Raw genomic sequence first — 57671 nt, 5'->3', positions numbered from 1 at the left:
TTTACAAAGAAGCAACCATAAAGAAAGAAAGCAATTGCTGCTGCAAATAGAGACCAAATAGCTGCGATACCACTAGAAAATGCTTTTTGCGGTGTTCCAATAACTGCCATAATTCCGTTATAGTTAGAAAAAATCATTACACCAACAACAAAATATGGAATTCCTTTGCTTCCTTGCATGAAATCAGAATTTGAGTGACCACTCCATTTGTAACTTAGATAAGCAGTGATGATAATATATGCAGCTACCACAATTAAAATAATGAGAGAAGAATTTTGATTTATTAAATCCATAGTTTTCACCCCATTTGCAAAAAAACACCGTTGATAGTATCCAATCTATAGATATATCAACGACGTTGATTTGACATATTATGATAATTTAAAATTTCGACATATCTACTTTAGTTAATCCGCTTTCCTTCACTCCTTGAGAGATAATTTCTTTGCTCTTTTCTGTAATAGGTAGGACGGGTTTGCGCATATGATCGTTTGTAAATACTCCACGTTCAACCAATACCTGTTTCAAACGTGCATGCGCTTCGCCTGATGGTTGGCCTCCACGGTATATTGCACGCTCAACAGGGAAAATCTTATCATCAACCTCATGAAGTTCTTTGCATGTTCCCTCGTTATAAGTTTTGAAAGCTTTAGTTATTAATTCTGGGATACATCCAGCAAATCCAAGAATTGCACCATCCATTTCTGGGAATAGCGAGTCACTAATTGTTTCATCATGACAAGTTAAAAGTGCAGCATCTGGATTTGATTTGCGAATCGTACGAACTTGTTCTTCATAAATTGATTGTACACGAGTTCCCATTTTGACACCTTTAACGTGTGGAATATTTGTTAGCATTTCAACTAATTGTTCTTGTGTATATGTGGCTTTTGTATAGGCAGGGTATAAATGTAGAATTATATCGATGTCAGCACCTTCGGCAACATCTTTGACGAATTCAAAAGGAGAACGTGAACTCATACTGAAACGTAACCACATGTGTGGTGGCATTAGTAAAATACCATCTGCACCGGCTTCTTTTGCATCCCTAGCAGTTTCAATAGCTCCCTTTGTATTTTCACTACTTACACCAGAAACAATCGTCATCTTATCGCCAACTTCTTCGGCAGCAATTTGTGTGACTCTTTTACGTTCCTCACGACTTAATGCTGTAATTTCACCAGTGTGTCCATTAGTAACAATTCCCTTAATACCATCATCATAAAATGATTCTAGCCAGCGAAGATAAGCTCTAAATTCTGGTTCATTGATTGAATCGTCGTCATTCATAGGAACAGAAATTGCTGGGAAAATTGTATGAAAATTCTTAGTTTTAGTCATTTTTAAAATCTCCTTAACATGTCATTCTACTTATATATTCGGCATTTACTTTTAAATGTTTTAACGGTGAATCACGATCTAATTTTTCAACTTTTGAAATAATCAAACTCAATGCATGTAACGAAACTTCATCTATTGGAAAAACCGTTGCACTGACTTTAATTGGCAATAAATCACTAAGGGTACTTCCTGCTAAACTGATTACTTTTATTTTTTCTGGAATGGGAATATTTTGATCGTTAAGATACTTGGTCACTCCCAATGCTTCAGGATCATTAGCGGTCAGAATTGCATCTATATTGGGTGAAGTTTTTAGTAAATTATTTGCTAAATTGTATCCAGCATCTACAAATGATTTAGGATAGTCTTTAGTATTTTGTACGATTATAGGTAAATCATAATTAGTTGCTAATCGTTGGTATGCCTCTGATTTATTTTTATAAGAAATATCACATATAGGTCCATTGACTAGTCCAATTTGTTTGCAGTTCTTTTCAATAAGTATATTAAAAGCAGTTTCAACACTTTTTGAATAATCGATTGAAATACTGTCTAAATTCTGATTAACTTCACGGAATATTTGAACAATTGGTGTTCCACTTGAATTTATATCTTCCAATAATGAGTTGTTATCTCCGGTAGAAGCAATGATAATTCCATCGACTAAACCAGCACGCATTTTTTGAAGTAGACGCTTTTCTTTCTCTCCATTATCATTTGAAAGACAGACAATTACGTCGTAGTTAACTGCGTCTGCCTGAAGCTCTGCTTGTTGGATAAAGTCCATAAAAATATTTAACTTTGCATTTGGAATGATAATACCGACGGCGTGAACTTTACCTGTTGTAAATATTTCTCTGGTAGTATTTGAATGATATTTAAGCTCATTTGCTGCTTCCAAAATTCTTTTCTTAGTATTTGGATGAACATATGGGGAATCATTCAAAGCACGTGATACTGTACTTATATCAACGTGTGCTAATTTAGCAATATCTTTTAAAGTAGGCAAAGTATAAACCTCACAATCAACCTGTTTAGTCGTGTAAAAGAATCAACATGTTTTAGGGATCCGATTTCCTTTTACAACTACCAGTATAGAAACTGCTTAATCTATTAGCAATAAAATCCATGTTTTCTGCAATTTATTGCATTACAAAAATAGATGATATTATTGCTTATTCAGTTAAACGTTTGTTTTTTAAAACCCATAATTTTTTTAATGAAAATCAAAGAGTGATATAGTATTAAGTAAAATCTCACATGGTGGTGAATGTATTGTTTACTAGTAAAATTATTGGCGGCGCTGGCGATATGGTAAATGCCAAGCCTGCTGATTATAAAGAAAATTTGTACTTGGCTGTGAACGGTGCTTGGCAAGAAAAGGCTGAGATTCCGTCAGACAAGCCACGTACTGGTGGTTTTATGGATCTGGATGAAGGTGTTGAAAAGGCCTTGATGAAGGAATTCCATGAATTCGCAAATGATGAAGAAAAAATTAATGATGACTTGATGTTACAAGCTGTTAAGTTATATCGTTTGGCTAATAATGTTGAACATCTTAATAAATTTCATCATCAGCCAATTTTGAAGGATATTCAAAAAATCAATGATATCACTAGCTTGCAAGAGTTCAGTGACAAGTTAGCGGAATTATCCAAAGATGGCTTCCCATTGCCAATTGACATTTCAATCGATGCCGATATGAAGGACACTTCAAAGAATGTCGTTTACATTGGTGGAGCAGGATTAATCTTGCCAGACAAGACTTACTATGCTGAAGGTAATAAGTCTGGCGAACAATTATTGAAGAAGTTTGCTGAAGTTTCGACGCGTCTTTTATCGATGATTGGATACAATCTTGATGATGCCAAGAAGATTGTTGAGAAAGCTTTGAAGTTTGATAAGCTATTAGTTCCTATCGTTAAGGGTTCAGAGGAATGGGCAGATTACACTAAGATGTATAATCCTATGCCATTCGCTGAATATATTACTAAGTCTGATGTTATTGATTTGAAGTCGCAAGTTACGGAACAGATCAATGACACTCCTGACAAGGTTATTATTACTGAACCTCGTTATTTGGATAATCTAAATAAAATCATTAATGAAGATACTTTTGAAGATATTAAGGCCTGGATGATGGTCAATTTCTTAACTGGCAATGCTTCGAGTCTTGATGAAGAATTCCGTCAAGTAATTGGTGAATACAACCTTGCCTTGAGCGGTGCTAAAGAATTACAAAACCGTACTAAGTTTGCTTATCACAGAGCTGCCGGTATCTTTAGTCAAGTTGTTGGTGTTTATTATGGTAAGAAATACTTTGGTGAAGATGCTAAGAATGATGTTCGTGGCATGATCAAGAAGATGATTTCTATCTATGAACAACGTATTAGTGCCAACACTTGGTTAAGTGAAGATACTAAGAAAAAGGCTATTGTTAAGCTTGATAAGATCGAAGTCAAGGTTGGTTATCCTGATAAGATCGATGATATTTATAATAAAATCAATATTAATGAGAATGACTCATTGTATGACAATTTGCGAGAAATCAGAAAGATCTTCATTCAAGATTCTCTGGATCAATATCACAAAGCAGTTGACCGTACTAAATGGCTCATGCCAGGACACATGGTCAATGCTTGTTACGATCCTTCAAGAAATGACATCACTTTTCCAGCTGCTATTTTACAAGCTCCATTCTATAGTTTGGAACAAACAAGCAGTGAAAACTTCGGTGGTATCGGTGCTGTTATCGCACATGAAATTTCTCATGCCTTCGATAACAATGGCGCACAATTCGATGAGTTCGGTAATATGAATAATTGGTGGACTGACGAAGATTATGCTAAGTTCAAGAATTTAACACAAAACATGATTGATGAATTCGATGGCATTCCATATGCGGGTGGCAAGGTCAACGGGAAACTTGTCGTTAGTGAAAACGTTGCTGATGTCGGTGGACTTCGTTGTGCATTGGAAGCTGCCAAAACTGAAGACGATTATGATGTTAAAAAGTTCTTCATCAACTGGGCACGTGTCTGGAGATTAAAGGCAACACAAGAATTCAATGAACTGTTGCTATCAACAGATGTTCACGCACCAGGTCCATTACGTGCGAACGTTCAAGCTCAAAACATGAACGAGTTCTATGATGCCTTCGGTATTACAAAGGACGATGGCATGTGGCTCGATGAAGATAAACGAGTTAATATTTGGTAATTAGATAGAGAGTGGAACAAAACAGGTAACTCATTTTAAAATAAAGGCCTCAATGAAATTATAATTTCATTGAGGCTTTTTTATTATTCTCTGATATAATCCTCTTGACTTGATATTATTATCATGCGATAATTCAATTTCTGTAAAATTCAATTAATGGGGGGATTTTATGTCAGATAATACATTTGCTATACCGAATTGGCGAAAAAATATTTACTTGTTCTTGTTCGGTCAATTCATGTCAGGAATTACTAGTATGGTTGTACAGTACGCCATAATTTGGTATTTGACTAAGAAAACTGGTTCTGCGACGGTTTTGAGTTTTGCGACATTACTGGGTATGTTACCAATGGTTTTGTTAAGCCCATTTATTGGACCATTTGTTGATCGAACTAATAAGAAATTTTTGCTGATAGTTCCAGATATCATCGCCGCAATTCTTGCAATTATTTTATCAATTGTGGGAATTATCAATAAGGATTTTCCTCTGTGGCTGATTTTCGTTTCATTGTTAATGAGATCTATTGCACAGACTTTTCAAATGCCAACGATCCAGTCGATTATGCCGACTATGGTTCCTAAGGAACAGATTACTAAGATGAACGGTCAATTGGGAATGGTTCAGTCAGCCAACATGATTATAGCGCCAGCACTTGGTGCGTTCTTGTTCTCCATTGTACCGATATCCTATTTAATTTTGTTAGATGTTGTGGGTGCCATCATCGGTGTATCCATTATCATGTTTGTTGTCATTCCGGAGAATCCTGTTTATGAAGAAAGAGTACACGTTTTGTCTGATGTAAAATTTGGACTTGATCAATTGCGTGGCAATCGAGGACTTTGGTATATGGCATTAATGGGAACAGTGTTCACACTATTATTTATGCCAGCAGCAAGTATGTATCCGTTGATGACAATGTCATATTTCCACGGAACAGTCGCCCAAGCAGGAATTATTGAAGTTGTTTATTCAGTCGGAATGTTGGCCGGTGGTGCTGTGATAGGATTTTTCGGTAATTGGTCGGATCGGATGAAACCAATTCTTAATTCAATGTGGGTCATGGGGATTGCTTTCGCTATCAGTGGTATTCTTCCTGGTACTAGCAAAGGATTTTTGTGGTTTATTGCTTTGAACACAATTGCTGGATTAGCGACACCATTCTTCAACACCTTACTTATGGCAATGATCCAAGAGAGTTATCCACCAGAAAACCTTGGTCGAGTGTTGGGAATTCTTAATTCATTAATGAGTATCTCAGGTCCTGTCGGTTTGATTTTTGCCGGTCCATTGGCGGACAGAATCGGGGTTAACAGTCTATTTATTATTGCTGGAATTGGTACATTACTCTGTGGATTATTTGTAATGTTAGTCCCAGTAACTAGAAATTATGATAAAGAATTACAAAGTAAGATGTCGTAGAATATAACGATGTCTTTTTTCTTTGCATAAATCTACTTATCTAAAAAATGCTATAATTATTACGAGATTTTAAAAATTAAAGAGGCCGTGACTTTTGTCCAGCCTCTTTTTAATAGGTGAAGGTGATTTGATGGCATATATCGAGGTTAGACATGAATTCAAACGATACCAAATGGGTGAAACGCAGATCATTGCTAATAATGATCTGTCATTCGACATTGATCGTGGCAAGTTAACGGTGATCCTGGGACCTAGTGGTGCCGGTAAATCAACCGTGCTTAATATTCTCGGAGGGATGGATACTCCAAGCGATGGACAGGTGATCATTGATGGTACTGATATTGCTCGTTTTTCAGAACGTCAATTGACTGAATATCGTCGTGATGACGTCGGTTTTGTCTTTCAATTCTATAATTTGATCCCTAATTTGACGACTAAGGAAAATGTCGAATTAGCTTCTGCAATCGTTGGTGACGCTTTGGATGCCACCCAAACCTTGAATCAAGTTGGTTTGAGTGATCGTATCGATAATTTTCCCTCACAACTATCAGGTGGCGAACAACAACGTGTTGCCATTGCGCGTGCTTTAGCGAAGAATCCCAAGCTATTACTGTGTGATGAACCGACAGGTGCACTCGACTATGAGACTGGTAAGCAAGTTTTGACTTTGTTACAAAATGCCAGTCATATGAATAACAAGACTGTAGTTATCATTACTCATAATTCGGCGTTAGCAGCTATGGCTGATCGAATTATTCGCATCAATGACGCACGTGTTCGCTCAATCGAAGATAATCCAAATCCAATGCCTGTACAATACATCGAATGGTAGGTGAAAATATTGAAGCCACTGACTAAAAATATGTTTAGAGATATCGCTAAGTCAAAGGGTCGTTTCATTGCTATTATTTTGATTATTATGTTGGGTGTGTTGATTTTCGTAGGTGTCAAAGCGGCCGGCCCAAGTTTGAACGACTCATTGAATACAACTGTGACTGATAATAAACTATCTGATGTTCAACTGATTTCTACTACTGGATTCACGAAAAAGGATATTGCTTTAGCTGAAAAAGTTAGTGATGCTAAAGCTGAGATGACTAAATACAAACAAGTGGTGGGAAGCAATAGCCATGTAGCAATATCACTGTATGGATATAAAAAATCTAATAAACAAAATAAATTAATAATTAGAAGCGGTCACTTACCTGAATCAAGTAATGAAATCATTTTGGATCAAGCGGCTAAAACAAAATATGGATATAAATTAGGCGATAAGTTTACCTTTGATAAATCAGCCGATTTGAAATCACGAACGTATAAAGTTGTCGGATTTGCTAATTCACCACAATACATCGACAACGAATCCCGTGGTTCAAGTAATGTGGGTGATGGGACCGTCAGAATGTTCGCCTATATTTATGACGATCAGATGAATTTACCATTTGCGACTCAATTGAACGTAAGATTTGATAAGTTACAGTCTAAAAATACCTTTGGTGATAGTTATAAAGATGCCGTTAATAGTAAAGTCAAAAAGTTAAAAATAGCATTTAATGGCAGAGCAAAAGAACGTTCAAATTCATTAGTTGGCAATAATCTCAAAACTCTGAATCAGCAACAAAAGCAATTGAATGATGCTAAAGGTCAATTGATGTTAGCTAGTTCCGCCGGGACGGATGTTAGTGAGCAGTTGATGACAATTAATTCACAACAAGCGCAACTAACATCTGCATACGAAAAAATCCAAAAGCAGACTAAGACTAGTTATACTTGGCAGACCAGAGAAGATTTACCAGGGTTCTCAGCCTATGGTGAAAGTTCGGATCGAATCGCTGCCATCGCCAATGTCTTTCCAGTCTTCTTCTTCTTGATTGCTGCATTGATCACCTTTACTACCATCACGAGAATGATCGAAGAAGCCCGTGGTCAGATTGGTACTTTCAAAGCCCTTGGTTATACTAAGTGGGAAATTGCTAAAAATTACTTTTATTATGCCTTGGTAGCTGGACTGATCGGTACGATCCTCGGAGCAGTCATTGGTAACGAGAGCCTGCCTAGAATTGTGCTTGCGCTATATAAGCAGTATATTCCACTGACGTGGGATATTAAATTTCAATGGATGATAATTCTTTTGGCCTTGTTATTTGCTCTGTTAGCAACGGTTGGAGCTGCAATGATTGTCGTTCGTCGGGAATTGTCGGAAGGTCCAGCAGCTCTGATGCGGCCGAAGTCGCCGAAATCTGCTAAAAAGATTCTGTTGGAACGAATTAAACCATTGTGGAATCATCTTAGTTTTAATCGAAAGGTCAGTTATCGTAATCTATTTAGATTTAAATCACGTATGTTTATGACCATTATTGGTATCGCCGGTGGTACAGCTTTGATTTTGACTGGTTTTGGAATTCAAAATTCTATCGGTGCTTCTGGTAATCGCCAATATGGTGAAATATTTGATTATCAAGCCGTAGTTAGACTGTCAAAGAATAATGAAACCTCCAAAGCTCTAAACGTTCTTAACACCAATAATCAATATCGTGGTAGCACGCAAATCAGTGCTATGACTGGAAAAATTCAAGCAAATGGCGAACAAGTCGATGATGTTAATTTTTATACACCAGAAAGCAGCAGCTTTGATAAATATATTCATTTGGAAGATTCCAAGACTGGTCATAAATTGGAATTAAAAGACGAACAAGTCATCCTTACTAAGAAAATGGCCAATATTCTTGGTGTCAAAGCTGGGGATACGATTGATGTTAAAACTGCTAATGGCAAGGGTGGAAAGATAAAAGTTTCTGCTATTACACAGAATTTTATCAGCCACTTTATGTATTTGAATAAATCAACATATAAAGAATTATTTGGAACACAGCCAAAAGTAAATACATTGTTGTTAAAATTAAAATCACAAACGAGCGGTCAACGTAATAGTTTGGCTAATAAATTATTGAAACATGGTGGAGTCATGGGTACCAGTTATACTTATGATCAAGAGTCAATGATTGCCAAAATGACGTCATCACTGATGCCAATCGTATTTATTTTCATTCTTTTATCAGGTGTCTTGTCATTCGTAGTTTTATATAATTTGACTAATATTAATGTTTCCGAAAGAATACGAGAATTATCGACGATCAAGGTTCTAGGATTTTATAATAATGAGGTAACGATGTATATTGTGCGTGAGAATATTATTTTGACTATCTTAGGAATTATTGTTGGATATGGTGTTGGTAATTTGCTTACCGCATATATTTTGAACCAAGCATCGACGGCGTTAGTGATTTTTCCACTGACGATAAATATGTTTGGTTATCTGGTCGCAACAGTTCTAATGATTGTTTTCACGGCAATAGTCATGTTGATTACACATCAAAAGTTAAAGAGTATTGATATGATTGGTGCACTGAAATCTAATGAGTAATAAAGCAGAAAAGGACTGAAATATTTCGGTTCTTTTTTGGTACGAAGGGAGAATATTATGAATTTAAACGATAAAAATATTTTGATTGTTGGTGGAACATCAGGATTTGGAAAGCAAGTAGCAATTGATGCTGATAACTTAGGAGCCGATGTGACTGTCATTGGTCACGACGTAAAAAGATTGCTTAATTTTACTAAAGAGACGGGTATTGCTGGTAGTGCATTGAATGCACAAGATTTAGATGAATTGACTATTTTCTTTGCGAATAATAAATATGATCATATTATCTCGACTTTGGGTGGAGCTATGGGCGGAGGTTTCTTAGACAGTTCGATGAAACTGATCCGTAAGACGGTCGAAGATAAATTTTTTGTCAATTTGCAACTTGCTCGGATAGCTGCCAATCACATTAATGATGGAGGTTCAATTATTCTGACATCTGGTTCGGGTGGCCATCCTTATGATGCATCCGGTGCTATTATTGGTAATCAAGCCATCAATACATTAGTGGCGGGTCTTGGTGTGGAATTAGCCCCACACATCAGGGCCAATGCAGTGTCACCGACTTGGACGCCTACTGGTTTATGGCGTGATATGTCTGTTACGGATATTAAAAAGCAAGAGGATGATTTTGCTAAAAATATTCCGTTGAAGCGGATATCCAAAATTGAAGAAGTCGCAAGTGCTTATATTTATTTGATGCAAAATGATTTTGTAACAGGACAAGTTCTCAGAGTAGACGGTGGAGTTGATTTATAATTTGTGTTAAACTTAAAGCCAACTTTAATACAAAGAGGTTCTAATTATGGATACTAAAACAACTGAGAAACAATATCGAATCGGTGACTTCGCTGAAGTTACTGGATTAAGTAGTCCAACACTTAGATATTACGAAAAAGAAGGACTGATCAAACCACATCGGACCGAAAACGGACTACGTTATTATACTGAGCAAGATGCCAGTTGGATCAAGTTCTTGCTTCACTTAAAGAGTACAGGGATGACTATTGAACAACTTAAACAGTATGTAAAATGGCGTGCCGAAGGTGATTCGACAATAGATCAAAGAATTGCCCTGCTACAAGAAGTCCATGATGATTTTGAAAAACAGTTTGCGGAGTTACAACACAGCTGGACTATCTTGAATGACAAATTAGATTGGTACAAGGGTAAAGCTAATGGTCATATCGAAGATAGTGAAGATTTTGCATCGTATTTGAGACGACTGAATCATGAAGAATAAAAAGTATCCTCAACTATTTTTTTAGTAGAGGATATTTTTTTGATTTTTTTTAAATTGTTGCTTGACTTAAAGTTAACTTTAAGGAGTTTAATAGTCCTTGTAATCAATTAGCAAGAGATCGAATAAGAAAAGGAAGTATATAAAATGGCAAAATTTGAAGAATTGAAAAACGAAGGCGTATTTCCAGTTGGTGATAAAAACGATGCTTATGCGAAATATTTTGTTGGTCAAAGTTACTTACAAAATTTAGTACCAACGGATGACAATATTGATGTAAATGTTGGTAATGTAACTTTTGAACCGGGATGTCGTAATGATTGGCACATTCATCATAATGGATTTCAAATCATCTTAGTTACAGGTGGTGAAGGCTGGTACCAGGAAGCCGGCAAACCTGCTCAATTATTGAAGAAGGGCGATGTCGTCGCAGTTCATGACGGTGTTAAGCATTGGCATGGTGCAACTAAGGACAGCTGGTTCAGCCACGTTGCTATTACAAAAGGTACTTCAGAATGGTTAGAAAAAGTTAGTGATACAGAATACGATAAGTTAGGTAAATAAAAGGAGATATTTTAATGTCAGTAAAAAATAAAGTAGTCGTAATTACAGGAGCATCATCAGGAATTGGTGAAGCTACAGCTAAGCTTCTTGCAAGTAATGGTGCCAAGGTTGTTCTAGGCGCTCGTCGTGAAGAGAAACTAGCTAAGATCGTGAAGGATATTGAAGCAGACGGTGGAACCGCATCATATAAAGTTACTGATGTCCGTGATCCTCAAGAAGTTAAGGATTTAGTACAAATAGCTAATGACAAATACGGAGCATTGGATGTGATCTTCAACAATGCTGGTATTATGCCAACATCACCAATCAGTGCTTTGCACACAGATGAATGGAACGACATGATCGACATCAACTTAAAGGGTGTCTTAAACGGTGTTGCAGCAGTAATGCCAGAATTCACTAAGCAAAAACATGGTCAAATCGTTACAACTTCTTCAGTTGCCGGGATCAAGAGTTTTCCAGGAGCTGGTGTCTACGGTGCAACCAAGTTTGCCGTTAGAAACTTGATGGAAGTTATCCGTACTGAGAGTGCTCAAGAAGGAACAAACATCAGAACGGCAACACTATATCCAGCTGCTATCAATACTGAATTGTTACATACAATTACTGATCAAGATGCTAAGAAGGGTATGGATGCATTGTACGAGCAAGTAGGTATCACACCAATTTCTATTGCACGTGTTGTTAACTTCGCTATCGACCAACCTGAAGAAGTTAATGTTAATGAATTTACTATTTATCCTACAAAACAAGCTTAAAAAAAACTTCCAAGAAATTGGAAGTTTTTTTATACTCTGCGTCGACCGATAAATAGCTTCGGTGGTAGGGCTTGTAAGAATGTGATGCCAAGTATCAATAGAGCACCAGCAATTTCAGCAGGTCCAATATGTGTACTTAATAATGTAACAGACAATATCGTGGCTGTTAGCGGCTCGAACGCGCTTAACATGCCAGTCGTAGTGGCTGATAAGTAATTTAAACTTTGCAGATAGAACAAATAAGAGAACATTGTTCCACCGATGATAATAAAAATAATCAATAGCCAGGCTTTAACAGTTAGTTGTGGAATCTGTGTCAAGTGTGCCACAGGTGTAAATACGATTCCTCCCAAGAGCATCGACCAGCCTGTAACTATGCGGGCATCAAAGTTCTTCAGTAGCTCACGTGGCAACAAGGTGTAAGATGCCTGACTTAGACCGGATCCGACACCCCACATAACTGCCAGAGGCGATAGTGCTAATGTATTCCAATGACCGTGTGTTACCAATAAGAATGTTCCAAGAAGTGCCAGAACAATGGATATCATATCAATTCTTCGCGGCATTTTAAGATTGCGTAATGATAGATACAAGATAATAAATAATGGACCTAAAAATTGTAGAACGGTTGCAGTTGGCGCATTACCATATTTAATTGCCATAAAATAGGTATACTGTGCTGGCAACATCCCCAGTAAGCCAAAACATAATAATTGAAAAATGTATCGCGGCTTTTTTAGTATGGTAAATAATTCTTTTGGCAGGGCAACTCCACACCAAATAAGCAACAATATTCCAGCTAGAATAAGTCGCAAACCAACTAGCCATTGAGTCGGAATTTTTTCAAAACTAAATAAGTACTGTGCTATACTCCCGGAAAATCCCCATAATACCGGACCAGCAATTGCATAGAATAAACCTTTTTGTTGATCTGTCATAAGTACTTCACTCCTAATCATCAACTCATATGCTATCACATTATTATTATTAAAAATGCATGTACGGTATACTTAAAACATTAAATTATAGGAGGAATGAGAAATGCTTAATGTGCAACATGTCAGTAAGAGTTTTGGTTCGTTAAAAGCATTAGATGATATCAATTTTACGATACCGAACGGTCATATCCTGGGATTAATTGGACAAAACGGTGCTGGTAAATCTACGACATTTCACAGTATTCTTAATTTTTTGCAATACGATGGGGAAATTACTTGGCAAGATAAGCCGATTACGGAGTCAGTGTTCGATCAAATAGGTTATTTACCTGAAGAAAGAAGTTTGATGCCTAAATTAACAGTTGAACAGCAGATTGTTTACTTGGCCAGATTGAAGAACAAACCGGCTAAAGAAATTCGTCCGCAGATCGATTCATGGTTAGAGAAGTTTGCAGTTAAAGGAACAAAAAAAGATAAAATAAAATCTCTATCAAAAGGTAATCAACAAAAAATCCAATTGATCTGTACATTGATTCATGAGCCTAAACTAATAATTTTGGATGAACCCTTCAGTGGGCTTGATCCGGTAAATTCAGATTTATTGAAGCAAGCAATCATCACTTCCAGAGATAATGGAGCTTCAATCATTTTTTCTAGTCATGATATGGAAAATGTCGAAGAAGTTTGCGACAGTTTGGTTATGCTGAAGAATGGTCGAATCGTTCTTGATGGAACTGTCGGAGATGTGCGTGATACTTTCGGCAAAACTAGATTATTTGTCACTACCGATTGGACGACCGATCGATTATCAGAGTTGCCACATGTTGTTTCAGTTACGCAACGTGAGAAGAACCGTTATCTATTAGATTTGGATGATGAAAATGCCGGTAAAAATATATTTAACGCCCTAACAAACGGTCAATACATTGAAGAATTCAGCCAACAGCCACCGACACTGAATGAAATTTTCAGAATGAAAGCCGGTGACCGCAATGAATAAACTTTGGATTGTAACTTTTGAAACTTTTTTAAGACAAGTTAAGTCGTGGGGCTTTGTAGCCCTAATATTGGGACCGTTTGTTATTTTTGGTATCAGTATTGGTGCTGGATACATGAGTGCAAGTGGCGCTGACAATCGTGATAATATTGCTGTATTTGGTCAAAGTGAATTGAGACAAGCCTTTGTTAAACAAAATAAGGATGATATTGATACTAGTGTCAAATCAATTAAGTCAGCTGAAAAAAAGATAAAGCATAATAATCTTGCTGGATATTTGGTTTTGAAGACAGATAATAATAAAATTTCAGCAGTTTATCATGGTTCCGATTCAATGAGTAATAGTTTAAAAAGTAAATTGACTATTTTTACTACTACGGTTCAGCAGCGACTGAATTATACGAGCGCACAGTTATCAGCAACTCAGGTTAAGTCTCTGCAGCAGCAACCGGAATTCAAAGAAGTAATTACGAAGAAGACGGGTACTGATAACTTAGCCAAGATGATTTCATTCTGGATTATGGTTATTTTGGTATACACGATTCTCATTACCTATAGTTCGATTACTGCGCAAGAGATTGCTTCTGAAAAAGGCACAAAGATCATGGAAGTTATTTTTTCCAGTACAACTGCGACTAAGTATTTTATTGGAAAAGTTCTCGGAGTAATGATGGTCATCGTTACTCAAATTTTGATTTATTTGATTGGTGGTTGGGGGATGTTTGCATTTGCCCAACACTCTGAATTAACCAAAGATGCGATTAGTCAGAATAAGGAGCTGATCAGCTCAGTACTTCATAATTTGTTAAGTATTAATTTGGTTTATTTATTGCTAGGTGTGGTTATTTATACAATTCTAGCCGCACTCTGTGGAGCATTGGTTGCTAAGTCAGAGGACGCATCTAAGGCAGTTCAACCAGTTATGATGTTAAATATGTTAGCTTTCTTTATCACTTTTCCATTCCATAATAATATGGATTCTTTAGTTGTAAAAATTCTGTCTTACGTTCCATTTTTCTCCTCATATTTTATGCCAATGCGTGTGATTATTAATGAAGCTACGCCAATAGAAATGGCAATATCATTAATAATCCTAATTGCTACGATAATTTTGATGGCTTACTACATTGGAAAGATATATCAAGGACTAATGTTACAAACGGATGATTCAAGTTTTTGGAAGAGATTAAAACGAGGAATTGCTTATAACAAATAAAAAATACCTCTCGAAATTTTTCGAGAGGTATTTTTGGTAGTTAGAATATCAATGAATACAATTGAACTGCTAGGATACCACCGCAGATTGGAGCAACGACTGGAACCCAGGCATATTTCCACTGACAAGATCCCTTGTGTGGAAATGGTAACATGGCATGAAGTAAACGTGGGCCAAGGTCACGAGCGGGATTAAGCGCAGGACCAGTGGGACCACCGAAGGAAATGACCAGACACATAACCAAGAATCCAAGACCAATGAAATCAGCTCGTGGATCGATATGATCTGAAGTAAGTGATACGGCACCAAAAACTAGAATAAAAGTACCAATAAATTCGTTAATAAATCCGTTTAAACGGCTATTCTCCGCATCAATTGTTGAAAAAGTACCTAAGATAGATTCAACATTTTCTGTCTTATTGTAGTAAGGTTTGTAAGCTGCTACGACAAGAATCTGACCGAAGATTGCACCTAACATTTGGGCTAAGATATATGGACCAACTTCTGCCCATGGAAATTCGTTGTTGACGGCCAAGGCAAGTGTCATGGCTGGATTTATCTGTCCACCTGAAACAGGTCCGAACATCATGGCTGGAACCATAACACCAATACCGTAACCGAAACCAATCAAAATCCACCCACCGTGGAATCCTTTAGTACCTTTCAATTCAACGTTGGCAACTGAACCATTACCGAGAGCTACCATGATTGCGGTTCCGATGAATTCCGCAATACAGCGCGTTAATAACGTATAGTGCATCATTTATACCCCTAATAAAAATTTTTATTTTATAAATATGATTTAGACAATAAAAAAGTGCTCCAAAAAGATGGAGCAACTATTTAACATATTTGTTTGAATAAATCAAATTTTACGAACAACATTTATAAGTGTACCATATAATTTCTTTTTCATAAGATATTAATTAGAAAACTGGATAGTTTTGTAATAGATGATTATAATTGAAGATAAATTTTAAATAAGAGGTAGTGGATATGAAAGTTCTTAGCTTGGTAAATTTGACAGATCACCAGAGAGAAAGAATCGAGAAAATCCCTAGTGTTGATTTAACAGTAACCGCACCAGAGAATGTTACAGCAGCTGATCTAAAAGATGTTGAAGTCTTGTACAATTGGTCCAATTCTTTGAAGGATGATATTTTGAAGAGTTCGAGTTTGAACTGGATTCAAGTAGTTCGTGCCGGAGTGGAGTCATTGCCACTTCGTGAATTATCTGAAAAGGGAATTACTTTGACCAATGGTTCAGGTGCTAATGCAATTAATATTGCGGAACAAACATTGGCTTATATGTTGATGTTAATGAGAAATATGAATTTGTCAGTCCTACATCAAGCAAAGAAAGAATGGAAGCACGATGAACCCTATAATGAGGTTTATGGTAAAACCGTTATGATTGTTGGAGTTGGTCACGTTGGTAGTCTAATTGCTCAATATGCAAAGGCGTTGGGAATGAGAACAGTTGGTGTGCGTCGATCTGATCAAGCAGATGTTAATATTGATGAAATGATTTCAATGTCTGACTTCAAAGCTGGCGTTAAACATGCTAACTTTGTCATCAATGCACTACCTGATACTGAAGATACAAATAGTATTTTCAATGCTGAATTATTTGAACAAATGTCCAAAAAGGCGTTCTATATCAATATCGGACGTGGTAAGACGACTAATATGGATGATCTAGTCGATGCTTTGCAAGAAAAGAAAATTGCTGGAGCAGCGCTTGATGTTACAACGCCAGAGCCATTGAACGAAGACAGCCCGCTGTGGGATATGAAGAATGTTATTATTACACCACATAATGCCGGAATGAGTGTTCATTATGCTGATCGTGCTTTTGATATTTTCAAACGTAATCTGAAGTCATACGTTGAAAATGGCGAAGTTGTTGAGAATGTTGTTGACTTTGATGAAGGCTATTAGCAGAGTGTGTCCAAAGATTGGTGCACTCGTTTCAGAAACACAAATTAAAATTATAAACCAAGAGTATCGTCAAAAAATTGATGATACTCTTTTTTTCTTCACAACTATCATAAAAAATTCGTATTCTTTTAAGTTGAATTAAATAATCAAACGGTAAGATAGAGCCATCAAATCAATAAAGTATAGACGTGACACATACGGTTTTAAGATTTTTAGCTGGAGTCACCGGCAATCGAAAGCAATTAAACTAATAAAATACAAAAATATAAAAACAAAACTTAAAAGGAGTGATTTTAATGCGTTGGATGCCATTATTCGTAATTTTGATTCTGTCGTTTTTAAGTGGGATCTACATTCTCAACAATATCAAAGAATTTAATCGAAGAAGAATCTCATTAGTCAGCTTGATGTATATAACTTTTTTAGGAATGATCTTATTTACGCCGATGTCATTTGATGGCACAGGAGTTTATATTATGCCTGCTGGCGTTGGCAGCGTGAATCTATATCATATTTATTATGATTTAGGATTTATTGAAAACATTGTTTTGACGATACCCTTAGGATTCTTGATCAAAAAAGGCTTTTCTCAAGTATCGTTATCATCGATGATTCCAGTTGGACTTATGACTGGTGCTGTCATTGAAACGACACAGTATTATTTATCACATGCATTCTTGATCAATCGTACCAGCGATATCAGCGACGTGGTCGCTAATGGAATTGGGATTTTTGTTGGAGCAATATTATTATTGGTCTATCAATATACTTACGAAAGACAATTATTGGATAATCGAATCTAAAAAAGAGTTCTATGACAAATTTCGTTTTTGTCGTAGAACTTTTTTATTATGAATATATTTCACTCTCTAATCTGTCCATCACCTTGAACTAAATACTTAGTTGTGGTTAATTCATTGGCACCCATGGGGCCTCTGGCGTGGAGTTTTTGAGTACTGATGCCAATCTCAGCACCGAAGCCGAATTCGTTACCATCAGTGAAACGGGTGGATGCGTTGGCGTATACCACTGCGGCATCGATTTGTTTCATGAATTGACGACTAGCAGCATAGTTCTCAGTAATGATCGATTCGCTATGCTTAGTGTTGTATTTGTTGATGTGTTTGATAGCTGTATCGATATCATCGACGATCTTTATAGCGATAATGTAATCATTATATTCAGTATACCAATCGTCCTCAGTAGCGGGAATAATGTCAGAAATAATCTTTACGGCACGTTCATCACCACGAACTTGAACATTATTATTTTTCAAAGCTTGATACAATTTTGGTAGAAATTTTTCAGCAATATCTTTATGCAAGATAACTTTTTCAGCGGCATTACAGACAGAAGGACGTTGAACTTTGGCATTAATAATAATTGGCAAGGCTTTGTCCAAGTCAGCGTCTTTATCTACATAAATATGGCAGTTACCAGCGCCGGTTTCAATGATGGGAACCTTGGCCTTATTTACGACCATTTTAATGAACTTACCAGATCCTCGAGGAATCAAAACATCGATGTAGTCAGTTAATTGCATCATTTCATTGGCAATTTCATGGCTAGTGTCAGAAACTAGTTGGACGGCATCTTCAGTTATACCAATTTCTTTCAAAGCACTACGCAAAGTGTTAGCCAAAATAATATTTGAATTGATAGCTTCTTTACCACCACGTAAGATAACTGCATTACCAGCTTTGAAACATAGTCCGGCTGCATCAACAGTAACATTAGGACGAGCCTCGTAAATCATGCCGATAACGCCAAGGGGAACACGTTCTTGAACGATATCTAATCCAGCAGTTGTTGTCCAACCACGATCGATTCGACCAATAGGGTCAGGCAAGGCAACGACTTGTTTTAATCCGTCAGCCATACCCGTGATCCGGTCTTCATCAAGCATCAGACGATCAATCATAGCCTTAGCAATATCATTTTTCTTGGCGTTTTCAATATCCTTTTTATTTTCAATAATAATATTTTTTGTGTTAGCGATTAAAGAATCCGCCATTTTTAACAGTGCATTATTTTTTTCGTTGGTTCCAAGTTGTCCCAAATCAAATGAGGCACTTTGAGCTTTTTTACCCATTTCAATCAAATCGATCATGATCATACCTCCTAAATTTTTGTGAACAATGTCCCAACCGTATCACCAGATAGAATATTAAAAATAATATCGGGATCTTTACCATTTGCGAGTACCATCTGCTGATTGTGCTTCAAAATCCTTTCGGCAGCTTTTAATTTGGTCGTCATACCACCAGTACCAAACTTCGTACCATGACCGCCAGCGGCCGCAATGATACCTGAATCGATGATTTTAACTCGATCGATCAATTTAGCATCAGGAACTTTTAGTGGATTAGCTGTATAGAAGCCGTCAATATCAGATAGCATGATCAATAGGTCAGCATCAACTAAGTTAGTTACGATGGCCGATAATTGGTCGTTATCACCGAATTTAGTTAGGTGATCCAATTCAGAAACAGTGATAGCGTCGTTTTCATTAACGATTGGAATAGCATTAGGCATTCCGAGCAAGGCTTGAAAATTGTTCATAACGTTAGTATGACTTTCAGGATAGTCGATTACGTCCTTAGTAATCAACATTTGTGCTGCACACATGTCGTATTTGTGGAGTGCTTCATTGTATATTTGAATCAATTCTGCTTGTCCAATAGCAGCAACAGCTTGTTGTTGAGAGATTTTTACTGGACGGCTGTCTAAGTGGAGAACGCCCATTCCGACACCAATAGCACCGGATGAAACTAAGATGACATCTTTACCGTCTTTTTTTAGGGTACTCATAACGTGAGCTAGTTTATCGATTACTGCCAAGCGTACCTTACTATTTTGATGGATCAAAGTACTGGTCCCAACCTTGATCACAATTCTGTTTGATATTAAGTTTCTTTTATTTTGCATGATTTGCTCCTGATTTTGAGTAGAAAGTGGAGAAAGCCAGCTTCTTCCACTTTCTAGAACTTAAACTCTCGATTATAGTATTCCAAATACATTTCCTGTGTTCTCGCCAATGTTACGATCTTTGTAACACTAGCGTTGTTCGGCTCGGGAAGGGTCATCGGATTTTGCGGTTCAATTACGCCAAGAGCGGCGGCTTTAGTTGTAAATCCATGTGTGACGACGATGTATTTTTTATCAGGTGTATTGAGCGTTTTTTCTAATAAAAAGGACTTAACACGTGCAACTACTTGAGGGAATGTCTCTCCTTTAGTAGCGACTTCAATATAATCCGGCAGAACGTCCTGAAGGTATTTGTCGAAGTAACGTGGATATTTCTCACGTAATTCAGAATTTCTTTGTCCATCCCACTCGCCATATGAAATTTCGAGTAGACGTTCGTCAGTGGACATCGGCAAATTATAGCCTTCATTTAATATTTGAGCAGACTCAATGGTTCTATTAAGAGGGCTGTGGATCAATTCGTCAGCGAAGCTAAGATTAAAAACCTCATGTAATTTTTTAATCTGACTTTTGCCTGTTTCATTTAGATTACTTATTTCTGTGTTTATAGTACCTTGTTTGATACCCTCAGCGTTTGCTTCTGTTTGTCCGTGTCTGATGAAATAAAATTCTGTCATTTTTTTCTCCTTCTAATTGACTTTCCCCAGTTAAATTGTTAAAGTGTCTTTAAGTTTATTGGAGGCATTTTAATTATGATTAAACAATTACATTTTAGCTTAATAAGCTCCTCCTTGTCTACACGGTTATCCATGTAGGCCTATTAAACTTTTCGTTTAACCCTCATGGATTCAAGATTTTTGAAGCTGTGAGGGCATTAATTCAGACTTTTGTTTGGGAACTCTCACATCTTCGTGAGGGTTCCTATTTTTTTTAATCTAAAACAAAGGTGGAAATAAAGATGACAGTTTACAATTTTTCAGCTGGTCCAGCCATGTTGCCTAAGCCAGTCTTAACTCAAATCAAAGAAGATATTCCTTCATTTAAAAACTCAGGTATGAGTGTTATGGAAATATCCCATCGCTCAGCTTTATTCGACAATGTTATCGCCGATGCTGAAAATGATCTGAGAGAACTAATGCACATTCCTGATAACTATAAAATTCTCTTCTTGCAGGGTGGAGCAACACTGCAATTCACTGCGATGCCAATGAATTTGGCAACCCAATACAATCACATTGGCCTGATCGATACTGGACATTGGTCTACTCGTGCTGGTGAAGAGGCTGAAAAAATTGGAACTGAAGTCACAATTGTAGCGACATCCAAGGACAATGAATATCATCAGTTGCCTGAATATAAAGATGATGATAATCGTTATGACTATATTCATTTAACCACTAATAACACAATAGAAGGAACCGCATTTGACAAATTACCAGAAACTAAACATATTTTGGTTGGAGATATGTCATCAAACTTTTTGGCTCAACAATATAATGTTACAGACTTCGGTGCTATCTATGCTGGAGCACAGAAGAACTTGGGGATTGCAGGACTGACAGTTGTTATTGTCAGAGAAGATTTGATTGGTAAGAAATCATTGCCAAGTATGTTGGATTATCGGTTACTTGCTAACAAAAATTCAATGCTCAATACACCACCAGTATTCGCAATTTATGCGGCTGGATTAACCTTGAAGTGGCTCAAAAATATTGGTGGAATCACAGAAATGGAAAAAATCAATCGTCAAAAATCAAATCAGCTCTATCAATTTTTGGATCAATCAAAAATGTTCAATAATCTGATCAAACCAGCTGACCGTTCATTAACTAATATCCCATTCGTCACTGGCAACAAGGCACTTGATCAAGAGTTCATCGCTCAAGCAGCAGACCGCGGATTGGTTAATCTCAAGGGACACCGTTTGGTCGGTGGTATGCGTGCCAGTTTGTACAATGCAATGCCCATAGAAGGTGTCACGGCGCTAACGGACTTCTTGGAAGAATTCGAAATGAAACATCGGGAGGAAAATTAATATGACTTATCAAGTAAAAACGTTCAATGCTATTGATCAAAGTGGACTTGATACTTTTAACAATAATTTTGTTATCAATCAAACTGACAAACCGGATGCCTATCTGATTCGTTCCGTTAATCTTCGTGATGCCGAGTTTCCTAAGTCACTTAAGACGATCGTTCGTGCTGGTGCAGGAACAAATAATGTTCCGATTCATCGTGCGACCGAAGCGGGGATTGCGGTCTTCAATACACCGGGAAGTAATGCGAATGCAGTCAAAGAATTGGTCATTTCACTTATGATCTCAGCTTCAAGAAATATTTTTGCGGCTAATGCTTATTCAAATAATCATGTTGGTGCTGATGTGTCAAAGCGCACTGAAGTAGACAAGACTAAGTTCAATGGAACGGAGTTGATGGGCAAAAAATTAGCCGTTATAGGCTTAGGTCATGTTGGTTCATTAGTGGCTGAAGCGGCGCTAGAACTCGGCATGAATGTTATCGGCTATGATCCATATTTATCAACTGATGCCGCTTGGAATATCAACAATCATGTTGACCGGTCTAATACGATCAAGCAGGCAGTGAAGGATGCTGACTATGTAACTGTTCATGTGCCCAAGAACGATGAGACTGAAAAATTGATCGATCGAAATGTGATTGCTGTCATGAAGAAAAACGCTATTTTGTTCAATTATTCAAGATTAGGAATTGTAGATAATGAAGCTGAACTGGAAGCCGTTTTGGACAAAAAGCTCAAATATTATGTGACTGACTTCGGTGAACCGATCATTGCCGACCAAGAAAATGTTATCGTCACTCCACACATTGGTGGCTCGACGTTAGAAGCTGAATCAAATGGTGCTACGCAGGCTGCTAATACGGTGATGAGTTATTTGGAAACTGGCGATACTGTTCAATCAGTTAACTTACCAGCAATGAAAGTTCCGTTTGAAGCACCGTATCGTTTCACAGTTATTCATAAGAATGTACCGAACATGGTTGGGCAAATAACAACGATCTTAGCCCAGTTGAATATGAATATTGCCAGTATGTCGAATGCTGCCAAAAAGGATACGGCATATACCGTAATTGATGTAGATGATTTGAATGCCGAGGATAGTGCTGAATTATTACAAAAGATTGAACAGATACCTGAGGTTTATCGTGCACGTTTGATAAAGCATAAGTAATTTACTATCAATCTGTGTACTGGGTATGTTACAACTTTTGTATAGGTATTAAAAAAGGAGGGGTAACATTAAAATGTATAAAGTACTAATCGTTCTGCATGATGGAGATGACTATATTCGGATGAATAAAGTATTCGTCGAAAACATGCCAGTTGCTGGTCAATACATCATTCATTCAGATGGTTTGCCTTATTACGTTGAAGAAGTGACAAGTTTTGTTGGGTATGTCAGCAGTAAGGGTGCCACAACAATTCTAGTGGTCCATCCGGCACCTAAAGATGCACCGGTCAATAATCTGTATGGGATGGATATTGAACGAGATATGGACGATTCTGATAATGCTTAAAAAATAATTCCAAAGTGTATATTACAAGCTTTCAGCCTTATGGTTGGAGGCTTTTATTATTTTTAAGATTAAAATTAAATTAAAAAACTATTTGATTTTTTAATAATCAGTTGTACAATTCTTAACAATCACAAAAAATTGAATGTCTCAATTCAAGTGATCAAATAGGCTAATTCAATACAGAAAGGGTGTCTACATGAAACGTTATTTAGTTTTAGAAGACGGGAATATTTATCCCGGACAAGCATTTGGTGCTAACGCTTCATCACTTGGCGAACTGGTTTTTAGTACCGGTATGTCAGGATATCAAGAATCAATTACTGACCAATCTTACAATGGAGAAATACTGATGTTCACTTATCCATTGATTGGTAACTATGGAATCAACCCCGATGATTTCGAATCGAATGCCCCTACCGTAAAGGGCATTGTTGTACATGAATTAGCCCGACGATCAAACAACTGGCGTATGAATACGTCACTAGATGAATTCTTACAAAAAAATCAAATCCCTGGAATCAGTGGAATCGATACTCGTGCCGTTACACGACACATTCGAACAAAGGGTGCCATGAAGGCAACTTTGGTCGATGAAGTAACTGACACGACTGTATCAGACTTACGACGAGTTGATTTGCGACAGGATCAAGTTGAAGTGAGTTCTACTGACGAAGCATATGCGATTCCTGCGACCGGTAAAAAAGTCGTAGTAGTTGATTTTGGATTGAAATATTCGATTATTAGAGAGTTAAAAAAGAGAAATTGTAACCTCGTAGTTGTACCGGCAAAGACTGATGCGAAGACAATTTTGGACCTCAACCCAGATGGTGTCATGCTGACAAATGGACCTGGAGATCCTAAAGATGTCGATGTTTTAGAGATGATTCAAGAAGTAGAGAAGCATGTACCAATGTTTGGTATTTGCTTGGGTCATCAACTGTTTTCGCTTGCCAATGGGGCAGACACTTTCAAAATGAAATTTGGACATCGTGGTTTCAACCACCCTGTTCGCGAACTTTCTTCTGGCCGGATAGATTTCACGTCACAAAATCACGGATATGCTGTTGATAGCGAATCACTAGTAGGAACAAATCTTACAGTGACTCATGAAGAGATCAATGATCATACCGTTGAGGGAGTGCAACATGAAATTTATCCGGCTTTTTCTGTGCAATTTCACCCTGATGCAGCTCCTGGTCCACATGACGCTGATTATATTTTTGACAAATTTATTAACTTAATGGAACAGAATGCAAAGGAGAAAGTTGCGCATGAAGAGAACTGATATTAACAAGATTATGGTTATCGGCTCAGGCCCAATAATCATTGGACAAGCAGCCGAATTCGATTATTCCGGTACACAAGCTTGTATGGCATTAAAGGAACTTGATTACGAAGTGGTCTTAGTCAACTCGAATCCTGCTACGATCATGACCGATACTGAAATTGCGGACAAGGTATACATTGAACCTATTACCTTCCAGTTCGTATCACAGATTCTGTACAAAGAACATCCTGATGCGATTTTGCCCACCCTTGGCGGTCAACAAGGATTGAACATGGCAATGGAACTTGCTGATTCAGGTATCTTAGATGAATTAGGAATCGAATTGTTAGGTACTAAGTTGGATGCAATCGATCAAGCCGAAGATCGTGAGAAGTTTCGTCAGTTAATGAATGACTTGCATGAGCCAGTTCCTGAATCAGCCATTGTTCACACAGTTGCTGAAGCCATTGATGCTGCTGATCATATTGGTTATCCAGTTATCGTCCGTCCCGCTTTTACCATGGGTGGAACCGGTGGCGGTATCGCTAATAATGAGATTGAATTGGCGGAGATTGCGGACAATGGTTTGAGCCTCTCTCCAGTCACGCAAGTTCTTTTGGAACAGAGTATTGCTGGTTTCAAGGAAATTGAATTCGAAGTCATGCGTGATGCGGCCGATAATGCGATGGTTGTCTGTAACATGGAAAACTTCGATCCAGTCGGGATTCATACGGGTGATTCTATCGTATACGCTCCCGTTCAAACTTTGTCAGACAAAGAAGTTCAGATGTTACGTGATGTGGCTTTGAAACTAATACGGGCACTGAAGATCGAAGGGGGATGCAACGTTCAACTTGCCTTAGATCCTGATAGCTATCAATATTATGTTATCGAAGTTAATCCTAGAGTCAGCCGTTCCAGTGCACTAGCTTCTAAGGCAACTGGTTATCCAATTGCCAAAGTTGCTGCGAAAATTGCAGTAGGTTTGACGCTAGATGAGATCATAAATCCAATCACAGGAACAACTTATGCTGAATTTGAACCGGCGCTAGACTACGTTGTCTGCAAAATTCCTCGTTGGCCTTTTGATAAGTTCACTAATGCTGACAGATTATTGGGAACGCAGATGAAGGCTACTGGTGAAGTGATGGCAATCGGTAGAAATATTGAGGAAGCCACTTTAAAGGCAGTACGTTCACTGGAAATAGGCTTGAATTATCTTGATGATGTTAAACTGCATTCTTTATCCGCTGAGGGTTTAGAGGATGGTTTGATTCATGCCAAAGACGATAGATTGTTCTATTTAGCTGAAGCGATTCATCGTGGTATTAGTATTGAAAAAATAGCTGACAAAACTAAGATCAATGTATTTTTCTTAGATAAATTATTACATATTACTGAGATCGAAAATGATTTAAAACAAAATCCGAGTGATCTGGAAGCTTTACTTGCTGCCAAGAAAAATGGTTTTTCGGATGAAATTGTTGCTAAATTATGGAATCAATCTGAAGATGATATCAGACAATTTAGACTCGATAATAAAATCGAACCAGTTTACAAGATGGTTGATACATGTGCAGGAGAATTTGAATCTAGTACACCGTATTATTACGGGACTTATGAATATGAAAATGAAAGTATTGTGACTGATAAACCTTCTATATTGGTTATTGGTTCTGGTCCAATCCGTATTGGTCAAGGTGTTGAATTCGATTATGCGACGGTACATTCCGTTAAGGCGATTCAAAAGCACGGTTACGAAGCTATTATAATGAATAGCAATCCAGAGACCGTGTCGACTGATTTTTCAGTTTCGGACAAGTTATACTTCGAACCTTTAACGTTGGAGGATGTCATGAATGTGATCGATGTAGAACATCCAGAAGGAGTTGTTTTACAATTTGGTGGTCAGACCGCTATTAATTTGGCAGAGCCATTGTCAGAACATGGTGTCAAGGTTTTGGGTACGACGGTTGAGGACATCAATCGTGCTGAAGATCGTGATGAATTCGAAAAAGTTATCAATAATGCCAATATCAAGCATCCGACTGGGGATACAGCTACTAATGCTGAAGACGCAATCGTAATTGCAGACAAAGTCGGTTATCCGATTCTCGTTCGTCCGAGTTATGTGTTGGGTGGGAGAGCCATGCGTATTATCCATGAGGCAGACGAATTGGATTATTACATGCACAATGCTGTTGAGGCTTCACACGATCATCCGGTTTTGATCGATCATTACTTGGTTGGAACTGAATGTGAAGTTGACGCCATTTGCGATGGTAAAACAGTACTGATTCCGGGTATTATGGAGCACATTGAACGTGCAGGAGTACATTCAGGCGATTCAATGGCAGTGTATCCTTGTCAGAGTTTTTCGGAGGATGTTCAGAATCAAATAGTCGAAATAACAGAACAGCTTGCCAAAGATTTGAATTGCATTGGAATGATGAATATTCAATTTGTTGTTCATGAGGATGAAGTTTATGTTATTGAAGTCAACCCCAGAGCCAGTAGGACGGTACCATTCTTGAGCAAAGTCACAGATATTCCTATGGCACAAGTAGCCACTAAAGTTATTTTAGGTCAAAGCTTAGCAGAGCAAGGATATCAAACAGGACTTGCCCCGATTGATGACTTAGTCCATGTTAAAGCTCCAGTCTTCTCCTTCTTCAAGTTAGCCGGAGTTGATGGACTATTAGGACCAGAAATGAAATCTACCGGAGAAGTCATGGGAACTGATACCACGGTGGAAAAAGCTTTGTACAAGGCTTTTGAAGCTACCAAAACCCATATTCCATCTCAAGGTAATATTGTGATTGACGCTGATTTACAAGATAACGTTGAAGTAGTCGAAATGGTTAAGGAATTTTCAGAATTGGGATATAAGCTGTTCTCAACTTCTCAAAGTGAATTACTACAAGTACAATCTATATCGTTGGAAGAACTTGATAATATGATGCTGGATAAAGAAATTCAGTTGGTTATCAATAATTTATTGAATGACGATTTTGGTGTCGATGTCAGAGCTATGGCAATTGCACACGGAGTACCGTTGTTTACATCAATTGACACTGTTAAAGCCATGATAGATGTACTTGAAGATAGGGCTTATTCGATTCAAACTTTGTAATGATAATAAAAAATCCTTCAATATGAAGGATTTTTTATTTGGCATTATTTAGTTTTTATTATTGTATTTTATAATTAAAATAGTTTTTCCATTCGCTACAAAAAAGGCAGAGACCTACCACGAGTCTCTACCCCTGTTGCGAGAATAAGATCAGAGCCTACCACAAACCCTGATCTATAAGCAGTTGAGAAGGAGTACCACTTTTTATAATAACTTTCGTTATTTTGTTTATACATCCCCGCCCGTATAAACATCTTTATTATATAGCTCAGGTACTATAATATCTATATCATTTAATAAATATTTCAATAATGGATAATTAAATTATCCAAATTTGTTTGGAAATGACCGAAAATGTTCAATAGCGTGCCAAAAGAAATTTCATCCCGTTTGGGCCCGGTTAAAACCCTATGACAGCAGGCATAAGTCAATTCAATATAATTTTATTATATAAAAGTGAATTCCAAACCAATAAAAAATGTAAGATAATGACTTCATGAGCTTTACAACAAGTTCTGCGCAATGAGATACAGGGGAAGTTCAATATTTCTACATAGAAAGGCGGGGAATACCTTGGAGGAAATGAGAGAACTCAAAATGGACCGCAAAGAAGTTATTCAGACAATTGAAGAATCTGTTGGAGAATTCAATATGCTTTCTGAGAGAAATCTGATTGGCATAGTCATGCAATACCTTGATCGCTTTGAGAATAGTGATTTCGAGCCAGCATTATTAGATTTTCGAAGAGATTTAATTGAATACGACGAAAAAACAGATCATATAAATGAACGAGATGTTGACGAACTTATTTTTAAGATCAATCAATCATTCAATCGGTCAAATAGATACTAGGATTAAGGTTGAGACGATGGTCTCAATCTTTTTTTTGTGCTCTGAATCAAGTAAGATAATCATGAGGTGATAATTATGGTAAAAATTTATCGAAGGATGCTGCAGGATGTGCCAATACTGGAAGTTGTGGAAGAGGAATATCGTTATAGCAAAGTTCCGCTGGTAGTTTTTTATCATGGTTGGAGATCGGATAAAGAATTGGTTTTAACACAAGCTAGAAAACTTGCCAAAAAAAAGATTCGTGTTATTCTTCCCGATGCCATGAATCATGGTCAACGCCGACACGATGTATCGTCGATTCCTTCATTTACATTTTGGAATAGTATTCAAGGTAATTTGGCTGAGTTTGACTTGATCAAAGATTTTTATCTGAAGCGAGATTTGGTATTGGATGAAAAAATCGGTGTTGGTGGCTATTCGATGGGTGGCATGACTACGGGAGCATTATTAACACAACATCCCGAGATAACCGCAGCGACTATCATTATGGGAACACCAAATCTAGGCGCGTATGCCAAATTAGTGCGTGATTCAGCTAAAAAACATAATCTTTATATTCCTAAGGATATGAAAAGCCTGACGAGTTGGATAGATGATTATGATTTGAGCAATTATCCCGAAACTATCAATAAGCGTCCCTTGCTGTTTTGGCATGGAACTGAAGATGAGCGGATTCCTTATTCGCAGTCGAAAAACTTCTTCGATAGCATTCAGGGACAAGACTATGCAGAGCAGGTTGCCTTTATTACTGGATATAAGGCCAAACACTTGGTAGAAACACGGTTGATGGATAAGATTGCTAATTTTTTTGAGTATTATTTGTATTGAGTTAGTATTTGATACAGACATTCTGTTATGGAATTATAACCTATATAATAAAAAGAGATTCCACAATAGCGGAATCTCTTTATTTATATCTTCGTATATTCAATATCATCAAACTTGCGGCGTAATACTTTACCACTAGCGGTTCTTGGAACATCTGTAACCAAGCGGAATTCCTTAGGAACTTTGTAGTGGGCCATTTTTTCCCGTCCGAATCCGATTAGATCTTCACCAGTCAAGTAGGCATCGTCAGCGAGTATCACATATGCGACAGGAACTTCTCCCCACTCATCATTGGGTATGCCAATGACAAAGATGCTTTCCAAGCCTGATAGTTTGCTATAGATATTCTCGACTTCTTCGGGATAAATATTTTCTCCACCAGAAATTATCATGTCATCTTTTCGACCTTTGACGTAGAGAAAATTCTCATCATCTAGATAACCGATGTCGCCAGTTTCGTAGAAGCCATCAGCGGTTATTTTTTTCTCGAATAAATTCTGCAGATTCAAATATCCCTTGGCAACATTAGGTGCCTTGATCTCAATGTCACCAATACCATCACTATCAATGTTGCTGATTCTTAGATTGACAGGGAATAATGCTTGACCTGAGGAACCGACTTTTCTGTCAGCATCCCGGAAGTTCAGTGCGACCACGTTTGAGGCTGTCTCAGTCATACCATAGGATTGAATAACAGGGATATTCAGCATGTCGCAGCGAAGTAAGGTCCAGTTATCAATTGGTCCGCCACCTAAGAAGACACATTTGAAATGCTCATTGTAGTGTTTACCGGTAGGTAAACTATTAAGCAGGCGCTTGAGCATTGTTGGTACTAATGAAATAATCGTTGCTCGTTCGTTAGCAAGAACTTTATTAATATATTCTTCATTGAAGTCGGTGATCAAGTAAACGGGAATTCCATAAATCAAAGAGCGCATCATAATTGAGAATCCTGAAATATGGAATAAAGGTACAGTCAATACCCATGAATCTCGATCATTGATGCCTAAGTTCAAAGAAGTTCCGATAGCAGAGTAGAAGTGGTTCCCAAATGTCTGCAAGACACCTTTTGGTCTGCCGGAAGTTCCAGAGGTATACATGATTGAGGTTACATCATCATTGTCGAATTCTTCAACCGGTTCGAAATTTTTATCAGGTTTCATACTCAAAATATCAGATAAAAAAAATTTGGTCGTATTAACGTGATTGATATTGTGGTAGTCACTTGCATCATCCACTAGGCAAATTTTAGATTTAGAATCATTGATCTGAAATTTCAGTTCATCACTAGACAATCTGGAATTTAAGAAAACAATTTCAGCACCAATTTGTTGTAGCGCTAAAATAGCAATATAACCATTGAAGGAATTACTGATAAACAACGCCGCACGTTCGCCTTTGTGAATCTGATTGTGTAGTTTTTTTGCGCAGAGCTGAACGGTGGAATTCAGTTCACTAAAGGTGAAATCTGAATGTTCAATGATCAAAGCTGTTTTGTTAGGGTCTAGTTTTGCACGTTTAGTTAGCCAGTTTTCCATGGTTCTTGCTCCTTTTATTTTGTAAACGCGTTTCAGAGTCTTCCGGTCTTCTCCACTCTCTTATATCTATGGAAATTTCGGGAACTTATCAAAATCAGGGTCACGTTTTTCAAGAAAGGCATCGCGTCCTTCTTTTCCTTCGTCGGTTGTGTAATATAGCATTGTCGAATCACCAGCAAGTTGTTGTAATCCAGCTAATCCATCGGTATCGGCATTCATGGCAGCCTTGATGAAACGAATGGCTGTAGGTGATTTCTTTAAGATCTCATCACACCATGCAATAGTTTCTTTTTCGACATCAGCTAGTGGTACAACTTTGTTGATCCAACCCATTTGGAAGGCTTCGTCAGCGGTGTATGGCTTGCAGAGGAACCAGACTTCTTTGGCACGTTTGTGACCTATAACTCTAGCTAAATAGGCTGAACCATATCCGGCATCAAAGCTGCCTACTTTGGGACCAGTTTGCATAAATTGAGCGTTGTCGGCCGCAATTGTTAGGTCACAGACCAGTTGCAAGATGTTACCACCACCAACAGACCAGCCACGAACCATCGCAATAACTGGTTTAGGGATGATGCGAATCAGATGTTGCAAGTCTAAGACGTTTAGTCTTGCTATGTGGTCCGGTCCAACGTAACCGCCATTACCACGAACACTCTGGTCACCGCCGGAACAGAAGGCAAGGTCGCCTTGTCCAGTCAAAATAATGGCGCCGATCGTGGCATCATCACGACAAATATTGAAAGCCTCAATCATTTCCTGTACAGTGACAGGTGTGAAGGCGTTACGCTTTTCAGGACGATTGATAGTTATCTTGGCAATTTTGCCCATTCGTTCAAAAATAATTTCTGAATAATCTTTAATGTTTTTCCATTCACTCATAAAAATAACCTCCGAGGTGTTAGTAATGAATTTATTAGAAAATTTAGGTATAGAAGTAATCGAACAAAACAAAAATCGTGTCACATTACGGATGAAGGTCGAGGATAAACATCTACAACCTTACAAAATTATGCATGGTGGAATAAATGCCGTTCTTGCAGAAACAGCTGCCAGTATTGGTGCTAATCTTAACATAACTGAACCGGACGAAGTGGCTGTCGGAGTAGACATATTGACTCATCATCTGAATCCGGTCAAGGATGGTATTTTGATTGCTGAAGCATTACCAATAAAAATCGGTTTTTCGATTCAAGTCTGGCAAGTTATGACGCATCCAGAAGGCAGTGCTATCAGTAATAGCATGAGTACTGTGACATTGAAAAAAACTAAACTAAATTAATTGCGATACAATCTGGAGTTGATGATCTCGAAGAATGCTAACAAAATCAAACCGATTCCAAATAATTGATAGATAAAAATAATTGTCTTCGGTGGTTGCAGGATAAACATTATTCCAGCAAGCATCAGTAAGGCTGAGTAAAAATAATCAAGCCAAGGTGTTATCTTGACTTGTTTTTTTGTCTCATGAGAGTCACGAAATTGATTAATTCCATTGACCAAGAGAATAATACCGAGAACTGGTGGAACTAGGATAACTATCAATTTAGCAAGTATAGGAATGGCCACTGCCAAAACTAAAGCACCGATTCCGAGACCAATTGCGATATTTGTCTCCCCGGTCTTTCGTCGAATGCTAATTCCGTCCATAATTGAAAGAACGCCGTAGGTCGCAATATAACCTGAAACTAAGTAGATGATGATATTTAGACTTTTTATCGGCTCGATGACAATTAGTATTCCCGTTACTAATAAAAAAACAAAACGTAACCAACGATAGAGTTGGAACTGTTTGACCATTTTTTCACTTCCCCCAAGTACATATATACCTATAATAACAAAATTTTACCACAAATAAATTGTTAGTATTAAACAAATAATTCACAATTAATTTTTTAAAAGTATACGAATCCTTAATGAATAACGAATGAGCTTATATTTCTCGATTGTGAAATAAACGTGGTATGGTGTTTGTGATAAGTAAATGACAAAGGGGATTATGACTATGAAAGTACGTGCTTCAGATAAGATGATTGATATTATGAGTCAATGGGGAATCAACAATATTTTTGGTCTACCAGGTGATTCTGTGGATACAACTATTGATGCTATGTATCGTGCCCAAGATAAAATCAAATTTACACATGTTCTGCATGAAGAGGTCGCAGCTCTATCGGCCTCTGCTCAAGCCAAATTAACTGGAAAGATTGGAGTTTGCCTCTCGATTGGTGGACCAGGTGCCATTCACTTGCTCAATGGATTATATGATGCCAAGATGGATCATGCGCCAGTTCTAGCAATTTTGGGACAAGTACAATCGAAGATGCTGAATACTGACTTTTTCCAAGAAGTTGATACGCATGTATTGTTTGATGATGTTGCTGTATATAATAAGATGATCATGGACCCACAATCATTGCCACGCATAGTGGACGAAGCCATTCGTACCGCATACTCTAAGCAAGGTGTTGCCGTATTGACGATTCCTGATGATATTCCAGATCATATGATTGCTGATAATTTCAGCGCCAATGTTGATAACTTCAAAATTGAAGATTATCAAGTCGATGATGCTGAAATCAAAAAAGCTCTAGATTTGATGAAGATTCATTCTAATCCGATAGTATTAGCTGGTACAGGTATCAGAAATGCTAAGAAGGAAACACTTGATTTCATCGAGAAATTCAAACTTCCGATTATTCAAACTATGCCTGCCAAGGGAATGGTTGCCGATGATCATCCCTATAACTTAGGACAGTTGGGTAAACTGGGCACCAAAGCCGCATATGAAATGATGCAAAAAGCTGATCTATTGATTATGCTGGGAACTGATTATCCGTATGCTCCATACTTGAATCACAAAATCGATGCGATCCAAGTCGATATTAATGGTGACAAGCTTGGAAAACGTCATCGTGTTAATGTTGCTATTCAAGGTGAAACTAAAAAGGTACTTGCTCGTATGATCGAACTTGGTGACGAAGTTAAAGAACGTCCTTTCTTAGATACGGCCATCAATCACATGGCTCAATGGCGCTCATGGATGAAGGATGTTTATAGCAAGGATCACGAAGGTGTCTTGCCATCTAAAATGTTCCATGATCTATCAGCGGCAGCTCCAGATAATGCTGTGTTCTCAATCGATGTCGGGACTTCAACTGCCTTCGGAGCTAGATTCATTGATGCCAAACCAACTCAGAAGTACACGATTTCAGCTTGGTTAGGAACTATGGGTTGTGCTTTGCCAGGCGCTATTGCCGCAAAGATGATGTTACCAGATCGTCCAGTTTATGCTGTCGCTGGTGATGGTGCGTTCGCAATGGGAATGCAGGACTTCGCAACTGCCGTTAGATACAAGTTGCCAATGGTCATCACCGTCCTGAACAACAAGCTATTGGCATTTATTGAATATGAACAACAATCAGCTGGACAACAAAATTACGGAATCGGCTTGCCTGATATTGATTTTGCCAAGTTTGCAGAAGCTTGTGGCGGAATCGGTGAGCGCATTACAACTAATGAACAATACGTCGAAGCACTAGAAAAATACAAGAATACAGATCGTCCAGTTGTCCTAGATGTTGCAGTAACTGATGAAGCTCCCTTGCCTGGTAAAATCGTGATGGACGAAGCTAAGGGTTACGCAAAATTTGGTATGGGTCACTTGATAGATAAGAAATCAATGCCTGAATTACCACCAATGAAAGAGATCTTACGTTCTTTCTTATAAGATAAATTAAATTTAATCTAATAAAAGGGGAATCACAATCTAATGTGATTCTCCTTTTTAAATCCCATAAAACACTAGTGAATTATTACAATTTTATAAAAAGACTTGCAACTAAATTAGAAAACTATTAGAATTACAATATTTCAATCACTAAATTTATTAGGGGGTGTCATTATGGATGCGCAAAAAGTAGATCATGATCACGAGGAAGCTCACCGACTGATTCAACGTGAAAATAAGTTTTACGCTAAATCAGCTCGGATGGATTACTACGATTTAGTAATCGATCATGCACACGATGCAATATTAGTAGATGTCGATGGAAATGAGTATATTGATGTCCTGGCGAGTGCTTCAGCAATCAATGTCGGACATACGAACGAAAAAGTCGTCAAGGCTATTCAAGGCCAAGCCGCAAAGCTGGTTCACTATACTCCAGGTTATTTCCACCATCAACCAGAACAAGAGTTGTCAGAACGACTGGCAAAGCTCGTGCCCGGTTCACCTAAGCAAGTCACATTTGGAAACTCTGGCTCAGATGCTAATGACGCAATCATCAAATTCTCGCGTGCTTATACAGGTCGTCCTTATATTGTATCGTTCATGGACTCATATCATGGTTCTACTTACGGTTCAATGACACTTTCAGGAGTCAGCTTGAATATGACTCGAAAAATGGGACCACTGCTCCCCGGAGTAGTTCACGTTCCGTATCCTGATTTGTATCGCAGATTACCTGGCGAATCAGTCCATGATGTTGCTATGAGATACTTCGATGAATTCAAACAACCATTTGAAACCTTCCTGCCAGCTGATGAAACAGCCTGTGTCTTGATCGAACCGATCCAAGGTGACGGCGGGATTCGCAAAGCTCCCGAAGAATTCATGCAACTGGTATATCAGTTCTGTCATGAAAATGGAATTCTCTTCGCAGTCGATGAGATCAACCAAGGAATGGGTAGGACTGGTAAAATGTGGAGCATCCAACAATTTAAGGATATCGAACCCGACTTGATGTCTGTTGGTAAGTCACTTGCTTCAGGGATGCCACTGAGTGCCGTAATTGGTAAGAAAGAAGTCATGGAGAGCCTCGATTCTCCAGCACACCTGTTCACAACTTCCGGTAATCCGGTCTGCTGCGCCGCAGCACTTGCCACACTGGATGTCTTAGATGAGAAAAAATTACTTGAAAAGTCAGTCGAAGACGGGGAATATGTAAGGAAGCGTTTCTTAGAAATGCAACAACAATTCGAAGAAATCGGCGACGTTAGAATGTATGGCTTAGATGGCGGAATCGAATTAGTCACAGATAAGGAATCCAAGACTCCTAATACTGACTTTGCTTCCAAAGTTATCTATTATGCCTTCCAACACGGAGTGGTCATCATCACTCTCAAGGGAAACATTCTAAGATTCCAACCACCGCTGGTAATTACAAGAGCACAACTAGACAAAGTTCTAGATGTTCTAGAGGCAGCTTTTACAGCTGTTGAAAATGATGAAGTTGTTTTGCCAGAAGGAAAGATTGGCTGGTAAATTTATAGAGTAGAACAAGCCAGGAGATTTTGAGCTATATATAATAGGATGATTTTAGGAGGAAATTATATGAGTGGTTTTTTTAAACGATTAACATTAAAAGAAGATCCGAGTATTTACGAAGATAAGGATTCACATCTAGTCCGTGTCTTAACGGTTAAGGACTTCTTAGCCTTAGGTGTCGGAACAATTGTATCAACTTCTATCTTCACACTACCCGGAGTAGTTGCCGCACAACATGCTGGTCCCGCTGTTTCGATTTCGTTCTTAGTCGCTGCTATCGTTGCTGGATTAGTTGCTTTTGCCTATGCTGAAATGGCAGCGGCCATGCCGTTCGCCGGTTCAGCGTATTCATGGATCAACGTTATGTTTGGAGAATTCTTCGGTTGGGTAGCCGGTTGGGCCTTACTCGCTGAATACTTCATTGCCGTGGCGTTCGTTGCCTCTGGGTTGTCCGCTAATTTCAGAGGACTGCTGTTACCATTAGGCATCAAGTTTCCGAATGCTATTTCAAACACTATGGGTGTGAACGGTGGGGTCCTCGATATCACTGCCGTTGTTGTGCTAGCCGCTGTTGCGTGGCTATTATCAAAGGGTGTTTCTGGAGCTGCCAAAGTTGAAAACATTTTAGTTGTTCTAAAGGTTCTAGCCGTTCTAACATTTATTATTGTTGGTCTTACAGCCATTCATATTCAAAATTATTTCCCATTTGTTCCTAAGTATCACGTTAATGCTGATGGTACAGCCTTCGGTGGTTGGCAAGGAATCTATGCTGGTGTATCGATGATTTTCTTATCTTATATTGGATTTGATTCAATCGCCGCAAATTCGGCTGAAGCCAAAGATCCCGGGAAGACAATGCCACGTGGTATTCTGGGATCATTAGCTATTGCCGTTGTCTTGTTCGTTGCCGTTGCTCTAGTTCTAGTAGGTATGTTCCATTATTCAGATTATGCCAATAATGCTGAGCCAGTTGGCTGGGCACTGCGTCATGCGGGACATCCAGTTATCGCCAGTACGATTCAAGCCGTTGCTGTTGTCGGTATGTTTACCGCATTGATCGGTATGATGCTAGCTGGATCACGTTTGATTTATTCATTCGGACGTGACGGAATGTTACCAGGTTGGTTAGGTAAGTTGAACAAGAACAACCTTCCTAATCACGCTCTAACAGCACTTACAGTTATCGGTATTATCATTGGTGCCTTGTGTCCATTCGCTTTCTTGGCACAATTGATTTCAGCTGGTACCTTGATTGCCTTCATGTTCGTTTCACTAGGAATCTATGCATTGCGTAGACGTGAAGGTAAAGACTTGCCAGTTCCAGCCTTCAAAATGCCATTTTATCCAGTAATGCCAGCCTTAGGTTTCTTAGGAGCCTTGCTTGTATTCTGGGGACTAGACTATGAAGCCAAGTTATATGCCGGAATCTGGTTCGCAATTGGATTGGTAATTTACTTCTCATATGGTATGCATCATTCATTCCTTGGCAAAAAGGCCAAGAAAGAAGAAGCTGATGCTGCGAGTAAAGTAGTCAAAGATGAAAAAGAAGAGATTATTGAAGATTAAAATAAAAAAGGTCAACTTCAAACGAAGTTGGCCCTTTTTATTGAAATAATAATGATAATCACGTCTAGCGCTCATACCACGAACGGTCGAACCGTTCTTCCTATAACTTAATATTATAATGATTGTGAATTTCCGTCAACAAGTTTGATTAGTATATTATTGAAAATTTTTATTTGAGATGAACTTATATAATATTCTTCATGAACTTTATAGTTTCATTGTAATTCCACTCACTGTATCCTTTGAACCTTTTAACAATTGAATAACCATCTTCATTAGGATTTTGAGTAATCATGTCTAGAAGTTTAACTTTGAGTGAATGTTCAATATCCAATGACATTTTAAGAAGTATTTCACGTAAATTTGAATCTATCGTTGCAATAGCTATTAGATATTGAAAATCCAAATTTTCATATACGCTATTAGTTTTTTTGAAATTATTTCTGAATGCATTCAATTTAAAATAGTAGTTTTTGTTTTTTAAATAATAAATTGCCTCCTCCTCAGAAATATAATTAAAAGAAATACCTTTAATTTTCATGGCTTGTATCATTTGTCCGTAAGTGGCCTTGTGCTTATACATAATTAAATGATCCTTTTTTTGCTAATTGATGCTATATTATTATCCTATAAATCGGCCTATTATCTAAACAATACGCACAACGAATAAATTGTAATTATTATAAATATTTAAATAGGTAGATTGATTGTTTAGCATTTGCTAATCCTGTTATACTGAATCCACAACATGTGGGTGCTACTCCATATTTGGAAAGTCAAACAAATTAATACTATGGAGCGGAACCTTGAAAATCAAAATCTACCACGGAACTACTGCTAGTAAGTCAAAGTCCATCATTGGAGATGGCAATTTTGTATTTGAAGAACGACCAGATCATTGGTTGGGACAAGGTATATATTTTTTTGTTAATGATTACGACGCTGCCGTTTGGTGGGCCAATCAGAGATATAAGAATGAGAAAAAAGCCGTCATTGAATATGAACTAGAGATTGACGAAGGTGACTTGTTGGATTTGGATACCTTAACAGGTATGAGAAGTTTTAATGAGTTTATGAACAAAAACAAGGATTCAGTTACTAACAAAGTCAATATCAACAATTTTAGTGATCGCAATATTCAACTTGAACTCAGATCCAGATGGCTTCAGTTATATTATATTTATAATGATATAAAATATAGTATATTCACATTTCCGACCCCACTAATTGATGGCTATCACTCCGTTGTAAGTCTAGGGTTGCGAGTGCAAGAACGTCAGATTGTAGTAGTTGATTTGAGTATTATAAATTTGAATAAAATTAAAATTCACTTTGTATGAATTCTGAAGGAGATACTTTATGACGGATAAAGAAAAACTACTTAAACTTGCCAAAGAAGCTGGAATAGATCTTCAACCAGCTGTTTATGATGAAAATGGTAAACATGTAACGGCAATTTTGTCAGATGGGTCATACAGTTATGTGGATCCAACCTTTGACTTGCCTTATTGCTCTGATGAAAAAGGAAGTTCTAGAAAAGATGCTTAAACCAAAACCACTAAGTAACATTAAGGTGGTTTTTTTGCACTAAAAAAAGCGACTCAACATGAAAGAGTCGCCTTACTATATCAGGGAGAAAGCCTTAATACATCTTATTAGTAGTTTGTTTATATCTTTAGTATATACCTCATGTGTGAATAATTCATGAAGTACTATAATTAATTATTTTGTGATACCGAAGTCATTGTCGGTTTCGATAGTAACATCGCTCAAGTTAAAGTTCAAAGTTGAGTGAGCACCGTCTAACCATTCATGACCACCAACTTTGAAGAACAATTCACCTTTGGAGTTTTTAACTATCTTGAATACTTTCCAACTGGTTCCAGTCGCCACTGGGGATGTTTCATAGCCGTTAGTAGAATCATTATAGAAGTATGTTCCACCATTAATAACGGTCGCAACTTCACTAGTAACAGTTGTAGTCGCTGTATTAGTAGAATTATTAGTTGCACTCAATGTGAATTCTGGTTCATATGTGGCATTTTGATAGATTGAATCGTCTTGGAAACCAACATACTTATCAGCAATCCAAGAGTTAGGTCCAATTTGGAAGAAGTAGTCTTGATTCTTATTGAAGACTACGTTCAAGATATTATATTTTGTTCCGGCCGGATTCTTGTCAGCGGAAAACGAGTTCGTTGATGTGTCATAAATTTGCGCATTTGCGGAGGTTGTCAGAGCGTACTTAACAGTTAGAGAAGGAGTGTTATCGACTGATGTAACAGTAACAGTATCCGACTTGATCCATTCGTTGTCCGCAACTTTGTAATACAAAACGCCATTGACAGTCTTAGAATCGCTAATGCTCCATTCAGTGCTCTTAGGTAAGACATACTGAGTTGAAACACCTTGATCATTAAAAATCTCAGCGTAATTAATTACTTTGCCTACTTTATTAGTTGAAGTAGTACTAGAGTTGGTAACTTGCTTGCCACCAGCATCATAAACATTGATTGCATTAGCGAGCAACCATTCATGAGTCGCAATTCGGTAATATTGCGTACCACTGATAGTCTTAGTTCCGGTCAATTGCCATCTAGAGAACTGATCGTAGAATTTACCAGTTGGATTGCCATTGTCGTCATATGAACTAGTTCCCATACCATCGTTACTGAGGATTTCTCCAATATATCCGGCAGTCTTAGTGACATCACTTGAAGCGTTAGCCCCAGGATCAACACTAGGATCAGTAGTATCTGTAACATTCACAACCTTACCATTACTGTCATTGACCGTCATTGCACTGGCATCGATCCATTGATTAGTTGCGATACGATAATAAGTCAAACCGTTAACAACTTTCATTGCATCGAGCTTCCAAGAAGTGTAGTTACCAAAGGCATTAGTCGTCATATTGCCGTTGTCATCATATGATAACGTACCGCCCTTGTTGATAGTTCCAATATAACCAGGAGTCTTAGTGACAGTAGTTGAATTGATCGACTCATTGACCAAAGTTCCACCGGCATCGCGAACGCTCAGCTTACTGGCACTGATCCATTGGTTAGTCGATACTTTATAATATGTAGAACCATTGATAGTTTTCTTTGCACTCAACTTCCAAGCGGTATAGTTGTCAAATGATTGTCCAGTAGACTTGCCACTGTCATCGACGGAGACAGCACCACCCTTGAGGACAGTACCGATGTAACCAGGTGTCTTGGTGGAAGTATTAGATGTATTAGTTGTAGTAGAAGTACTGCTGCCAGTCGCACCCTGAATCTCAAGTGAATCAGCACGCAGCCATTGATTAGTTGCTACCTTATAATAGGTAACGCCATTAACAGTGTTGGACTTACCAAGCTGCCAAGAACTGAAGTTGTCGAGAGTCTTGCCAATAGCATTACCATTGGCATCATAGAGAGTACCGCCGCCACGTCTGACGATACCGATCAAGCTGGATGCCGCATCGACATTTTGCGACGATGTATTATTTAATGCTCCTGGTGCTAGCAAGACCGCCATTGCCGTACCAAGAAGTAGCGAGTTCTTCTTCATGATAAAATTTCCCTCCTATACAAGGATATTTATTTCTAGCTTATTCCGTTGGGAAATTTTTAACAATTAATTCAGAATATCTTATATGATTCTTTAAGGTTGAAAGAGTTATTAATATTGCTATCTGAATACAATGACTTTATTTTCTAAAGTGATAATAGTTTACTTTCACGTAATTTTAATAGACGTCTTATTTGAAGGATAAAACTTGAAAGGTTAATTTTAAAGCTGTACAATTTGTTGTACAATGAATGTGAGGCAAACATTATGGAAGCAGTATCTTACTCAAATTTTCGTCAAAACTTAAAAAAATATTTTAAACAAGTAAATCAAAATTCGGAACCGTTAATTGTTACGAATAAGAATGTGGAGGATGATGTTGTAGTTATGTCAAAAGATGATTATGATTCAATGACTGAAACAATGAGGATTATGTCAAATCCAGAATTAATGGAAAGACTGCGTGATTCTGAAGAGCAATTCAGAAATGGTGAATTTAAAGAGCATGAATTGATTGAGGGAAATAATGAAAAAGACGTGGTCCGATAAAGCATGGAATGGTTATATGTACTGGTACGACCAAGGTAACAAAAAAATGATTCGTAAAATCAATAATTTAATCAAGGATATTGAAAGACATCCTTTTGATGGCTTAGGTAAACCTGAACCACTTAAACATGAACTTTCAGGTAAATGGTCGAGAAGAATCACTGGAGAACATAGACTTGTGTATCTTGTTGAGGATAACCAATTATATATATTTTCAGTTATAGATCATTATTAATATAACAAAAAAGGAGCAAGCCAATCGGCTTGCTCCTTAACTTTTCTAACTATTTAACTTGTGCGTCTGAAGCTTTAATTGTTGATCTACCGTCAGCGGCGGCATTCTTGATTGCACGAACGATATCGTTGTCACTCCATGCGGCAACATTCTTAACACCTTGGTCAGTTAGATCTTGTCTAGCCTTAGAAATATCAGAATCAGTAATCGTCTTACCGTCAACTTCTTTGGATTCAACATCGAAGTCACCCTTGGCAGCAGGATTACTGCTGTCATCTGATGAACTGCTTGAACTAGAATCATTTGAAGAAGTAGTTGAATTATTCGAACTATTACTGTCAGTAGTATTATTCTCAGCAGTAACTGAACTAGCTGGAAGACCGTCCAATAACTTCTTAGCCTTCTTATAGATATCTGAGTAATACTTACCCTTGATACCATCAGCCTTAGTTACTTGTTCAAGTAATGCACGGGCTTGGTCGTTGTTGTTAGCCTTTATCAATTCCTTAGCAGTCTTGATATTAGTATTGTAATCACTACGTCTTCTGATAATAGTCTTAACTTGTGATAACAACTTCTTAGAATGACTAGTCATCTTGTCATTACCATCAGTTTGGTTCTTGGCTGTAGTCAAAGCCTTCTTGGCGTCAGAGAATTCACGATTCTTCATATCCTCAATAGCGTCAGATAACTTGTCAGCCTGAATCTTAGATGCCTTAGATTTCTTAGTATTCTTAGCTTCATTAGCTGATTCGAAGTGGTCGGCAGCCGTTTCATAATCTTTTTTATTAACAGCCTTGTTACCTTTAGACATCTCAGTTTTGTAATCATTATTATTGTTAGAACTCGATGAAGATGCAGACGATGAACCGTTGCTACAACCAACAAGCAAGATACCAACAAAAGTTGTTGCGAGTAATGCTAGTGCTTTTTTCATATAATTCCTCCTAAAGATGCTGACTGAATTATACCATGTTACCAATTTTTTCAAAAACATGGTGTGAATTCTATAAGAATAAAACTTAGAATGGTATTTAAATAATTGTATATTTACCTATATCTTTATATCAACGTTAGATTCCTACATAATGTATGTACAGCTTGTCGAAGTGGTGGCTACTTTCAAGTAAAGCGAGGTATATGCTATGGAAATCATAGTTTAAACTCTAATGAAAGGAGTAGCAGTTGTATTATTTGCTAGCGTTGGGTGTCCTACTCAGTGTACTAAGGGTGATCGTTACACAATCCGATAGATTGATGATCGCATTCATACACCTTGTAGAGACATATAAGAAACTAAAAAAGACGCTAAAAAATAGACCACTAAGACTGTCAGAGGCCGTGGTCTGTCTTTTTAGATGATTACCTTTGCCACCACTTTGTGGGGCTTGGCGGTATAGCACATTGTAGGTGCTTACCGTCTTTTTTATTACAGTCATATTCTAACAGCAACTATCCTAAATCACAATTAATTAAAAAAATTCAAAAAACCATTTCCGTTTTGACCACTCTCGCTCGTTATTATTTATGTAAGCAACTTAAACGGCCGATAAGTTCCTTACCAAACTAAAAAAACGAGGTAATTCAAATGAGCTGGAAAAGAACTTCTATTAATGTAACCATGGCGAACGCCAAATATGTAGGTGGTAAGAAGACTAAGCCATTCGGTAATGTCATTCAAGAACCATCAAAAGAACAGATCAATCTATTCTCCGAAGCACTGACTATGTTATCCGATGGGGATACATTCTCCAATGCAGAGATCGTAAAACACACAGATATTGTCTCAGAATAATTCAAAATAAGAAAAGAGGACTTAATATATGAAGAAACTACAACTAACATTCAAAACAGCCAAGGGACAAAAGCGTAATCTAGTGTTGAATTATGTGAGTGCTGATCTCGATACACCCACAGTCAAAAAAGCCATGGACAAGATCGTGGCTAGTCAGTTATTTGAAAAAGAAGGCATTCAATTATATTCAAAAGTGGTTGCTGCCAAATATGTGGAGCGCACTGAAACACATTTGTTTTCAGAAGATTTGGCTATTTAGGAAGTAGAGAGTGGAAGAAGGGCGGTCAGACCTTGAGCATTAGCCTAAGATAAGAATTGATGCGGTCTTGGCATCCTTTCTTATCTGTAGCTAAGCGCAGAGGTTTGCCCTTCTGCAACTCGTTTTGGAAAACGTATAAAACAACATAGAAGCTCGTAACCCAAACGTTACGGACTTTTTTACTTTTAAGTGTATTAATTAATTTATAAGTAATTTAAAATTAAATTAGTAAATACGTTTAGGGGAAAAATCTTGAAAAAACTTACAAGTAGTCGGGGGACTACAATATTTTTGTTCGGCCTTTTATATGCAGGGCTGACACTTTTTATGCTGTTAACAATCAAAAGAGACTTCGTTTGGAATGGGGATGATATCTACTATCAATTCCAACGTATGCAAAACATTGTCTATTCCATTAGGGATGCTCACACAATACCGACAATTTCAATCAATAACTTCGGACTGATCGGTTATGGGATCAATATCTTCTATCCGTGGATAACGCTAATACCGTTCGCTATAATCTCGTTTTTTATAACCAATCCCATTACAATCTATTACGTCGGCTTAGCATTCTTCTTCCTACTATCATTCTGTATCAGTCATTATGCTATGAAGTCCTTCTCAGGCTCCACCAAACAAGCGGTGATCTTTGCAGTAGTATATAACTTCAGTACTTATCGCTTAATTGAAATGATTGCTAGATCGTCGATTGCGGAATACATCGCTACAATCTTTCTACCATTATGCTTGTTAGGGTTCTATGAAGTAATGTTTCGTGATTCCAGTAAGTGGAAGACACTAGTAGTTGGGATCTCAATGGTTATCTTCTCACATATACTAACGACGTTTATGCTAGTAATACTATTTGTTCTACTGGTTATTTTTAACTTCAGACATATCGACCAGGTCCGCCAAAGAGTTATCTCACTGGTCAAAGCAGTCATCACGACCGTGCTGGCAACCAGCATCTTCACGGTGCCATTTATTATAGAAGAAACTTTTCAAAAGTTTGGCGTTCCATCGCCAATACTGCTCAAGGGAGAGAATTTAACCAAACTAGTTCTGTATAGTTTGAAGAATACTAGTAAACGTGCCATTGAGGGCAATGTCTATAACCTTGGAACGATATTATTACTGAGCCTAGTAATTGGATTATTGTTCTACAAGCAATTTGATAAGAAATATCGGATTGTTTACTGGATTTCAGTTATTAGCTTCTTGATGACATCGAACCTGTTTCCATGGCAGTTGTTAGAACATACACCGATTCATGTTATTCAGTATCCCTTCAGAATATTAATGTTCACGACTTTGTTCGCTAGTATTGTAGTAGCTAAGATAATTGAATTACTATCTCAAGGGCTTAATAAGAAGCTTTGGCTCACAGTTGCAGGAATGTTTATTATTATCAACTGTAGTTTGTGGTCGATTTCATTTAACAAGTCTATTAGTGGAACTTTGTTGTCTAGGGATGATCTGGTTATTACTAATAAGATGATCGATGCTGGATTAATACCAGATACGTATCTGGAACAGTATGTTCCTAGTAATGTTCAAGCGACGCTTGGGGATATAACACAGCATTCATTGATAATTAATAATAATAAGTCAGTACTGAAACCGATTATTACAGCTGATGGTAATAGCTATGAACTGAACCATGTTAAACGTGGTTCAATAATCGATCTGCCGGTCGCATATTATCATGGTACTTCGGCTAAAGTTAATGGTAAAAGAATTCCAATCAATCGAAGTGATCGTGGAAGTTTGAGATGGAAAGCTGATCATAATTATAAACATGTAACAGTTATTACAAATTATGAAAGTAAATTACTATATTGGATTGTTACAATGATAACGATATTGACATGGATATTTATTATGCTACCAATGGAAAATATATCATTTAGAAAAAAATTAAATAATTCATGGATATTCCTTGAGTGATTCACTTGAATCGACTATTATAAGAGTAGGCTCATTTGAGGAAACAATTAATAAAAAAGGGACGGTCAAGTAATAGTCTTGTAATTATAGGTCAGGTTAATAACAGAAATGTTACAAAACTGTGAGTTATAATACAGAATTGTTACAAAAACCCACCTTTTTCAATTAAAGGTTGATTCAAGCGCCGGAGTTTCATATAATGATTGTCAGTGGGATAGCCCACTGAACAAATTAAAAAATAAATTCTTGTAGTCCAGGGGAGGATTAACATTGAAAAAATCTATTAAATACGCAGGAATCGCTGCTGCAACACTTCTAACTGTTGCACCTATCGCTGCTCCTGTTTTATCAACTGTTTCAACAACTACAGTACAAGCTGATGCAAATAACGCTGATCAAAGCGATGTAAACACAGCTATTACAGACTTCACAAATCAATTTGGTGACCAAAATGCCAAGGATGTTACTACTTTACCAGCAACATTTGGTGAAACTGGTGCCATGACACTTGCTGACTTCCAAAAAGATAACGTTACAAATGGTATTATTAGTACTGATAATACATCTAAATTAGCTGCACTTGAGAACAATGGTGCTCAAGTATATGTAACAGCTACAGATGCTAAAGGTAACACATATGATGGTACATTAGGTAACCGTCCTACTGACCTTGCTAATGCAATGAAACTTGACAGTTACTTACCAGTATCTGTAAATGTTTATTACAGATATGATGCTTTGGATGGTAGTGGTAAGACTGCATGGACAAAAGCTAAGACATTTAGTTTAACAAAGTCTGATGAAGATGAATTAACATCATTAAATGCTAAGTTTACTACACCACTTAGTGTTGCTAAGAACTCAAAAGTAGCTGCTACACAATTAGTTAATGGTGCTAATGTAACATTGACAGACCAAAATGGCGATTCAATTGCTACAGATTCAATCGTTCTTGGTGGTACTTTCTATTATACATATGCTGCTGCATTGAATGGTAATGCTACAACTGGTGTTGTTTCAAACACTGACATCAAAGATGGCGAATTTAAAACTGCTGGAACATATTACCAAACTGTAACATACAAAGCTAAGTCAGGATCAGCTCTTGACAGTATGATTACTGAATACAACAAGGATCCTTCAAAGTACACAATCCTTGTTAATGGTAAAGAAGCTTCATCAAGCTATGACTTTACAACATCAGCCGGAGCAGACACAATTACATTTGTACGTGCCGTTAAGGTTGGAGATTCAGAAGCTGAATGGACAACAGAAAAGACTTCAGGTGTTGTTACAACTAAGTCAGATGCTGACTACTATACATTGAAGAATGACGACAACGCTTCAATCAAGAACCGTGCTCTTGCTAAGAACACTGCTTGGAAGACAAACGCTGTTCGTACAGACCAAGATGGTAACAAACAATACCGTGTTGCTACTGGCGAATGGATTGATGCTGACTCAGTTACATTTGGTGACTCAGCTACTACAGAATCTGGCTTAACAGATATCGTTAAGACAAAGGGTGTAGTTACAATCAACAAAGGTGACAACTATGTATTCCCACTATTTGATTCAAATGGTGACACAATCAAAGGCCGCGCTGTTAGTGGAAACTCAGCATGGCAAGTAGCTGCTACAGCTAAAGATGCTGATGGCAATGTTTACTACAAAGTTGCTACAAACGAATGGGTCATGGGCGGCGAAGGCGTTACATTTGCTTAATTATTAACCTATAATTAAAGGAACTCCTTATGGAGCTCCTTTTTTTTATACATTTTTTAAATTTACTTGATATAGATGGAAAGAGTCTTCTGAAAACTATATGATAGATATATATAGTTTGAGAGGAGAATTCTATGTTACGTAATCTAAAAAAAATATTTCTGATTGTTGCTATGTTAGTAGTTTCAATCGGTGCACTTGCATTTAGTGGTGTAAGTGAAGTTAAGGCTGAAACAGCTGGAACTACTAAGATAGTTATTGGTTCAACTAAGTCTGTTTCATCATTGCCATTGTATGCTGCTGATCAAGCTAAGCTATTTACTAAGAATGGTATTGATGTTGAATTGAAGTTATACGATACAAACGCTGAATTGAATCAGGCTATTGCTAATAATGAGATTAATGGTGCTGTAACGGATTTAGTAAACTATGCTTCGTTCACTAAGGGTAGTAATTGGAAGATCGGTAGTACAATGCCAGGATATAATGGCTTGGTTGCCAATAAGAAATACAAGAGTATTAAAAGCTTAAAAGGTAAAACGATTGCTGTTGATAAGAAAGATATTAGTGGTTATTATCTAAAGAACCTATTAAAGAAGAACAAGATGAAGTTGTCTGATGTTAAGATCAAACAAGTTGATTCAGAAGCAACTAGAGTAAGTGATTTGAAAGATAAAAAAGTCGCTGCAGCAGTTGTAAGTGATCCTTCAATTAGTAATGCAAAAGCTAATGGTGCTAAGATCTTAAATAAGCAATCTTATAAGACAGATAATGGGAATGTACTTGTATTCTCAAAGGACTTCTTAAGCAAGAATGTTGCTTCAACTAACTCACTATATAGTGTGATCAAAGAAGCAATTAGAGATATTAATAAACAAGGATATTCAGCTTATGATATGGTATTGAGTAAATATGGGATTTCTGATAAGTCTGTTGGTATTTTGAATAATATGAGTAGTATGACTATGAAGAAGACTCATAAAGTTAAATCAGCTGACTTTAAGAGCACATTTAAGTACGCTAAGAGCAAGAAGTTGTATAAAGGTAAGATTAGCTTGAAGAAGTTTGATTATTCTATTAAACAAGTTAAGAAGTAAACGAAAAGGCTATGGTCACGATAATGTGATCATAGCCTTTTTAAAATTATTGTTGTATAAAATAATAATTATTATATAATGTAAGTGAAAGAATTCACATTTATTGATTTCAGGGAGGAATGCAATACGTAGTAACATTATATTGATATTTTTCAAACTTGAATATGGAAATTATAGAATTACCAGGACATAATATATATTGGATTTAGTGCACTTTTTATTTATAATTTTGGATAAAAATTTGGAAATGATAAATGTGTGATCTTTTACTAAATTATGGAGGAATAATTGTATGAAAATGAATAGATTTTTGGCAGGAGCAGCAGTAATGTGTATTGGAATGGCACCAGTTGTTTCAATGGCAGTAACTAATGTACAGACTGTTCAAGCAAGTGTTGGACAACCATTCAGTGTTGGAGGAACAGGTGGAGTAGTAGTTATTACATCCACAATTGCACGTATCTATGATGTTAATGGGAACTTTAACGCCGATTTTACAAATCGTGGATTACCTCAAAATTCAACCTGGACAACAACTAAAGGATATCAATATAATGGTCATTCTTATTACTTGGTAGCAACTAATCAATATGTTCGTGACGATGATGTCTATTTTTATTTTAAATAGAAACTATGATTTGATCCACTGCTTATGGCAGTGGATTTCTTTATTCTCTAAATAAAGCACAAGCGGAGAAGAAGATATGGATATTATTTTTTCAGATGAACCTGAAGTATGTATAAATGGTTTAGTTCAAAAGGGATTACCAAAAGAGGAAAGATACAAAATCATGATGGAACAAGTCAGTGAAGTAAACCTTAAAAGTACAAGACAAAAAGTTGAGGAATTAATTAATAATTCCCACATTAATATGAATGATTTTAAACAAGAAATAGAAAATTTAATAGATAACGTAATATTTGTAAATAACGGAACTATGAAAACCGGAACGTTTTCTCCATTTGAAACTATCATCAAAAAAAATACAATTCTTTATCGTGTAGTATCTAATGAGTTATTTAAATGGGCACCTCCTACTTATTTAACCAGAGTTGGAAGAATGAATAAAATTGAAGAATCATGTTTTTATCTTTCATTTAATCCAAATACTTGTTTAAGTGAAATCGGCATTAGTAAGAGTGATGTAGTTCACTATATGTCCATTTATAGAGTTAAACAAGATATTCAAACTACTTTGAGTTATGGCTCTCAATTTCAAAGCAAAGTGTATTCAGAGCGAGATAAGATTATTGGTAAAGGCCTTGTGACTTTTTTTAATATGATATTAGGATGGAGATCATCTGATAATTTATATACAAATGAAAAAAATTATTATATGAGTAATTACTTAAAGATAACATTATTACAATCCAAAAAAATAAATTTGGGAATTATCTATCCATCAGTCAAAATGAATTCAAAATCTAAAAGTATCTCTAGTAGAGATGGAACTTCTTTAAATGGATTTGATAATGTTGCATTTTATATGACTAATCAAGAACTTTATTTTGAAAGAATAAAATGTCAAAAAATTAATAATTTTTTCGATCAAAAGAATCTTTATTTATCCTAATATAAATAAAGTGTAGTTATAGCAATATAATAGTTATGTATTCATTCTCCTAATGTCTCCAAATATCATTTACGATATACTGAACTAGTCAGGGGAGAATATATGAGGAAAATTTTGGGGCATAAATGGCAGATTTTATCATTTGCCGGATTATATGTATATTTGTTTGTTTTTAGATTCTTTGTTTTACCATCTGCGGATGATTACTTTTGGATGGGGTGGCAAGGGAAGTACTTAATGGAACACGGATTTTTTAGTACTAATCCAATTTATGATGGAAGCAGTAATGGTCGCTTTTTGGGTAATACGTTTGAAGTTCTGACATTACATCATTTATTATTAGCGATGGTCACGTTTGCTTTCTTCTGGACGTTATTGGTTTGGGCTTTTTGGAAATTGGCTGGTAAATCAAAAATAAGTTTGATTCTCAGTATGTTATTTATTTTTGCTATGTCATCAGGACATTTGAACAACATGCTGGTCTGGAATGCTGGCTTTGTCAACTACGTTCCTGCAGCAGCACTGTTGCTAACATATTTGGCAATTTATAAAGATGGCTTGGATGATGATTACAGTCGTCCAAAGTGGATTAGTTTAATCACATTTATTGTTGCGGTCACTGGGGGTTTGTTTGTTGAACACATCAACCTATATCAAGTATTTATTGGAGTATTAGCAATTATTGCGGCTAAGTACTTATTCCATAAACGCATCCAATTACCATATATTACCTATCTGTTAGGATCAATCATTTCAATTATTATTATGTTCTCACATCAATCTTATCGAATGCATTCTAGCTATCGCAAGTCAGGGATCGATATTGCGAGTGCTGTACACAGGTATATTACGATTACGCATTTTTGGATCATCACTTTTAATATTTTCCTGATCTTGATGATTTGTTTAGCAATTGCTGTAGTTTCTTGGAATAAGTTCAAGAGTCGTCCCGCTCGATATTTGAGTGTTGGATTATCAGTTGTATTCGCAGTCTACTATTGGTATTTGTATTGGTATACCAGAAATGTCAAAATAATGTTTGCATATGTCTATGTCAATCGTACGTGGATATTGACCCGTGGAGATGCAATAGTGAGTGTCTTGTTTTTGATATTCATGTGTATATTCACATTTGCAATTTTTAAAAATGACAAGAATAAATATTTTGTTTATTTTTATCTTTTCTCATTTGTGGCTTTGACGGTTCCATTCTTGTTTGTTATTTCACCAATAAATATAAGAGAGTATTTCCATTCATACGTTTTCTTTTATTTGTTGGGAATTAATTTTGCGAATAAGGCTGTTGAATATTTGAATCTTAATTGGGAAAAATACTTAATTGTCATATCTAGTCTGTTTATATCTTTATCAGCAGGTACGTATATGTACAAGATGGTCATAAACTATCGCGCTAATATAGTTCGAGTGAGTGAACCGGATTTTTTAAATAGTAAAAGAACGTTGAACAAACATGTAACGTATCGAAAATTTGTCTACGCTCACGATGAATTTCCTGAACAAAGTGCGGTTTATTGGAAGGATTATCTTAATAAGTCGTTTATCCAGAAGTTTGGCGATAATACTTCTTTGGAGAATAAATAAAAATCTTACTAATGAGTAAATTAGTAAGATTTTTTACTATATCAGATATTCATTAACAATAGGTATGTTATTAAGTGACCAGATCAATGCCAAGCAAATTATTAGTGCGACAGGAAATACAGCAAAATAATTCATTGGATCAATAACGTGTTGTACGAGTTCGATAATTATTCCATGAGAAAGATAAATACCATAGGTTAATGGAGCAATAGATTCAATATTGCTTTGTAATCGCATAGGATATTTATCTTCAAATTTCTTTAAGCAAAGAAATAATGAACTTGCCATAATTGGTAATAGCACAGGAGTTAAAAAGCCTGCAAATGGTTTGCTTTGTAAAGAGTAACGGCTTATGACATACATATTAATAATTGCGACTAACATGCCGATACTGAAGATAGCTAGATGGAGTCCCAAATTGATATCCTTGTTTTCTATATTTGATAGCTTATATCCCAAGATGAAGTAACCAATCATTTTGGACAGGAATATCAAGCTAGCGAATCCATAGGCATCGAAGAATTGTCCATATTCTTGTGGTAGTGATTTTGCCAAATTTGGTAGGAAGATATTGGTGATGAACCATAATATCAGAATATAGTTAATAGTAGATTTAGAAACGTTATCGACGAATGCCTTGATGGCTGGTGATACTAGATAGAATCCTATCAATGGATAGATGAACCAGAATGCTGTCAGTACTGGTTGGTGATAGAGCATGCTAATATTGTGAATTGCGATATTGAAGTGTAGACCATGGTTGATTAATTGAAAGAAGAATGCTGATATGATTGACCAGGACAAAAATGGTACTAGGATTCTTACTAATCGGTGTTCAAATAAATAGTTTAAGTCTTTGGTCTTATTACTATTAAGAATAGTTGCGCCACTGATCATATAGAATAGTGGAACAGCCACCTCGGTAATCGTGACTAAGATATTTGCGGGAGCCCATAGGTTGGCCGTTGGTCCTTTAATGAGAACGTTGGCACATGTATGGGCAAAAACCACCGCTATCATGGCTACCACTCTTATTACATCTATATAAATAATTCTCTTTCGTCTCATTTTTTGATTCCCCTATAGTTGTTGTTACTTAATTATACAGAGGTTTTAATTTTATGATTAGGATGAGAAATTAATTTATGAAAATCTTTATTAGACGGCAAAAAAGGATTCCTCAATATTATTTTTGAGAAGTCCTTTTAATTTTATAGATCTAACAATTGTTTCTTTTTCTGATCGAATTCTTCTTGTGTAAGTACACCTTGGTCTAGCAATTCTTTGAGCTTGGTCAATTGATCAAGATTACTATTCTGTGCATTAGTGGCTGCCTCAGATTCCTGTTGTGAAGTAGTAACACGTTGTGGTTTGTATGAATTGAACATGTTTTTACCGTGAGTTTCACAGTAGGCCTTCCAGTCGATTTTTCTAACCCAGAATTTTGTTCCTCGATTGTCGATCTCAGACACATAGATTTTGGATTCACTCATACGATAGATGACGAATAATAGGACTGATACTGGAATACCGAAGACTGAGACGAATCCGACTGCTGCCAGACCGATAACAACATAGTCGGCAGTCGACCAGCGTCTGTAATATGATTTGGATGGATCTAATTGTTGAAATTGCATAATAATTGTTCTCCCTATAAGTAATATGCTCCTTCATAAGTATATTACTTAATTTTCTATGTTCAAAGACGTTATCAATCCTTTGTGGTAGTCATTATTTATGTGGGGATAAATTTATAATTAAATTTTTGTATATTGTCTAAGCTGTTGCATAAGGAACGTATGTTCTATATAGTGAATGGATAACATATATATATTAATTAAAATTGATTGATGATAATATAATGAAGGAGTGAGTAGGAGGACATGTTGATGATTAAAACTAAGGAATACTTTTTTAATGATAAAAAGGAACTAGTTTCATATATATATAATGCACTATCTAATCCCACACCGATAAAATTACAAAAGACACTATATTTTTTATGGGCATTCTATGCTGCTACGTATGGCAATATCGATTATAATGTTGCATCTGAATTCAAAGAAGAAGAAGTATATCCCAAGTATTTGTTTGATGCACAATTTGAGGCGTGGAAGTATGGTCCGGTTGATAACGATGTATATAGTTGGAACAAATCAGACTCGATTGAAAACTTTGATAATTCCTTTGTTCCTAAAACTGTTCAGGATAAGGAAATAAAGTTGTTTATGGATGATATAATTTCTCAAGTAGACAATGTAAATGATTTTGGATTAGTTGAGAGATCTCACAAAGATCAGGCTTATAAGAATGTTTATAATCCAAATGAGTTACCTACGGATATGGATTATAATCAAATAAAAAAGGATTATATATCTTATGTCGAACAACAATCGAAAATTTAGATTTAGGATAGATGCTTCTAATGATATTGGCGTTAAGTCTGCACCCAAATTGATTATTGATAATGATCATCACAATTCTGATTTAAATGTAAGAAGTTTGGATGCAAAAGTTTATTTTATGCGTAACTGTGGAAAATCTATTGATCTAAGTGATTTGAGATTTGTTAATTATATAAATAAAAATGATTTTATAACTAAAAAATGTTTAGAAGATGTAATTAATAATCCAGAAATCATCTCAAAGGGCAGTACGTATATTAAAGTTAATTCGAAAAATAGAAATAGAATCTTAGGAGTTTTTGAAAACTACTTAGATAAAACCGTTTTGAATGCATATGAAAATAGCTTTCGAGAAACACCGATTGTTTCAAATGATTTTTTACCGTTAACTCATAAAGGGTCCTTTAGAGTTTTTACAATTTATAATTATGACAAAATTGAGGGCATGTTTTGTATGTTATTTTTTATGATCCTTATCATCTTATTTTTAGCAATGATAATAGCTATTCTGCAAAGAAAGCTAACCTAGGAATGGACATAACTTCAATAGGAGATAAGTTTCATAATTTTGTACCAAAAGAGCTTATCAGGTCATTCGACTCGTTAGTATAACGGTTTAAATTGCTATACTAATTAAAATTAACAACTTAAGACTTATATAAGCAAGTCTGTTTTTTCACTCAAGTAGGGTATAATTAGACTAGAATATCTAAAAGGTGGTATTTTCAATGCTTGAAAACGTAAATGGTATTGTTAAAGTAAATCAAAATAGTCGCTATGTTGTGTTCCTATTCGACTCATATGAGATGGATCGCAAGATGCTTCAGGATAAGTTCGTTAAGGGTGAGACAACTTGGTATACGGATGCTAAGGGTACTGGCGATGACGGCAAGGCCTTCTATCGTATTGCCCAAGATGGCGAATGGATCGAAGCTGAATATGTTGACTTCATTCAAATGGATAAGTAATTAAGTAGACTCTTAGGAGTTTGCTTTTTTTGTAATTAAATCTTAAAAAACGTTAGATTTCTTAAGATTTAATTGAAGAGAATGATAATACATAGTACTCTTGGTTGTAGACGTAGAACCAAGGGGGAGTATGATTATGAATAAAAAATGGGTCGCTTCTACCGCTTTGGCTAGTGTTCTAGCTGCGGTAGGTATTTCTTCTAACACGGCACATGTTCGTGCTTCAATAAATAGTAATGACGATAATAATGATAATCAAGATCAAGACCAATCATCTACTGCAAAGGACACAACTGTCGCTAGTGTGATGGATAATGCTGGTGCACCGATCAATGAGTCGACTGCGGATGCAATCGATTCTTCGAAGTCATCTAGTGTCATGTCTCGAAGTGCTGCCACCGCTTTGACACAAGCAACGACCAATGCCACCAGCGCTACGGCGCAACAAACATTTTTGAATGAAGCTGTACCCATGGCACAAAAGGCTGCTTCAAAGTACAATTTATTTGCTTCCGTAATGCTTGCTCAATCTATTATTGAGAGTGGCTGGGGTCAATCTGACTTAGCGACTCAAGCTCATAACTTATTTGGGATGAAAGGCGACTATAATGGTGCCTATATCAATTATCCAACTCAAGAGTGGAGCGAGTCCCAGGGTTACTACGTGATTTATGCTAACTTCAGAAAATATCCAACTTACTATGAATCATTCGCAGATAATGGAGATAAACTACGTAATGGTGTATCATGGAATACCAGTTACTATAGTGGAGCGTGGAAAGAAAATGCCTCATCATATCGTGATGCGACAGCTGCTCTGCAAGGTAAGTACGCCACGAGTCCCATTTATGCCCAAACTTTAAATGGTGTTATTGAACAATATAATTTGACTCAATATGATGGCAATCCGTCTACTGATAGTGGATCAAATAATAATTCAGGTGATAATACGAGCCAAGAAGTCAAAGGTACTGTAACCAAGATGAATGATGTTGCTACAGTAACTAATCAAAAGAGCGCAATGCTCTACTTAAACGCTGACTCAAGTAAGCCAGCCAACCGTGCCCTGGGTTATCAAACTCCATGGGTAATTACAGCCAAGGTCGTCACTGATGACGGTCAAACATATTACAAGGTTTCTTCGACTGAGTACGTCAAAGCTGAAGATGTTCAGCTCAAGTCACAAGAGACTACACCAGCACAGCCACCTGTGTCTATTTCTGATACAGCGATAGTTGTTAAAGGAACTGGTGCCAAGGTCTATAGTTCAGCTGATAAGACTTCCGCAACTAGTAGAGTCTTGCCTTATCAATCAGAATGGATCACGACGAAGTATGTTCTGGATAGTAATGGCAACAAGTTCTATTATGTCGGAACCAATTCATATATTTCAGCTGACGATGTCAAACTCAAATCACAACAAACTAATGAAGATTATACAAATGATCAAATTGTCTCATATCCAGATATTATTCACGTTACTGCCACTCCAAGTGCCAAGGTCTATAATGACAAACATACGGCACTAGCTGTTAGTTTGCTGAATAATACTGATTGGAAGATCGACAAGAAGTCGACGCATTCAGATGGGTCAGTCTGGTATCGTGTAGCATCTGGCCAATGGGTCAATGCTAATGATGTTCAAGTCAAAGGTTCTAATTACATTAAGACCGTTGAAGGATCAGTTAAGATCAACTATATTCCGGGTTACGGTGTCAATGTGTATAATAGTCCGGCCGCTAACAATCGCTTCACTGGTACACGTTTGGCGGACGGTACAACATGGCAAGTTACTTCACAACAAATAGTTGACGGACAGACCTGGTATAGAGTATCTTCTGGTTGGGTAAACGGCAAATATTGTATATTTACAGCAAATTAAGGGCTCTTTGTCAAATAGTATTGATGAATAACTTTTAACCATAGGCATCCTCATTGAGGATGCCTATTTTCATGCACA

The 57671-nt window shown here is 36.9% G+C and carries 55 protein-coding genes (1 of these 55 running past the window's edge); 39 read left to right on the top strand and 16 right to left on the bottom strand.

From position 1 onward, the window contains the following. From EKM68_RS09145 to EKM68_RS09135, 3 genes are all read right to left on the bottom strand, one after another. Positions 1–293: the start of a sodium:solute symporter family protein gene (locus EKM68_RS09145; protein WP_125589990.1), read on the bottom strand. It extends 1093 nt beyond the left edge of the window; only the first 293 of its 1386 coding nucleotides appear in the window; its start codon is at positions 291–293; its stop codon lies off the left edge, out of view. Between the two features lie 88 nt (positions 294–381). Beyond that, positions 382–1341 carry a dihydrodipicolinate synthase family protein gene (locus EKM68_RS09140; RefSeq protein ID WP_125589988.1) on the bottom strand — a complete coding sequence of 320 codons (960 nt, stop codon included), beginning with the start codon at positions 1339–1341 and terminating at the stop codon, positions 382–384. Positions 1342–1354: 13 nt separating this feature from the next. Beyond that, positions 1355–2350 (bottom strand): LacI family DNA-binding transcriptional regulator, encoded by a 996-nt coding sequence (locus EKM68_RS09135; protein ID WP_125589987.1) that lies wholly within the window; start codon positions 2348–2350, stop codon positions 1355–1357. 302 nt (positions 2351–2652) lie between these two features. Between EKM68_RS09135 and EKM68_RS09130 the strand changes: the two genes are divergently transcribed. The 8 genes from EKM68_RS09130 (at position 2653) to EKM68_RS09095 (ending at position 11966) form a co-directional block, all read left to right on the top strand. Further along, positions 2653–4560, top strand: a complete 1908-nt coding sequence (locus EKM68_RS09130; RefSeq protein ID WP_125590026.1) for a M13 family metallopeptidase — start codon at positions 2653–2655, stop codon at positions 4558–4560. A gap of 169 nt (positions 4561–4729) precedes the next feature. After that, entirely contained in the window at positions 4730–5980 is a 1251-nt protein-coding gene (locus EKM68_RS09125) for an MFS transporter (RefSeq protein ID WP_125589985.1), read from the top strand. Positions 5981–6110: 130 nt separating this feature from the next. After that, positions 6111–6812: an ABC transporter ATP-binding protein gene (locus tag EKM68_RS09120; RefSeq protein ID WP_125589983.1), complete on the top strand. Its 702-nt coding sequence runs from the start codon at positions 6111–6113 to the stop codon at positions 6810–6812. Positions 6813–6821: 9 nt separating this feature from the next. Next, positions 6822–9404 carry an ABC transporter permease gene (locus EKM68_RS09115; protein WP_125589981.1) on the top strand — a complete coding sequence of 861 codons (2583 nt, stop codon included), beginning with the start codon at positions 6822–6824 and terminating at the stop codon, positions 9402–9404. 57 nt (positions 9405–9461) lie between these two features. Further along, positions 9462–10163 carry an SDR family oxidoreductase gene (locus tag EKM68_RS09110; RefSeq protein WP_125589979.1) on the top strand — a complete coding sequence of 234 codons (702 nt, stop codon included), beginning with the start codon at positions 9462–9464 and terminating at the stop codon, positions 10161–10163. Positions 10164–10209: 46 nt separating this feature from the next. After that, on the top strand, positions 10210–10647 hold the full coding sequence (locus EKM68_RS09105; RefSeq protein WP_125589977.1) for a MerR family transcriptional regulator: 438 nt from the start codon (positions 10210–10212) through the stop codon (positions 10645–10647). 144 nt (positions 10648–10791) lie between these two features. Then, the gene (locus EKM68_RS09100; protein ID WP_125589975.1) at positions 10792–11208 is read left to right on the top strand and encodes a cupin domain-containing protein; all 417 of its coding nucleotides are present in this window, start codon (positions 10792–10794) and stop codon (positions 11206–11208) included. 14 nt (positions 11209–11222) lie between these two features. Further along, positions 11223–11966, top strand: coding sequence for an SDR family oxidoreductase (locus EKM68_RS09095; protein WP_125589973.1), 744 nt, complete (start codon positions 11223–11225; stop codon positions 11964–11966). Positions 11967–11995: 29 nt separating this feature from the next. Here EKM68_RS09095 and EKM68_RS09090 read toward each other — a convergent pair whose 3' ends face one another. Next, on the bottom strand, positions 11996–12904 hold the full coding sequence (locus tag EKM68_RS09090; protein WP_125589971.1) for a DMT family transporter: 909 nt from the start codon (positions 12902–12904) through the stop codon (positions 11996–11998). 103 nt (positions 12905–13007) lie between these two features. On the opposite strand from EKM68_RS09090, the gene EKM68_RS09085 reads away from it, so the two are divergent. After that, positions 13008–13904: an ABC transporter ATP-binding protein gene (locus EKM68_RS09085; protein WP_125589969.1), complete on the top strand. Its 897-nt coding sequence runs from the start codon at positions 13008–13010 to the stop codon at positions 13902–13904. Further along, entirely contained in the window at positions 13897–15117 is a 1221-nt protein-coding gene (locus tag EKM68_RS09080; protein ID WP_125589967.1) for an ABC transporter permease, read from the top strand. The genes EKM68_RS09085 and EKM68_RS09080 overlap by 8 nt, the downstream gene beginning before the upstream one ends. Positions 15118–15157: 40 nt before the next feature. Here the strand turns inward: EKM68_RS09080 and EKM68_RS09075 are convergent, their stop codons facing one another. Further along, positions 15158–15877: an MIP/aquaporin family protein gene (locus EKM68_RS09075; protein WP_125589965.1), complete on the bottom strand. Its 720-nt coding sequence runs from the start codon at positions 15875–15877 to the stop codon at positions 15158–15160. A 236-nt stretch (positions 15878–16113) separates the two neighbouring features. On the opposite strand from EKM68_RS09075, the gene EKM68_RS09070 reads away from it, so the two are divergent. Together EKM68_RS09070 and EKM68_RS09065 are read left to right on the top strand one after the other, a co-directional pair. Next, positions 16114–17058: a D-2-hydroxyacid dehydrogenase gene (locus EKM68_RS09070; protein ID WP_125589962.1), complete on the top strand. Its 945-nt coding sequence runs from the start codon at positions 16114–16116 to the stop codon at positions 17056–17058. A gap of 296 nt (positions 17059–17354) precedes the next feature. After that, positions 17355–17861: a VanZ family protein gene (locus EKM68_RS09065; RefSeq protein WP_125589960.1), complete on the top strand. Its 507-nt coding sequence runs from the start codon at positions 17355–17357 to the stop codon at positions 17859–17861. Positions 17862–17920: 59 nt separating this feature from the next. Here the strand turns inward: EKM68_RS09065 and EKM68_RS09060 are convergent, their stop codons facing one another. Genes EKM68_RS09060 through EKM68_RS09050 form a run of 3 tightly spaced genes read right to left on the bottom strand, consistent with a single transcriptional unit; the run spans position 17921 to position 20663 of the window. Continuing rightward, the gene (locus EKM68_RS09060; RefSeq protein WP_125589958.1) at positions 17921–19168 is read right to left on the bottom strand and encodes a glutamate-5-semialdehyde dehydrogenase; all 1248 of its coding nucleotides are present in this window, start codon (positions 19166–19168) and stop codon (positions 17921–17923) included. Between the two features lie 11 nt (positions 19169–19179). Continuing rightward, positions 19180–19986: a glutamate 5-kinase gene (gene proB / locus EKM68_RS09055; RefSeq protein ID WP_125589956.1), complete on the bottom strand. Its 807-nt coding sequence runs from the start codon at positions 19984–19986 to the stop codon at positions 19180–19182. A gap of 53 nt (positions 19987–20039) precedes the next feature. Then, positions 20040–20663 carry a histidine phosphatase family protein gene (locus EKM68_RS09050; RefSeq protein WP_125589954.1) on the bottom strand — a complete coding sequence of 208 codons (624 nt, stop codon included), beginning with the start codon at positions 20661–20663 and terminating at the stop codon, positions 20040–20042. Positions 20664–20944: 281 nt separating this feature from the next. Between EKM68_RS09050 and serC the strand changes: the two genes are divergently transcribed. The 7 genes from serC (at position 20945) to EKM68_RS09015 (ending at position 29621) form a co-directional block, all read left to right on the top strand. Then, positions 20945–22021 carry a 3-phosphoserine/phosphohydroxythreonine transaminase gene (gene serC / locus EKM68_RS09045; RefSeq protein WP_125589952.1) on the top strand — a complete coding sequence of 359 codons (1077 nt, stop codon included), beginning with the start codon at positions 20945–20947 and terminating at the stop codon, positions 22019–22021. A gap of 1 nt (position 22022) precedes the next feature. Beyond that, entirely contained in the window at positions 22023–23195 is a 1173-nt protein-coding gene (locus EKM68_RS09040) for a phosphoglycerate dehydrogenase (RefSeq protein ID WP_125589950.1), read from the top strand. A gap of 73 nt (positions 23196–23268) precedes the next feature. After that, on the top strand, positions 23269–23541 hold the full coding sequence (locus EKM68_RS09035; RefSeq protein ID WP_125589948.1) for a LysR family transcriptional regulator: 273 nt from the start codon (positions 23269–23271) through the stop codon (positions 23539–23541). A gap of 196 nt (positions 23542–23737) precedes the next feature. Next, positions 23738–24826, top strand: coding sequence for a carbamoyl phosphate synthase small subunit (locus EKM68_RS09030; RefSeq protein WP_125589946.1), 1089 nt, complete (start codon positions 23738–23740; stop codon positions 24824–24826). Next, a complete protein-coding gene (carB, locus tag EKM68_RS09025) occupies positions 24792–27941 on the top strand; it encodes a carbamoyl-phosphate synthase large subunit (protein ID WP_125589944.1) in 3150 nt (1049 codons plus the stop codon). The genes EKM68_RS09030 and carB overlap by 35 nt, the downstream gene beginning before the upstream one ends. Before the next feature lie 573 nt (positions 27942–28514). Continuing rightward, positions 28515–28793 (top strand): hypothetical protein, encoded by a 279-nt coding sequence (locus EKM68_RS09020; RefSeq protein ID WP_025025000.1) that lies wholly within the window; start codon positions 28515–28517, stop codon positions 28791–28793. A gap of 75 nt (positions 28794–28868) precedes the next feature. After that, positions 28869–29621, top strand: a complete 753-nt coding sequence (locus tag EKM68_RS09015) for an alpha/beta fold hydrolase (RefSeq protein ID WP_125589942.1) — start codon at positions 28869–28871, stop codon at positions 29619–29621. A gap of 83 nt (positions 29622–29704) precedes the next feature. Here the strand turns inward: EKM68_RS09015 and EKM68_RS09010 are convergent, their stop codons facing one another. Then, positions 29705–31159, bottom strand: a complete 1455-nt coding sequence (locus EKM68_RS09010) for an o-succinylbenzoate--CoA ligase (protein ID WP_125589940.1) — start codon at positions 31157–31159, stop codon at positions 29705–29707. 66 nt (positions 31160–31225) lie between these two features. Beyond that, on the bottom strand, positions 31226–32041 hold the full coding sequence (menB, locus tag EKM68_RS09005; protein ID WP_404810801.1) for a 1,4-dihydroxy-2-naphthoyl-CoA synthase: 816 nt from the start codon (positions 32039–32041) through the stop codon (positions 31226–31228). 25 nt (positions 32042–32066) lie between these two features. Between menB and EKM68_RS09000 the strand changes: the two genes are divergently transcribed. After that, on the top strand, positions 32067–32441 hold the full coding sequence (locus tag EKM68_RS09000; protein WP_125589938.1) for a PaaI family thioesterase: 375 nt from the start codon (positions 32067–32069) through the stop codon (positions 32439–32441). On the opposite strand, the gene EKM68_RS08995 is transcribed toward EKM68_RS09000, so the two are convergent. Continuing rightward, the gene (locus EKM68_RS08995; RefSeq protein WP_125589936.1) at positions 32438–32959 is read right to left on the bottom strand and encodes a DUF308 domain-containing protein; all 522 of its coding nucleotides are present in this window, start codon (positions 32957–32959) and stop codon (positions 32438–32440) included. The two genes, EKM68_RS09000 and EKM68_RS08995, sit on opposite strands and share 4 nt — an antisense overlap. A gap of 205 nt (positions 32960–33164) precedes the next feature. Between EKM68_RS08995 and EKM68_RS08990 the strand changes: the two genes are divergently transcribed. The 3 genes from EKM68_RS08990 (at position 33165) to EKM68_RS08980 (ending at position 37994) form a co-directional block, all read left to right on the top strand. Then, the gene (locus EKM68_RS08990) at positions 33165–34889 is read left to right on the top strand and encodes a pyruvate oxidase (protein ID WP_125589934.1); all 1725 of its coding nucleotides are present in this window, start codon (positions 33165–33167) and stop codon (positions 34887–34889) included. A gap of 174 nt (positions 34890–35063) precedes the next feature. Then, positions 35064–36425 carry an aspartate aminotransferase family protein gene (locus tag EKM68_RS08985; RefSeq protein ID WP_125589932.1) on the top strand — a complete coding sequence of 454 codons (1362 nt, stop codon included), beginning with the start codon at positions 35064–35066 and terminating at the stop codon, positions 36423–36425. Between the two features lie 69 nt (positions 36426–36494). Then, entirely contained in the window at positions 36495–37994 is a 1500-nt protein-coding gene (locus EKM68_RS08980; protein WP_125589931.1) for an APC family permease, read from the top strand. A gap of 184 nt (positions 37995–38178) precedes the next feature. Here the strand turns inward: EKM68_RS08980 and EKM68_RS08975 are convergent, their stop codons facing one another. Continuing rightward, on the bottom strand, positions 38179–38577 hold the full coding sequence (locus EKM68_RS08975) for an Abi family protein (protein ID WP_125589928.1): 399 nt from the start codon (positions 38575–38577) through the stop codon (positions 38179–38181). A gap of 223 nt (positions 38578–38800) precedes the next feature. Here EKM68_RS08975 and EKM68_RS08970 point away from each other — a divergent pair, with 223 nt between their 5' ends. Together EKM68_RS08970 and EKM68_RS08965 are read left to right on the top strand one after the other, a co-directional pair. Continuing rightward, complete coding sequence (locus EKM68_RS08970; RefSeq protein WP_125589926.1) at positions 38801–39334, top strand: hypothetical protein; 534 nt, start codon at positions 38801–38803, stop codon at positions 39332–39334. Positions 39335–39353: 19 nt separating this feature from the next. Continuing rightward, entirely contained in the window at positions 39354–39542 is a 189-nt protein-coding gene (locus EKM68_RS08965; RefSeq protein WP_125589924.1) for a hypothetical protein, read from the top strand. A gap of 174 nt (positions 39543–39716) precedes the next feature. Here the strand turns inward: EKM68_RS08965 and EKM68_RS08960 are convergent, their stop codons facing one another. Beyond that, on the bottom strand, positions 39717–41552 hold the full coding sequence (locus tag EKM68_RS08960; protein WP_125589922.1) for an SLAP domain-containing protein: 1836 nt from the start codon (positions 41550–41552) through the stop codon (positions 39717–39719). Positions 41553–41819: 267 nt separating this feature from the next. On the opposite strand from EKM68_RS08960, the gene EKM68_RS08955 reads away from it, so the two are divergent. Together EKM68_RS08955 and EKM68_RS08950 are read left to right on the top strand one after the other, a co-directional pair. Further along, the gene (locus EKM68_RS08955; protein WP_125589920.1) at positions 41820–42101 is read left to right on the top strand and encodes a type II toxin-antitoxin system Phd/YefM family antitoxin; all 282 of its coding nucleotides are present in this window, start codon (positions 41820–41822) and stop codon (positions 42099–42101) included. After that, a complete protein-coding gene (locus EKM68_RS08950) occupies positions 42079–42336 on the top strand; it encodes a Txe/YoeB family addiction module toxin (RefSeq protein ID WP_125589918.1) in 258 nt (85 codons plus the stop codon). The genes EKM68_RS08955 and EKM68_RS08950 overlap by 23 nt, the downstream gene beginning before the upstream one ends. A 49-nt stretch (positions 42337–42385) precedes the next feature. On the opposite strand, the gene EKM68_RS08945 is transcribed toward EKM68_RS08950, so the two are convergent. Continuing rightward, positions 42386–43273 carry an outer membrane protein assembly factor BamD gene (locus EKM68_RS08945; protein ID WP_125589916.1) on the bottom strand — a complete coding sequence of 296 codons (888 nt, stop codon included), beginning with the start codon at positions 43271–43273 and terminating at the stop codon, positions 42386–42388. Positions 43274–43924: 651 nt separating this feature from the next. Here EKM68_RS08945 and EKM68_RS08940 point away from each other — a divergent pair. From EKM68_RS08940 to EKM68_RS08905, 8 genes are all read left to right on the top strand, one after another. Beyond that, positions 43925–44131 carry a hypothetical protein gene (locus EKM68_RS08940; RefSeq protein WP_125589914.1) on the top strand — a complete coding sequence of 69 codons (207 nt, stop codon included), beginning with the start codon at positions 43925–43927 and terminating at the stop codon, positions 44129–44131. A gap of 28 nt (positions 44132–44159) precedes the next feature. Continuing rightward, entirely contained in the window at positions 44160–44390 is a 231-nt protein-coding gene (locus EKM68_RS08935) for a DUF2922 domain-containing protein (RefSeq protein ID WP_125589912.1), read from the top strand. Between the two features lie 252 nt (positions 44391–44642). Next, a complete protein-coding gene (locus EKM68_RS08930) occupies positions 44643–46340 on the top strand; it encodes a YfhO family protein (protein ID WP_164509406.1) in 1698 nt (565 codons plus the stop codon). A 270-nt stretch (positions 46341–46610) separates the two neighbouring features. Then, positions 46611–48065 carry a hypothetical protein gene (locus tag EKM68_RS08925; protein WP_125589908.1) on the top strand — a complete coding sequence of 485 codons (1455 nt, stop codon included), beginning with the start codon at positions 46611–46613 and terminating at the stop codon, positions 48063–48065. A gap of 134 nt (positions 48066–48199) precedes the next feature. Beyond that, the gene (locus EKM68_RS08920) at positions 48200–49162 is read left to right on the top strand and encodes an ABC transporter substrate-binding protein (protein WP_125589906.1); all 963 of its coding nucleotides are present in this window, start codon (positions 48200–48202) and stop codon (positions 49160–49162) included. Between the two features lie 292 nt (positions 49163–49454). Further along, positions 49455–49790: an SLAP domain-containing protein gene (locus EKM68_RS08915; RefSeq protein WP_125589904.1), complete on the top strand. Its 336-nt coding sequence runs from the start codon at positions 49455–49457 to the stop codon at positions 49788–49790. A gap of 76 nt (positions 49791–49866) precedes the next feature. After that, positions 49867–50736 carry a hypothetical protein gene (locus EKM68_RS08910; RefSeq protein ID WP_125589902.1) on the top strand — a complete coding sequence of 290 codons (870 nt, stop codon included), beginning with the start codon at positions 49867–49869 and terminating at the stop codon, positions 50734–50736. A gap of 102 nt (positions 50737–50838) precedes the next feature. After that, entirely contained in the window at positions 50839–52338 is a 1500-nt protein-coding gene (locus EKM68_RS08905) for a DUF6056 family protein (RefSeq protein WP_125589900.1), read from the top strand. A 36-nt stretch (positions 52339–52374) separates the two neighbouring features. Here EKM68_RS08905 and EKM68_RS08900 read toward each other — a convergent pair whose 3' ends face one another. Next, positions 52375–53406, bottom strand: a complete 1032-nt coding sequence (locus EKM68_RS08900; protein WP_125589898.1) for an acyltransferase — start codon at positions 53404–53406, stop codon at positions 52375–52377. A 143-nt stretch (positions 53407–53549) separates the two neighbouring features. Beyond that, positions 53550–53975: an SHOCT domain-containing protein gene (locus EKM68_RS08895; protein WP_125589896.1), complete on the bottom strand. Its 426-nt coding sequence runs from the start codon at positions 53973–53975 to the stop codon at positions 53550–53552. A gap of 252 nt (positions 53976–54227) precedes the next feature. On the opposite strand from EKM68_RS08895, the gene EKM68_RS08890 reads away from it, so the two are divergent. The 4 genes from EKM68_RS08890 to EKM68_RS08875 all read left to right on the top strand — a co-directional run bounded on the left by EKM68_RS08890 (position 54228) and on the right by EKM68_RS08875 (position 57593). Beyond that, positions 54228–54743 (top strand): type II toxin-antitoxin system antitoxin SocA domain-containing protein, encoded by a 516-nt coding sequence (locus tag EKM68_RS08890; RefSeq protein WP_125589894.1) that lies wholly within the window; start codon positions 54228–54230, stop codon positions 54741–54743. Further along, positions 54718–55272, top strand: a complete 555-nt coding sequence (locus tag EKM68_RS08885; RefSeq protein WP_125589892.1) for a hypothetical protein — start codon at positions 54718–54720, stop codon at positions 55270–55272. Before EKM68_RS08890 ends, EKM68_RS08885 begins: the two co-directional genes overlap by 26 nt. 199 nt (positions 55273–55471) lie before the next feature. Continuing rightward, positions 55472–55711, top strand: coding sequence for a hypothetical protein (locus tag EKM68_RS08880; protein WP_125589890.1), 240 nt, complete (start codon positions 55472–55474; stop codon positions 55709–55711). 136 nt (positions 55712–55847) lie between these two features. Beyond that, positions 55848–57593, top strand: a complete 1746-nt coding sequence (locus EKM68_RS08875) for a glycoside hydrolase family 73 protein (RefSeq protein WP_125589888.1) — start codon at positions 55848–55850, stop codon at positions 57591–57593. The last annotated feature ends 78 nt before the right edge of the window (positions 57594–57671 follow it).

Source organism: Companilactobacillus jidongensis (assembly GCF_003946575.1).
Classification (GTDB): Bacteria; Bacillota; Bacilli; order Lactobacillales; family Lactobacillaceae; genus Companilactobacillus; species Companilactobacillus jidongensis.
Note: the sequence above shows the minus strand (reverse complement) of the source record. Positions and strands in the feature narration are given on the sequence as shown.

Coding starts and splice junctions, on each gene's coding strand:
- EKM68_RS09140 (WP_125589988.1), bottom strand. CDS start 1,341: ATGACTAAAACTAAGAATTTTCATACAATTTTCCCAGCAATTTCTGTT.
- EKM68_RS09130 (WP_125590026.1), top strand. CDS start 2,653: ATGGTAAATGCCAAGCCTGCTGATTATAAAGAAAATTTGTACTTGGCT.
- EKM68_RS09125 (WP_125589985.1), top strand. CDS start 4,730: ATGTCAGATAATACATTTGCTATACCGAATTGGCGAAAAAATATTTAC.
- EKM68_RS09120 (WP_125589983.1), top strand. CDS start 6,111: ATGGCATATATCGAGGTTAGACATGAATTCAAACGATACCAAATGGGT.
- EKM68_RS09110 (WP_125589979.1), top strand. CDS start 9,462: ATGAATTTAAACGATAAAAATATTTTGATTGTTGGTGGAACATCAGGA.
- EKM68_RS09105 (WP_125589977.1), top strand. CDS start 10,210: ATGGATACTAAAACAACTGAGAAACAATATCGAATCGGTGACTTCGCT.
- EKM68_RS09100 (WP_125589975.1), top strand. CDS start 10,792: ATGGCAAAATTTGAAGAATTGAAAAACGAAGGCGTATTTCCAGTTGGT.
- EKM68_RS09095 (WP_125589973.1), top strand. CDS start 11,223: ATGTCAGTAAAAAATAAAGTAGTCGTAATTACAGGAGCATCATCAGGA.
- EKM68_RS09090 (WP_125589971.1), bottom strand. CDS start 12,904: ATGACAGATCAACAAAAAGGTTTATTCTATGCAATTGCTGGTCCGGTA.
- EKM68_RS09085 (WP_125589969.1), top strand. CDS start 13,008: ATGCTTAATGTGCAACATGTCAGTAAGAGTTTTGGTTCGTTAAAAGCA.
- EKM68_RS09080 (WP_125589967.1), top strand. CDS start 13,897: ATGAATAAACTTTGGATTGTAACTTTTGAAACTTTTTTAAGACAAGTT.
- EKM68_RS09075 (WP_125589965.1), bottom strand. CDS start 15,877: ATGCACTATACGTTATTAACGCGCTGTATTGCGGAATTCATCGGAACC.
- EKM68_RS09070 (WP_125589962.1), top strand. CDS start 16,114: ATGAAAGTTCTTAGCTTGGTAAATTTGACAGATCACCAGAGAGAAAGA.
- EKM68_RS09065 (WP_125589960.1), top strand. CDS start 17,355: ATGCGTTGGATGCCATTATTCGTAATTTTGATTCTGTCGTTTTTAAGT.
- EKM68_RS09060 (WP_125589958.1), bottom strand. CDS start 19,168: ATGATCGATTTGATTGAAATGGGTAAAAAAGCTCAAAGTGCCTCATTT.
- proB (WP_125589956.1), bottom strand. CDS start 19,986: ATGCAAAATAAAAGAAACTTAATATCAAACAGAATTGTGATCAAGGTT.
- EKM68_RS09050 (WP_125589954.1), bottom strand. CDS start 20,663: ATGACAGAATTTTATTTCATCAGACACGGACAAACAGAAGCAAACGCT.
- serC (WP_125589952.1), top strand. CDS start 20,945: ATGACAGTTTACAATTTTTCAGCTGGTCCAGCCATGTTGCCTAAGCCA.
- EKM68_RS09040 (WP_125589950.1), top strand. CDS start 22,023: ATGACTTATCAAGTAAAAACGTTCAATGCTATTGATCAAAGTGGACTT.
- EKM68_RS09035 (WP_125589948.1), top strand. CDS start 23,269: ATGTATAAAGTACTAATCGTTCTGCATGATGGAGATGACTATATTCGG.
- EKM68_RS09030 (WP_125589946.1), top strand. CDS start 23,738: ATGAAACGTTATTTAGTTTTAGAAGACGGGAATATTTATCCCGGACAA.
- carB (WP_125589944.1), top strand. CDS start 24,792: ATGCAAAGGAGAAAGTTGCGCATGAAGAGAACTGATATTAACAAGATT.
- EKM68_RS09015 (WP_125589942.1), top strand. CDS start 28,869: ATGGTAAAAATTTATCGAAGGATGCTGCAGGATGTGCCAATACTGGAA.
- EKM68_RS09010 (WP_125589940.1), bottom strand. CDS start 31,159: ATGGAAAACTGGCTAACTAAACGTGCAAAACTAGACCCTAACAAAACA.
- menB (WP_404810801.1), bottom strand. CDS start 32,041: ATGAGTGAATGGAAAAACATTAAAGATTATTCAGAAATTATTTTTGAA.
- EKM68_RS09000 (WP_125589938.1), top strand. CDS start 32,067: ATGAATTTATTAGAAAATTTAGGTATAGAAGTAATCGAACAAAACAAA.
- EKM68_RS08995 (WP_125589936.1), bottom strand. CDS start 32,959: ATGGTCAAACAGTTCCAACTCTATCGTTGGTTACGTTTTGTTTTTTTA.
- EKM68_RS08990 (WP_125589934.1), top strand. CDS start 33,165: ATGAAAGTACGTGCTTCAGATAAGATGATTGATATTATGAGTCAATGG.
- EKM68_RS08985 (WP_125589932.1), top strand. CDS start 35,064: ATGGATGCGCAAAAAGTAGATCATGATCACGAGGAAGCTCACCGACTG.
- EKM68_RS08980 (WP_125589931.1), top strand. CDS start 36,495: ATGAGTGGTTTTTTTAAACGATTAACATTAAAAGAAGATCCGAGTATT.
- EKM68_RS08975 (WP_125589928.1), bottom strand. CDS start 38,577: ATGTATAAGCACAAGGCCACTTACGGACAAATGATACAAGCCATGAAA.
- EKM68_RS08965 (WP_125589924.1), top strand. CDS start 39,354: ATGACGGATAAAGAAAAACTACTTAAACTTGCCAAAGAAGCTGGAATA.
- EKM68_RS08960 (WP_125589922.1), bottom strand. CDS start 41,552: ATGAAGAAGAACTCGCTACTTCTTGGTACGGCAATGGCGGTCTTGCTA.
- EKM68_RS08955 (WP_125589920.1), top strand. CDS start 41,820: ATGGAAGCAGTATCTTACTCAAATTTTCGTCAAAACTTAAAAAAATAT.
- EKM68_RS08950 (WP_125589918.1), top strand. CDS start 42,079: ATGAAAAAGACGTGGTCCGATAAAGCATGGAATGGTTATATGTACTGG.
- EKM68_RS08945 (WP_125589916.1), bottom strand. CDS start 43,273: ATGAAAAAAGCACTAGCATTACTCGCAACAACTTTTGTTGGTATCTTG.
- EKM68_RS08940 (WP_125589914.1), top strand. CDS start 43,925: ATGAGCTGGAAAAGAACTTCTATTAATGTAACCATGGCGAACGCCAAA.
- EKM68_RS08935 (WP_125589912.1), top strand. CDS start 44,160: ATGAAGAAACTACAACTAACATTCAAAACAGCCAAGGGACAAAAGCGT.
- EKM68_RS08920 (WP_125589906.1), top strand. CDS start 48,200: ATGTTACGTAATCTAAAAAAAATATTTCTGATTGTTGCTATGTTAGTA.
- EKM68_RS08915 (WP_125589904.1), top strand. CDS start 49,455: ATGAAAATGAATAGATTTTTGGCAGGAGCAGCAGTAATGTGTATTGGA.
- EKM68_RS08910 (WP_125589902.1), top strand. CDS start 49,867: ATGGATATTATTTTTTCAGATGAACCTGAAGTATGTATAAATGGTTTA.
- EKM68_RS08905 (WP_125589900.1), top strand. CDS start 50,839: ATGAGGAAAATTTTGGGGCATAAATGGCAGATTTTATCATTTGCCGGA.
- EKM68_RS08900 (WP_125589898.1), bottom strand. CDS start 53,406: ATGAGACGAAAGAGAATTATTTATATAGATGTAATAAGAGTGGTAGCC.
- EKM68_RS08895 (WP_125589896.1), bottom strand. CDS start 53,975: ATGCAATTTCAACAATTAGATCCATCCAAATCATATTACAGACGCTGG.
- EKM68_RS08890 (WP_125589894.1), top strand. CDS start 54,228: ATGATTAAAACTAAGGAATACTTTTTTAATGATAAAAAGGAACTAGTT.
- EKM68_RS08885 (WP_125589892.1), top strand. CDS start 54,718: ATGTCGAACAACAATCGAAAATTTAGATTTAGGATAGATGCTTCTAAT.
- EKM68_RS08880 (WP_125589890.1), top strand. CDS start 55,472: ATGCTTGAAAACGTAAATGGTATTGTTAAAGTAAATCAAAATAGTCGC.
- EKM68_RS08875 (WP_125589888.1), top strand. CDS start 55,848: ATGAATAAAAAATGGGTCGCTTCTACCGCTTTGGCTAGTGTTCTAGCT.